Genomic DNA, 56,688 nt, shown 5'->3' on the forward strand with positions numbered 1-56,688 from the left:
ATCAACGAAGACCGCACCGCTATGGCACGGGCAACGCGCGATCTGCGCTATTACACGGCGCGTTTAGGCTCGGCCCAGCGCATCGCGCCGGTCAGTCATCCTGAAACGGTCGTGTTCGGTTGTATGGTCACGATTGCGCGCGATGATGGCCGCAGACAGACCTTTCGTATAGTGGGCGAAGACGAAGCCGATCCGGCTCAGGGCAGCATTTCCTATGTCTCGCCGCTGGCCCGCGCCCTGCTGGGTAAAGCGGTCGGTGATGACGCGCAGGTAGCGGGTGCCGATATCGAAATCACCGCCATCGCCTAAATGAGGTTACGGCACGATCGTCACAAACAGATAGGCGCTGAAGATCACCAGATGGGTGACCCCCTGAAGGATGGTGGTGCGTCCAGTCCCCAGTGAAAAGATCGAGACGATAAACGACAGGAACAGCAGGATCATCGATTTGGGGTCAAGCCCAAGTGACAGCGGCCAGCCCATGATAACCGATAAAACCGCAACTGTCGGTATGGTCAGGCCGATGGTCGCCAACGCCGAACCGAGCGCCAGGTTAAGACTGGTCTGAAGGCGGTTGCGGCGGGCGGCCTTGACGGCGGCCAAACTTTCGGGCGCCAGCACAAGGGCCGCGATCAAAATACCGACAAAGGCCAGCGGCAGACCCGCCGAAGCCACCGACTTTTCAATATGGGGCGACAGGCTTTTGGCCAGCAGCACGACCCCGATCAGGGCGGCAATCAGCGCCCCCAGAGCAATGAGTGTCTGTGTGTGGGTGGGGGGCTCGGCATGGGCATTCTGAGACAGATCACCATCACCTGCGGGCAGGAAATAGTCGCGGTGGCGCACCGTCTGCACCAGCACAAAGGTGCCATAAAGGATCAGGGACACAATGGCCACGAAGATAAGCTGTGGCGGCGAATAGAACGAACCGGGGGCCGATGAGGTGAAATTGGGCAGGATCAGCGACAGGGACGCCATAGCGGCCAGCACACAAAGGGCCGAACTGACGCCGCGCAGCACAAATTTCTGCTCATGGTGACGGGCACCGCCGACCAGAAGACATAGCCCCACAATGCCGTTCATAATGATCATCACCGCCGCGAAGACCGTGTCGCGCGCCAGTGTGGTTTTATCGCCATCGCCGGACATCATCAGCGACACAATCAGGGCCACTTCGATAATGGTGACGGCAATGGCAAGCACCAGAGTCCCGAAGGGCTCACCAACCTTATGGGCCACGACCTCAGCATGGTGAACCGCGGCCAGCACGCAACCCATCATGATAATCGCCGCGATGATCACACCGGCCAGTCCCAGATAGGCGACATGCAGCAGGATCGCCAGCACACCCGCCACCGGCACGACAAGGCTCCAGATCGGCAATACCGGTACGTCCTTGGCGTGGGCCGTCTTAGCGGTGTCGGGATTGCCGGATTGGGCCATGCTTAGTCCTTTAAAAAATCGTTCAATTCGTCCCCCGAATTAACCCCTACGGAATTAATCCCCTATACGGCGGCCCATGTCCACCTCAAGGGATTGATTTAGTTCGATTTCAGGTCAAATTTTTATGACTGTACCGGCTTTAAAGGCCCGGCACTGCCCCCAGCCGATCTTCGGCCCAGATCTGGGCTTGAGTCTCAGGAGCGACATTACCGCCGGACAGGATTACCAGCACCGTTTGCGGCTCAGTCTGTGTGCGCAGATATTGCACCACACCGGCCATGCAGCCGGCCGAGGTCGGCTCAATGGTCAGTTTCAGCAGATGGGTCAGCCACTGGGTCCAGTACAGGATATCGTCTTCGCTGACCTCAAGCACACCGTTGGTCTGCTTCAGAAAGCCTAATGTCCGTTCACTGACATAAAGTGTGCGTACGCCATCGGCAATCGTGTCGGGCGCCTGATCCCATTTGAAAATCTTACCGTCGCGCAGAGTGCGGGCGGCGTCATTGGCGTTGAGCGGCTCGACCCCGAACACCTTGGTCTCAGGGGATGCGGCCTGTGCGGCCAGCCAGGTGCCGGACACCAGCCCACCCCCGCCGCAGGGAGCAAATACGGCGTTGAAGGCTTTTACGTTCTTTTGGGGCGCATCCTGAAACGCTTCCAGTGCCGCCGTCCCCTGACCGGCCATAACGCGGTCGTCATCATAGGGGTGGATAAAGACCGCGCCTTGATCGATCACGGCCTGAACCGCGCTTTCGGCTTCCTGACGGGTCTTTGTGACCACGACCTCAGCCCCGTGGGCGCGCGTGGCTTCGATCTTAAGCGATGAGGCATTGGCAGGGATAAAAATGGTCGCTTTCAGGCCAAGCGTTTTCGCGCCGTAAGCCACGGCCTGAGCATGATTACCCGACGAAAAACAGGTGACGTGATCAGGCAAGGCACCCTGTTCTTTCAGGGTCAGCAGGGTATTCATCGCCCCGCGCACCTTGAACGCACCGATCTTTTGCAGGTTCTCGCACTTAAAAACGATGCGATGGCCCAGCTGGGCATTGAGCGTCGATGACTCCATCAGCGGCGTGCGATGGACAAAGCCGGCGATACGGCTCTGGGCGGCAAGGATATGTGCGGGCGTATTCATGCGGGTCTCTTAGACCGGTTTGTCAGCGCCGTCAGATCATCTTTGGTGTCAATATCCTGCAATATGGCGTCGGTGCCGACCTCACAGCGTGCCACGCGGTACTGCCCGCCAGTGATCAGACCGCGCGCACCACGATCACCGGACAGGGTTTTCAATTCGTCAAAACAGGTGGCCGCAAAAAGTACCGGATGGCCGTCGCGGCCATCATGGGTTGGCACCACAATATCATGGTCAGTGACGCGCTCAGCCAGTTGCCGATAGACCGTCTGCGGGATCAGCGGCATGTCGCCCAGCACCACAAAGACCCCGTCGCAGGGATCAAGCGCCGTCACCCCTAAGGCCAGCGATCCGCCCATACCCGCATCGGCCTCCGGATTGATCACCAGACTGACCCCATCTGGGACGGGTATCGGGGCGCGGGCAACCACGAGGCGCTGATCCAGCCCCTCAGTGGCGGCAATGGCGGCGTCCAGCACGGTGCGGTCACCTAATCGCGCCTGAAGCTTATCGTCCGGCCCGAACCGCTGTGACGCTCCGGCGGCCAGTATGATCGCGCCCAGTTTCATGCTGCGCGCCAGTGTTCGATAATTTCAGCCATAATCGACAGCGCGATTTCCGGCGGGGTCTTGGCCCCGATATACACACCGGCGGGGCCCTTGATGCGTGTCAGGTCACCGCAGCCGTTCAGGGCTTCAAGCCGGGCCTGATGGGCGCGTTTGCTGCCCAGCGCCCCGATGTAAAAAGCAGGGCTCCTCAGGGCGGCTTTCAGTATCTGTGGCTCAAAAGCATGGTCATGAAACAGGGTGACCAGCGCGCTGTCGGCATCGAGTAAACCGGCATCAAAATCACGCTCATCCCGCAAAGGCTGCGCATCGGGCAGGCTACCTATCACCATCGCATCGGGGCTATAGATCACGGTGTCCATCTCCGCCATCGCCGCCAGTTGCGCCAGCATAATGACGATCGGGCCCTGCCCCACAATCACGATCCGACCTTTAGGGCGATAGCGGCGCACAAAGCCGCCAAATGCCATCTCTGCGGTCTGACGACGGGCGAGCGCCTCTGATATTTGCTGCACCTCATCATCGCGCAGCAAAACGGCAAAATGGATATCAAGACCGGCCCCGCACGGCAGGGTAATGTCCCTGAATTTCGACCCTTCGCCATAGCGCTCAATCAGGTCTGCGCCGCCTATGATCGCGGCAATGGCATCATGAACCAAAGCACTTTCCGCACAGCCGCCGGTGATCATGCCGACATGGCGGCCGTCTTCGCACACCGCCATCTGCGACCCGACCGGACGGGGTGAGCCGCCGGTGGTGGCAACAAGGGTCAGCACCGCGCACCGCATTCCCTCCCCCCGCCAGCCGAGGTAGGTATCGAGCACATAGTCCTGATAGTGCGGGTGGTCGATCTGCACTCAGGCCCGCGCCGCTTTCGACAGGGTTTCCGGCAACAGAGGTAATTTGCGTACCCGCACGCCGGTCGCGGCAAAGATAGCATTACACACCGCTGGAATAACCGGCGGCAGGGCCGGTTCACCCAGACCGGTCGGCCCGTTATCCGATATTTCAAAATGCACATCGACATGGGGGGCCTGCGACATGCGGATCATCGGAATGTCCTGAAAATTGCTCTGGACCGCGCGGCCCTTATCAAAGGTGATCTCCGACATCATTTCACCGATCCCGTCCATGACCGAGCCTTCGACCTGATTAGCCCCCGCCGACGGATTGATGATGGTGCGGCCGACATCGCCGACGACCCAGACCTTAAGCACCTTCCAATTGCCGTCGTCATCGACCTTGACCTTGGCCACTTCGGCAAAATAACCGCGGTGGCTGAAATAGGTGGCGACACCATAACCAATGCCATTGCCGGATTTGGCCGTATCCCAGCCGCTGCGGGTGCGCAAAGTCTCAAGCACAGCCTTGAGCCGTTTGGGCTCATAAGACGGGCCGCGCTCACCGCTCTTAACCGGCACAGGATTGGCTATGGCGGCCTCTACAATTTCCTGCCGCAGGGTGAAGGGGTCTTTGCCCATCGCCCCGGCGATCTCATCCAGGAAGCACTCGTGCACAAACCCGAGCGCATTGGAGGATGGCGCCCGCAGATATCCGGTGGGCACAAGCGTCTCGATCAGGTGCTGTTCAAGGGCGTAGTTCGGACTGACCAGCGGCACAAAATCATGCGGCCCGATACCGGCCCCCTGCGCCACCTTACCGTCGCGGCCAAAGGTTACGGCGCGGGCCTTATAGGCCGTGATCTTGCCGCCCTCGATGGCGGCCTCAAGCCTGTGGTAATTACCCGGACGGAAATAGTCGTAGGCGACATCGTCTTCGCGCGTCCAGACCAGCTTGACCGGCACGCCGGCCTTTTGGGCAATGGCGGCCGCTTCGACCATATAGTCATTCTCCAGCCGCCGTCCAAAGCCGCCGCCGCAACGGATCATATGGATGGTGATCTTGTCTTCCGGCACGCCCAGCGCCTTGGCGACATGGGGCCTCCCCCAGGCGGGGGCTTGAGTCGGGGCCCAGATTTCCACCCCGTCAGCCGTGACTTTTGCGGTGCAGTTCTGCGGCTCCATCGGAACGTGAGCCAGAAATGGCGCCTCGTACCAGGCCTCGATCTTTTTGGCGGCCTTGCCAAGCGCAGTCTCGACATCGCCGTTTGAGGCGACCGGCGTGCCTTTGGTTCCGGCCAGCGCTTTGGCTTTAGCTGCATAGGTCGCGCTGTCGTGGGGCGTGCCCACGGCGTCGTCCCAGACGATCTCTAACTGATCGCGGGCGGCTTTTGCGTACCACCACTTATCGGCCACGATGGCCACCCCGTCCTGCAGGCTGTGGAAATCGCCATAGCCTTGCAGGGTAAAGACATGGGTGATGCCTTTTAAGGCCTTGATGACATCGATATTGGCCGATTTCAGTTTCGCGCCATAGACCGGCGGCTTGACGAAGACGGCATATTTCATACCCGGCACGGTCACATCGATGCCGAAAATCGGCTTGCCTTCGACGATCTTCGGGCTGTCATAGCCGCCTTTGGATTTTCCGATAATGGTAAAGGCGCTGTCGGGCTTTAAGGTCACGCTGGCCGGATCGGGCAGTTTCAGCTTGGCCGCAGCGGCGACCAGCTTGCCATAGCTGACCTTGGTGCGCGATGCCTTATGATGCACCACACCGGCTTCGACTGTCAGTTCTGCGGCGGGTTTTTTGAGCACCGCCGCCGCCGCTTCGATCAGCACCGCGCGCGTGGCCGCACCTACCCGACGCATGGGCTCATAGTTCATCGGGGTCGACATGGAGCCGCCCGCAAACTGCGCCCCAAAGCGCTTTTCGTCAGCGGGGGCGGTCTCAATCCGCACCTGTTCCCATGCGATATCCATCTCTTCGGCGATCAGCATCGGCAGCGTGGTTTTGATGCCCTGACCGATTTCGGGGTTCTTGGCGCGGATGGTGACCACACCATCAGGCGCAATCGCTACATAGTCACCCAGTTGGGTCGCGCCGTCATTGGCGGCGGTGGCATCGAAGCCGAACCCGATAACCAAAGCGCCACCGGTTGCCATACCCGATGCCAGAAACAGTCTGCGCGATGGCTTAAAAGAAGCGTCATCCATCCTACACCTCCCGCGTGTCGGTCAGCGCCACACCGGCGGCCGATTTAATCGCTTCACGGATGCGCTTATAGGTGGCGCAGCGGCACAGATTGCCGTCCATAGCCGCATCTATATCATCATCGGTTGGCTTGGGCGTGGCTTGCAGCAATGCCGCCGCCGACATGATCTGACCGGCCTGACAATAGCCGCACTGCATGACATCAATCTCAAGCCAGGCCTTTTGCAGGGCCTTGCCCTGAGCGGTCGTACCTATGGCCTCAATCGTCGTGACCCTGGCGCCGCTCTCCAACGACCCGACCGGTGTGGCGCAGGCGCGGGTGGCGATGCCGTCGACATGGACAGTACAAGCCCCGCACTGAGCCACGCCGCAACCGAACTTGGTGCCGGTCAGGTTCACTTCATCGCGCAAAGCCCACAACAACGGCATGTCATCAGGCACATCCAGTGTGTGCGCCTTGCCGTTCACGGTAAGTGTGATCATCCGCCAGCCTCCTGAATTCCCTGATTGCCGTAAGGGTATATCAAACGCCGATCATGGCAACTCTGTGGCCAAATAAAACATCAATGGCAAATCACATCACAGGTGAAATGTGAGAGTGGTATTCACACTTAGTTTAACCCCTTGGCCTGCAGTGTGACGGTGGCGGGTTTAAGCCCTTCGCCGCTGACGGTGACCTTGATCTTGCCTGTGGTATCGGTCGCGCACACCATGACCAGTGCGCGGCCATTCCACGCCTTGCGGACGGGAGACTGGAACAGGGTCGAATCCGTCGGGTCGCCATTGTCAAAAGCCGCCAAGTGTCCGGCCCCCTCTATGGTCGCCGTCAGAAGCGACGCGGCGTTCGGTACGCGCACCCCTTTGGCATCGACGACTTCGGCGCGGATATAGCCGATGTCATCAAAGGTCGGCGCAATGGCTTTTTGCTCGGCCACCAGACGAATGGCCGCAGGGGCTCCGGCGGTTTTCAGTTCATCCTCAGCCACTTTTTTGCCTGAGCTATCGAAGGCTGCGACCCGGATCGTACCGGCGGCATAAGCCACATCATATTTGATGGCGCTGTCGTCGGCATTACGCGGTTTTTTACCGAGCGACTTACCATTCAAAAACAGCTCAACCTCAGCCGCATTGGTGACGATTTCGACCTTTTCAGTGTGTGGCTTAAGGTCGGTTGGCGTCCAGTCATTAAGCACACCGGGGCCTTTGGGCTGCGGCATGGCGACCCCGACCATGGTCGGTAGCTCAGAGGTATCAATCACTTCGGTGACGCGGCGGCCAATCTTGACGACCGGTGTTTCAGACCACCATGCCGCGCGTTCCCAGCCGATCGGTTTGACCACATCGGTGCGGTCAACCAGCCCCGACGGGTTGGAAATGAACGGCCATCCGGCGCGGTCGGCCTCCCCCAGATAGTCGGCGCCGGTCCACAGGAACATGCCGGCATAGGGGGCGTAATCGCGTACCGGCAGCCAGTTGGCGCGGTTCTTGCCATTTTCCGTGCCGATGATCTTACGGGTCGGTTTGTCCTTATGGGCCTGGGTCAGCTCATTCTCGCGGTAGTTCTGGCCGACCACATCCAGCATATCGGCCAGCCCGTTCTTATAGTCGCCAGTGGTATTGGGGCGGAACAGGGCCATAGTCACCGGACGAGACGGGTCTTCGGTATTGAAGATGGTTTTCAGGCGGGCCACGATTGATTTGGCGACCACCGGATAGGGGGTGTCATGGATTTCATTGCCGATCGACCAGATGGCGACCGAAGGGTGATTGCGGTCGCGCTTCACGAAATCACGGGCATCGATCGATGACCAGTCGGTGAAGAACAGGTGGTAATCATAGGGGTTCTTGGCCACCGTCCACATATCAAAGGCTTCGTTCATGACCACAATGCCTAAGCGGTCGCACAGGTCGAGGAACTCCGGCGAGAACGGGTGGTGGGCGGTGCGGATGGCATTGATGCCCAGCGCCTGAAGCCCTTTCAGGCGGCGCTCATAAAACGACAGCGGCACGGCCATGCCAAACGCCCCGCCATCGGCATGGATGGCCGTACCTTTCAGCTTGACGTTTTTGCCGTTAAGCCAGAACCCGCTGTCGGCGCGGAATTCAATCTGACGCACCCCAAAGGTCTCCATGTCGGTTTCCAGAACCTCACCGGTATCTGAAATGACCTTAATGTCGGCGCGGTAGAGATGGCCCTGACCGATATCCCACAGTTTCGGGTTGGGGATCGCCCCTTCGGCGTTGAGCTTAACTGACCGGCCAATCGGCAGGGTCTGTGGCGCGCCCTTGAATGTACCTGCAGGCTTACCATCCGGGCCGGTCAGGCTGATCTCCAGATGGGCGGTGCGCGCGGATTTCGAGCGGTTGATGATGGCGCTTTCGACCTTAACGGTCGCACGATCTGCGTCGATCTTCGGGGTGGTGACATATGTGCCCCAGCCGTCGACATGGATATCGCCGGAGGTTATCAACCGGACATGGCGATAGATACCGCCCCCGGCATACCAGCGCGAGGCCGGTTGCGCGGAGGTATCGGCCCGCACGGCGATAACGTTCTCGGCCCCCCATTTCAGATGATCGGTAATCTCATAACGCACGCTGGAATAGCCGTTGGGCGGGTGGCCGACATGGTGGCCGTTGATCCAGACGCCACCGCGATCCATTATGCCGTCAAACTCGATAAAGACGCGCTTCCCCTTATCCGCCTCAGGCAGGGTGAACGGCTTGCGATACCAGACCACGCCGGTCGGCAGCCAGCCGCCGGAGCCGGTCGCCGGAGCATACTGATCAAACGGCCCGCTGATGGCCCAGTCATGGGGCAGGCTGACCTTTTCCCAGTCAGAGCCAGCGCCCGCAATCGTTTCGGCGCCTTCGATATCGCCCTTGGCAAACAGCCAGCCGGAATCGAAGTTTTGAGTGGTGGTCTGGGCCGATACGGATGACGCAACCAAAAGGGCCGCCGCCGTTACGGCCGCGTAGACTATGCGCATGATGAACTCCCTGTCGGCCGCTAAGGCCTTATGTCGGCAACCGCGTGAAAGGTTGTGACGAATTATGTTTGATTGTGACTAGATTTGAAAAATCAGCACTTGTCAATCGGACGGACTTTGACCTGACCGCGTTTACCGTTAGGCTGTCGCAACGAATTACGAAGAAGGCGTTATCTATGCTGGCCATTATTGGCGGAACCGGTCTCTATCATCTGGATCACCTTAGCGTTATCGACACGGTTGAGGTCGACACGCCCTTTGGTGCGCCGTCCGGCCCGATTGTGCGGGCTGAGCTGAACGGGCAGGCGGTGTGTTTCCTGCCGCGTCATGGCCGCCACCATCAGTTCCTGCCCCATGAAGTCAATTACCGCGCCAATATCTATGCCCTGAAGATTTTGGGGGTGACGCAGATTCTGGCGGTGTCGGCGGTGGGGTCTTTGCGTGAGCATCTGCAGCCGGGGCAATTGGTGCTGGCCTCGCAATATATCGACCTGATCAAATATCCGCGTGAAAAGACCTTTTTCGGCGGCGGGCTGTCGGCCCATATTTCGACCGCCGAACCGGCCTGCCCGGATCTTGCGCGCTGGGTGCAAAAGGCGGCGGATGAGCGCAACCTTCTGGTTCACAAAGGGGCGACCTATGCGGCGGTCGATGGCCCACGTCTTGGGACCAAGGCCGAGAGCGAATTTTTGCGCACCATCGGCGCCGATCTGGTCGGCATGACGCAGGTGCCGGAGGTTTTTCTGGCCCGCGAAGCCCAGATCAATTACCTCAGTCTCAATATCGTCACCGACTATGACTGCTGGCGCGACGATGACCACGCCAGCATTGCCGCCATCATGGCCCGTTTCAATGACACGCTGGATCATGTGCGCGGCCTTTTGGGTGATCTGGTCGGGGGTGAACGGGCCCCGATTGATGACACTTATCGCCGTACGCTGGAGGGCGCGCTTATGGTGCGCCGTGACGCCTTAAGCCCTGATAAGGCCGCCCTGCTGGATGTGCTGTCGGCTTAAGGTTATACTCCGGTATAGAACCTAACCCGCGCGTTCAGGTCAGGTTCATATCGGTTCAGCCTATAGTCAAGCATGCCATTCCTACAGGGAGCTTCGAAAATGTCTGTCGCTGTATCCAAAACCGTTATGTGGTCATCTCTAGGCGCTCTTGCTGCCTGTGCGATCGTCGCCCTGTCGCCTATCTCAGCCAGCGCGCAGAGTGATGAACGCCATTGGGGCGGCGGGCCGGGCGGCAACAACCTGCCCGAAGGTAATTACCGTCAGTCCTGCCGTGATATTGATGTCCGGCGCGGTCAATTGACGGCTCAGTGCCGCACCAAGAACGGTGGCTACAGATACACGTCCTTAAGCCTGCGTGATTGCCGCCGCGGCTGGGTTGAAAACCGCAATGGTAATTTGTGGTGTGAGGCCGGGGGATATCCCGGCGGCCCAGGCGGGCCCGGTGGCGGTTATCCGGGGGGTGGCGGCTATGGTTCGTCCCTCACCCTCTATTCAAGCAACGGCTTTAATGGCCGCAGCATTACCCTTGATGGGGCCGTTACCGACCTGAGCGGTATGCGCTTTAATGATGTGGCGCGCTCTCTGGACGTGCGGGGCCGCGGGGCGTGGGAGGTATGTGAAAATTCATTCTTCCGTGGCCGGTGCGCCGTGGTTGACGGCAGTTATGAATCCCTTCGCCGGATCGGCCTTGAGGGGCATATCTCATCTGTGCGTCCTGTTAGACGCTAAACCGCCTACAGCTTGAGCGCCTCGGTCATCAGGTTGAAGCCCTCTTCAATCACGCTGTCCGGGGCGGTCAGCGGTGCCAGCAGGCGAATGGTATTGCCATAGACTCCGCACGACAAAAGGATCAGGCCCAGTGCCTGTGCTTTGGTCGTCACGGCCTTGGTGGTGGTGGCATCGGGAGTATGGCTGCCACGCTCGGACACAATATCAAAGGCGATCATCGCCCCTAAGCCGCGCACCGAACTGATCGGTACGATGTCATTGCGCTGGGATAGTTCGGTCAGGCGGCTGATGAAAAAGGCTCCCTGACGGTTGGCGGCCTCAAGCAGATGTTCGGTCTCGATCACTTCCAGCACGGCCAGCGCCGCCGCACAGGCGACCGGATTGCCGCCATAGGTGCCCCCCAGCCCGCCCAGTTCCGGCGCATCCATGATGTCGGCCTTACCGACCACGCCCGACAACGGATACCCACCCGCCAGCGACTTGGCCATAGTGATCAGGTCGGGTTTGACATCATAGTTTTCCATGGCAAACATCTTGCCCGTCCGCCCAAAGCCGGTTTGAACCTCATCGGCGATCAGGACGATGCCGTGGTCGTCACACAGTTGGCGCAAGGCCCGCATCAACTCCGGCGGGGTTATCAGAAAGCCACCTTCACCCTGCACAGGTTCGATGATAATGGCGGAAACCGCCGAAGGGTCAATATCGGCCTTGAACAGATAGGACAGCATTTTCAGGCTGTCACAGGCGGTGACGCCGCTGGCCTCAGAGGGGAACGGCACGTGATAGACCCCGGCCTGAGACGAGCCTAATCCTTTTTTGTACGGCACAACCTTACCCGTCAGCGCCGAGGTCAGGGCGGTGCGGCCATGAAAGCCGCCACTGAAGGCGATCACGCCGTCACGCCCCGTGTAGGCGCGGGCGATCTTGATAGCGTTCTCGACCGCTTCGGCGCCGGTGGTCAAAAAGGCGCTTTTGGCCGGGCCATCGATGGGGGCGAGGGCATTGATCTTTTCGGCCAGAGCAATATAGGGCTCATAGGGCGCGACCTGAAAGGCCGTATGGGTATAGGCGTCAAGCTGTCTAAGCACCGCCGCCTGCACCTTAGGGTGGCGGTGGCCGGTATTTAAGACCGCGATCCCGCCGGCAAAGTCGATATAGCGCCGTCCTTCGACATCCCAAAGTTCGGCATTTTCAGCGCGGGCGGCGAAAATTGAGGTGGCGTGACCGATGCCGCGGGCAACGGCAGAGTGACGGCGGGCCATAAGATCGGCATTGAATGGCATGAGGGGCCTCAAAAATTGTGATCACAAAGTTTTGGGCCGAAACGGCCCAATGTCAAGTCACGGATATGTGGTGGCCGGTTGCCTTATCGGTTGATAATAAAAGCAAATTTCTGTTGAAACTTAATGTGATAAAACATCATACCAATTAACCAAATAAAAGGCTGTACGGGTATATTATGCCCGTATAGGTTATTATTAGTAGAGTAATTCAAAGGGTAAATGATGCGTTAATATCATTGCGGGCTGTGTATAGATCAGGGGATATAATATATGACGGTCGCTGTTGCTGAAAGCCGACCTTTGCCACTGTGGTGGTTATTACCATTGTGGGTCGTTATATGTCTAAATCTTTGGAATATCAGCCGCGACGATGATGCGCCCACCGCCCTGCCTGCGCATGTTTCGCCAGATGTGATCGCCTCTACACAAACCGTTCCCTGGACTCTGTTCCACAATCTTTTTGATTTTCCGGTCGTAAGACACAAAGACATAGTCGTGCCGGCTGTACCCGGCCACCGGGCGATGCGCATCGAAGTCGAAAAGTCAGGTCATGATCCCTACAATCTTCTGGTTCATACCGATACGTTGAAGCCCATCAAACGGGGCGACCGCCTCGAAGGCCGGGTGTGGGCGCGCCTTGACCGGGCACCGGGCGGGCGTGAAGCCGGTGACATTACTGTGCGGCTTCAAAATGCCCGCGCACCTTATAAGCCTATGAACGAGCTACATCTTATCCTGACACCGCGCTGGCAGGAGTTCACCGTGACCGCCACGGCGCCTCACGATTTTGCGGCGGGCGAGGCAAATATGGTGCTTTATCTGGCCTCTAATGCGCAGACGGTCGATATCGGTCCGGCGGTTATCTATAATCGCGGGCAGGACTAAAGCACTTAAGACTCTTCGATAATCACCGCTATGGCCTTGGTGATCAGGCTGCGCATAAGGATTTCTGCACCTGCACCATCGCCCGCCTCAATGGCGCGAAAGACGTTGAGGTGGTCATTGTGACTTTCGGACGGTTCACGGGCATGACTGGTCATACCGATGGCAAGCGTCAAGGCCGTGTCAATCAGCGGCCTGAGCTGACGGTAAAACGGATTACCGGAGGCCTCCAAAATATTACCGTGAAATTCAATATCATGCCGAATGCTCAAAGCACGATCTGCGTGATTGAGAATCATCATATCCAGACTTTGGCGGATCTTAAGCAAGGCGGTACGGTCGCCCGCCTCTCCGATCTGGCGCGCGGCCAGACGCGCCGCGACCGGCTCGAAGGCCAGCCGCACATAGTTGAATTCCAGAATAATCGTCGGCGTCAGCGGCCGCTTGATCAGCCAGCGCAAAACCTGCGGATCCAGCAGATTCCAGTGTCCGACGGGTTCGACCTTGGTGCCCAGTCGCGGGCGCGCCGACAGTAAACCCTTGGCGGTCAACATCTTTATGGCTTCGCGGGTAACCGTACGGCTGGTGCCATTGACCTCGCCGATTTCAGCTTCGGTCGGAAAGGGGGCCCTGTCATAATCACCCATGACAATCGATTGCCCAAGTCGCTCAAGCAAACTCTGGGTCAGGCTCAGGCCATGCGGTGGAATCATTTTAAGGGTCACGGGCGTGATGGATGTATCAGGAAACTACCTTGAGGTTTAGTGACCACATCCTCAGGTTTTTGTCCATAAGCATGGCCATATTACCGCTTCCTTATAATCAGAGCAGCATAACCTTATATAGAATTTCATCATCAGGTCGTACCCATAGGTATCAGTAATGGAGTAGTCCCATGAAACACGATCTGAGCATCCACCGCACCGATATCGACATTCCCCTGAGCGGAATGGGATTCGAACGCTTTAGTGACATTGTCTCAGGGTCATTGTTTCGCGGCACGGCTAACCGAAGCCAAAGCATCGTTGTTAATGAGCGCGATCTGGGCATAGACTTCGGTGCGTTTCGCGCCGCCCCCAGCGAGGTCGTTCAAAGCGATGCGCCCGCCGCTGCATATACCGGGCGCCGCTTCACGACGGGTCAGATCATCGCCATGATTATGCTCAGCGTGCTGGTGTTAGCTGTTGCCGCCTACAGCGTAATCTACGCCACGCAACCGTACATGGTGTCAGGTTTGTTTGAATATTACCTGATGTATCTGCCCATTCCGATCGACTACAATTAGTTGCCAAACTTGTAGCTGAGGCGCAGGCCAACATCATCAAGGCCCTGATTCTTGCCCTGCCCCAGAATCTGACCATTCGACAGGTGGATATAGGCCAGCTCAAGCGAAGTGCGCTCATTCAGATCATAGCCGAGTGCAATATTCGGCTGAAACAGGAATTTCGAACCAAATTCGATATGGTCATCACGCATGGCGACCCGGCGGGCGATTTCTTCCTGTGACAAGCCCGGCGTGCGGAAATCAGGCAATTCGTCATAGCCATCGGTATAGGCCAGACCAAAACCCGGACGCACGAACCATTTTTTTTCACTCCCGAAATTGACCTTCCAGGTCAGGCCGGTGGCGATATGGCTGGAATCGCCCTGAGTGTTGACGGCGGCCATCACATAGACGCTGGGATGGCGCAGGAAATCCCAGTTTTCTTTTTTGTCAGAGCGCCAGCCAAGCTCAATATCGGCCCCGCCTTCACGGCCGGCCGCACCCATGCCGACCGCTTCGCCGACGAAAGTCACATCGTGGGCGTAAACGCCGCCATAGACTTCACCCGCTGAAACCGAACCTGCGGCCACCACAACACTAAGAGCTGCCCCGCCCAAAAGCCACGCTTTGATCATGAAATGATTCCCTGAAATACAGCCAAGCGCTTTATCAACCGATTGGGGCATTTGCGCCATAGCCCCACACCAAACCAGCAAAATTTCGCCCGCCTGCGCTTTTTAAGCCACGGAAAGTCCAAGTTGAATTAGCGCCTTCCGAAAAGTGTGAAGCGGTTTTCGAATACAAATGCGTGTCAAAAAATTGGAACACACGCGATTATATCGAGATGTGTTCCAGCGCCTCGGCATAGGCCCATTCCAGCCACGGCAATAACGCGCAGATATCATCGGCATCGACCGTGCAGCCGCACCAGATACGCAGGCCCGGAGGCGCGGCGCGGTAGCCGGTGATATCATAAGCTACCCCTTCGCCCTCCAGCAGGGCATTGACCTTGGATGCCAGTTTGGCCTGCACCTCAGGGGCTTGTGCTACTATGGCCGGATCGACAAATTTCAGGCACACCGAAGTGGTGGAGCGGGTCTCAGGCACCTCGGCCACAAAATCGATCCACGGCGTCGCTTCGACCCACTCCCGCAGATAGGTAAAATTCTGCTCGCAGCGCGCAATCAGCCCGTCCAGCCCGCCTTCGCGCAAAGCCCATTTCAGGGCATCGAGATAGTCTTCAACCACCAGAAACGAATAGGTGTTGATGGCGTCCCCGCCCAGAATGGTCATGTCGGCGGCATCACCTTTGCGCAGGCGGATGACCTTGGGGATGGCGCGGCCCGGATCGAAGCTATTGAGCCGCTCTACGGCTTTCGGCGACAGGATCAGCACGCCAATGCCGGCTTCACCGCCCAGCGCCTTTTGAAAGGAGAAGGTCGTGACATCAAGCTTTTCCCACGGTAAATCCATGCAAAAGGCCGCTGAGGTCGCGTCACACAGCACCAGCCCCTGATGGTCATCGCTGATGAACGAGGCATCCGGCACCTTCACGCCGGAAGTCGTGCCGTTCCACGGAAAGATGAGATCGGCCTCGGCATCAATCCGGCTTAGATCCGGCAACTGGCCATAAGGTGCCGACAAAACCTCGGCATCCAGTTTCAGGTGCTTTACGGCGTCATCGGCCCATAATTGGCCGAAGTTTTCAAAGGCCACCACCTGAACTTTACGCAAGCCCAGCAGGTTCCACATCGCCGCTTCGAACGCGCCGGTATCCGACGCCGGGGTCATGAAGACCTGATAGTCAGCGGGGATGCCCAGAATATCGCGGGTCAGTTCCAGCGCCTCTTTGATCCGCCCGACCGTGACTTTTGACCGGTTTGAACGCCCAACCGGTGCGGCACTTAAGGCTTGCGTCGTCCAGCCGGGACGCTTGGCGGTCGGGCCGGAGGAAAACCACGGTCTCTCAGTTAAGCGGGCGGGTTTGGCGGTCATCTGTTGGCACCCCGGATGTGTAAAACGGTGAGCGCCTTTTGCGTCCAAAGCCCGCCAAACACAAGAGGGGCAACCGCAAAATCATTTACGCTCATGAACCGAAGATGAACCCTGCCGTTCAGCTTCGGCTCAGGGCCAGCGTGTTTATATGGTTTCAACGCTGAGATTAAGCGCTAAACTTTTAAGGAGAGCCAAGTTATGAAAACGATCAAGACCTTCACCGCTGCGGCTTTGGTTGCCCTGTCGATGGGTGCCGCCTCGACCGCCGCTCTGGCCGATTCGCCGCGCTCACACGTTCGCGAAAACAGCGTCGAGCGCCGTCTGGATACTCTGGATAACCGTATCGATTGGGGCGTTAAAAATCGCGAACTGAACCGTAATGAGGCCAGCCGCCTACGTAACGAACTGCGCGACATCGAAAAGCTGTCGAACCGGTTTGAACGCTCAGGCCGCGGTGTCGATCATCAGGAAATGAAAATCCTGACCTCACGCCTTGACCGCCTGTCGCAAAAGGTGGCGTTCAACACTCACGATCGCCAAACCCGCCGCTTTTAATATGACGCGGCCCCTCCTCCCCACTAAGTGGGGAGGTGTCGGCCTGAAAGGGCTGACGGAGGGGTACATGTCCGCAAAAGATACCCCTCCGTCTTTTGCTGACGCAAAATCCACCTCCCCATTACTGCGCAATAGGGAGGAGAAAGCAGAACAAATCAGCCTCCTTCGGGAGGTTTTTTCATGCCTAAAGCCCCCGCCATTCATCTGGCTGAACTGAATATGAACCGCACCGTTCAGGATCGGCTCAGGTGGCAGGTGCTTAAATGATCTCAACGCTGAGAGACAGCGCCAACCCTTAACAGGAGACGTAAGATGAAGACCTCAATTAAGGCTTTTGCCATTGCCGCGTTTGCTTGCGCGGGTATGGCCGCCGCTTCGGTTCCCGCTATGGCCGACAGCCGTTATGGCTATGATCGCCATGATCGTTATGAGCGCCAGGACTACCGCGAAGACCGTCGTGATCACCGCGAAGATCGAATTGACTATCGCCTTGATCAACTGGATCGCCAGATCGATCGCGGCGCCCGTTACGGCAACTTAAGCCGGCGCGAAGAATACCGTCTGCGTTCCGAACTGCGCGACCTTGAGCGTCTGTCGCATCAGTTCGAACGCTCAGGCCGCGGCATAGACGGACGTGAGATGCAAATCCTCAACCGCCGCACCCAGGATCTGTCGCGCGCGGTCGCCATTAATGCCCGCGACTATAATGGTCGCCGCTACTAAGATCCTATAAAGCCCAGTTATGCTTAAGCGGGCCGTGGCCGCCCCCCAGACCGGGGGCGGCCTTTATGGCGTCCAGCACATAGGCCCGCGCCTTATCCACCATGCCCTCCAGCGCTTCGTCCTCGCGGTAAAGCGCGGCACAGGCACTGGCCAGAGTACAGCCGGTGCCGTGGGTATGGCGGGTCTCGATACGCTGAGCCTCAAAGCGCGCCACACGGCTCCCGGTCATCAACAGGTCACAGACCACATCGCCGTCGACATGCCCCCCCTTCATCAGCACCGCCTTGGCGCCCATTTTCAGCAGAGCCTCACCGGCCCGTTGCAGATCGTCATGGGTGTCAACGCTCATGCCCGTCAGCACAGCCGCTTCGGGTGCATTGGGGGTCAACAGATCGGCGCGCGGGATCAGCAGATGGCGGATGGCGTCAATCGCCGCTTCGGGCAACAGGCGGTGACCGCCCTTGGCCACCATGACCGGATCAATCACGCGAAAGGCTTCACCGGCCAAATCCAGCACACTGGCCACGGTTTCGACCACCCCGATAGAGCCCAGCATGCCGGTCTTGACCGCATCGACGCCAATGTCTTCGATACAGGCCATGGCCTGAGCGGCAATAATTTCTTCGGGGACGGGAAACACATCCGTCACCCCCAGCGTATTTTGCACGGTCAGCGCCGTCACCGCCGTCATGCCGTATGCCTTAAGACAGGTGACGGTTTTCAGATCGGCCTGAATGCCCGCCCCGCCAGAGGGGTCAGAGCCAGCAATGATAAGAACGCGGTGCATGATTAAAGGCTTCACTTTGGCTATTGTTGTCTATAATCCCCCCGGTTCATATAGGTGACATATATCATGACTGCTCCTGCTTTCGATACGGGTAAGCCTTTTGAGGCAGATTTTTACGTAAGCGCCATAAAGACCGGTCGTTATCGACACTATAAGGGCAAATATTACATCGTATTCGGCACGGTCACCCATTCGGAAACCGAAGAAATCATGGTGCTGTACGCCCCCGAGAATCAAACCGCCGGTGAGGCGCGACTTTGGGTCAGGCCGCTTTCCATGTTCACAGAATCCGTTCAGACTGATGAGGGAACCGTGCCGCGTTTCGCCTATATCGGCTGAATTTGTCTTCATGCGTCAAAGACTAAAAAAACACCTGCCCCCTGAACCCGCCAAATCGTTGTGGAACGAGCTGGCGCCGGAGGTGTTTGCCGATAGTCATGACCCCATGTTGACCGCCATGCGTGGTGCTGTGGTGATCGTGCGCCTGAACGATATTGACGCCCATGATGAGTTGCAGGGCTATGAGATTCTGGCCGGGCGGCTGATTCGCGCCAACCGCGAAGAAGGGTTTGTCCTGTCTATGGTTGGCACTAAGGCTGGTGAGACCCTCAACCTGCCGTTGGTGCCGGGGGCGTTCAAGCTTATCCCACCCGGCCGATATGGCCTGAGCGACGACACCATCGTCACCGACCCTGATTTTCAGGTGGCGTTCGATATTTATCGTCCTAACAATTAGGCCAGTGTTTGACGCCTTACTGGTGTCAGCCTATAACGCCAGCAGTGTTCACAAGGCGGTGCCGAATGCCCGACAAACTGTTTTACCCCGTAATGGCCGCCGTAGCGCTGATCATGATCGCGCTTAGTCTGGTGTGGCCGCAAGGGATCGGGTCGCGCTCACCCGCGCCGTTTGGCAAGGCCATCGAATTGCCCGACGTGGTGCGTATGGAACGTGACCGCACCACCCGCGAAGCCCATAAGCAGGCGGAGGCCGCGCGCCTTGCCGCTGAAAAAGCCGCTTTAAAAGCTACCGAAGCCCAAACCGCGGCCTCTGCCGTCACCGCTCAATAATTTCCGAGATTTTATGTCCGATAGCCTGTTCGCCGCCCGCAACGTCCTGAAAATCGAAGCCGATGCCCTGATGCAGATGGCCACCGCTCTGGAGCGCGGCGAGCTTGCCGATAATTTTGAGCGGGCCATCGACACCCTGTTTGATCACAAAGGCCGCGTCATCCTGACCGGTGTCGGTAAATCCGGCCATGTGGGCAAGAAGATCGCCGCGACCTTTGCCTCGACCGGCACCTCGGCGTTTTTTGTGCACGCGACCGAGGCCAGCCACGGCGACCTCGGCATGGTCGGGCCTGACGATGTGATCATGGCCCTGTCGAAGTCAGGCGAGACTAAGGAACTGGCCGATGTCATCGCCTATGCCAAGCGTTTCGGTATTACCCTGATCGGCATTACCGCCCGCGCCGACAGTGCGCTTGGCAAGGCCGCCGACATTCCGCTGATTTTCCCAAATGCCCCCGAAGCTTTTGACGGCGTTGATGCGCCGACAACTTCAACCACGCTTCAGATCGCGCTGGGGGATTGTCTGGCGGTCGCCCTGATGAAAAAACGCGGCTTCACGGCGCAGGATTTCGGCACCTATCACCCCGGCGGCAAGCTGGGGGCGGCGCTGAAAAATGTCTCCGATCTTATGCACGGTATTGATGAAGTGCCGCTGGTCGCGCAATCGGCCCCCATGCCCACAGCCTTGATCACCATGACCGAAAAGCGCTTTGGTGCCGTCGGCGTAGTAGATGGCGAGGACCGCCTGATCGGGGTCGTCACCGACGGCGATCTGCGCCGCCATATGGACGGCCTGATGGAGATGAACGCGGCAGAAGTCATGACCAAGGCGCCACTGACGGTTTCGCCCACCATGCTGGCGGCCGAAGCGTTGAAGATCATGAATGAAAAGCGCATCACCGTGCTGTTTGTGACGGATAATGACAGCCCCGTCGGTATATTGCATGTCCATGATGTGCTGCGAGCCGGCGTTGTCTAAACACGCGCTCATTTTTGGCTATGGCTTTATCGGCGCGGCGTTTGCCGAGGCTTTACACGCTGAAGGCTACGCGATTTCCGCCACGGCACGCACACCCGAAAAGCGGGCCGAACTGACCGCACAGGGCATGAACGCCGTTGACCCCGCCGATCCGACCGCGCTTAAGGCCGCGCTCGATCAGGCCACGGTTATCCTTTTGACCGCCGCCCCCAATGACGAAGGCTGCCCCGCCTTCACCGCCCTGTCCACGCACTTAGTTTCGGCACCGGGCCTGGCCCGGCGCTGGATTGGGTATTTGTCGACGACGGGGGTTTACGGCGATCGCGACGGCGGCTGGGTGTTTGAGGATAGCCCGCTTAACCCCCTTTCGCGCGAAGGCCAGCGCCGCAGGGATGCGGAAAGACAATGGCTGGAACTGGGCCAAACAACCGGCGACTGCGTGACCGTGTTTCGCTTACCCGGACTTTATGGCCCCGGCCGTAATGTGCTGGAACGGCTAATGGATGGCACCGCACGGCGCATCCATAAACCCGGTCAGGTGTTTAGCCGCCTTTACGATACCGATTGCGCCACCGCCCTATTGGCCAGCGTTCGGCGACCCCGCGCCGGTGGCATCTATAATCTGTGTGATGATGAACCGGCACCGGCCGATGAGGTGTTGGTCTATGCCGCCCATACCTACGGCTTTGAGGTGCCACCGGAAATCGCCTTTGACGATCCGAACCTGTCGGGCGGTATGAAGCGGTTTTATGCTGAAAACAAACGGGTTTCCAACGCTTTGGCTAAGGCTGAACTGGGCTGGCGACCGCAATATCCGACCTATAAAGAGGGACTGGAGCAATGTGCGAAAAAGTGTGAGCGGTTTTTCGCAAAAGCATTGCGACCAAACTAAAATCACGATTTACGCGTTGATCAGTTCCTGAACCATCGCGGTCAAAAGCTCTAAATCCTGCGGCCCCGACAGACGGTGATCGCCATCCTTGATCAGGGTCAGGCGTACGTCGTCCCCAGATATGTGCTCGGCCAGCTTCACCCCATGCGACCACGGCACCACATCGTCCTTCATACCGTGCAGGATACGCACCGGCCCGTCGAAGGCCAGCGGCGTCCCGAACACCAGATGATCCCTGGCCTCATCAAAAAAGGCCTGAGACATAGCGACATCCTGATCATAGCCGGTCATGACAAAGGCCCCGGAAACCGTCAGCGCGTGGCGTTCTTCCGGATTTAAATTCGGCAGCATCAATTCGTGCGTAAAATCCGGCGCAGGCGCGATAAAGCCCACCCCTTTAATCCGTTTCGACCGATCCTTCATCAGCAGGGTCGTCATCCACCCGCCCATGCTGGAGCCGATGACCACCAGTGGCCCTTGGGTCAGGTTATCGACCACCTCCAGCACATCCTGACGCCACAGGCCGACGCGGGCCGCGTTCCAGTCTCCGCCCGTTGCGCCATGACCGAAATAGTCAAAGCGCACAAACCCGAAACCTGCGTGCTGCGCCATATCCGCCAGAACCTGCGCCTTCGTGCCGGTCATGTCGGATTTGAACCCGCCCAGCCACAGCACGGTCGGGCCATCGTCGGTGATTTGGCGGTAGGCCAGATCGTGGCCGTTCTGGGTTCGCCAAAAACGGTCGGCATCTTGATTATCATCAGGGTTCATGGTCATAAGGTCGCCATATCAGACTTAATACCCTTCCCGAAAGATCAAAATGGCGGATAGCCCCGCGCCCACCTTCCCCCACTGCGTGCTTCAGGTCGTGCCAAACCTCGATACCGGCGGGGTCGAACAAACGACGCTTGATATGGCCGACGCCATTGTCAAGGCCGGGGGGCGGGCAATCGTGGCCTCCAAAGGCGGGCGTATGGAAGGCCGGCTCAAGGCCGCCGGCGCTATTTTCATCCCCCTGCCCGTCCATTCCAAAAACCCGCTGAAACAGCTTAAGAACTATTTCCGGCTCAAGAAAATTATCCGCGCCTTCAAGGTCGATATCGTCCATGTTCGGTCGCGCGCGCCCGCACTTGCCGCCATCAACGCCGCCAAAGCCTGCAAGGTCAAATGCCTCACGACCTATCACGGCATCTATAAGGCCAAAGGCAAGCTGAAACGCTGGTACAATTCGTGGATGGTGCGGGGCGATGTCACCATTGCCAATTCGGAATTTACCCGCCGCCATATTTTGAGCCATTACCGTGTCGATCCGGATAAGGTTATGACCGTCCCGCGCGGGGTGGATATACAGCGCTTTGACCCCGCCCGCGTCACAGCAGAACAGATCGAAAGCCTACGTAAAGCCTGGGATCTGCGTGCGGACGATACCCGCCCTTTGTTGGTGCTGGCCGGACGATTGACGCGCTGGAAGGGTCATGAACTGATCCTGGAGGCCCTGCACCGCTTGAGACAACGGGGCATCACAGGCGTGCGCGTCGTCTTTGCCGGTGATTCTCAAGGGCGGATTGACTATGAGCGCCACCTCAAGGGGCTGATCGATACCTATAGCCTGAATGATCAGGTCTATATGGTCGGACACTGCGCTGATATGCCCGCCGCCTTTAGCCTGTGCGACTTTGCGTTGGCCCCGTCCGTTGAGCCCGAAGCCTTTGGGCGCACGGCGGTTGAGCCGCAGGCTATGGCCAAGCCGGTTCTGGCCGCCGATCATGGCGCGACATCTGAGACCGTGATTAACAATGAAACCGGCTGGCTGATCGCGCCGGGTGATGCCGATGTGTGGGCAGATGCGATTGAGCGCGCCCTGAATATGCCAGAAACTGAGCGGGCCGCTATGGGCGCCAAAGGTATGGCCCATGTGCGGGCGAGCTTCACATTAGAGGCCATGTGTGCGGCAACCCTTGACATCTATCGCCATCTGCTGTCTTGAAACACCCACAGTGCGCAACTACATGTACGCAGCAGGCTTTAATGTGAACGCAATGTTGTAGCCAAAAACCGCATACACTTTTTGGCACATTGCTCTAATATCCGAAAATTAACCGATTGCGCCTATTTTCCGGCGGCAGGGGATTGATCGGCAGCCCCTACATAGTCCATAATCGCGCGCGTGACGCGACCCTTAAAATTTCGCGCAAACCGTATAAACAATATCAGGAGACTTAACTATTCGTCGCCCCATTCAAACACCGCCCACTAAGGACGGCCCCCGTATCAATCAGGACATCAAGGTTCCGCGCGTTCTGTTGATCGACCACAATGGCGAAAAACAAGGCATCATGCCGACCTCCGCAGCCATCGAAGCTGCCGAAGAAGCCGGTCTTGATCTTGTCGAAGTGTCTCCGACTGCTGATCCCCCCGTTTGCAAAATTCTCGACTACGGCAAATTCCGCTTCCAGGAGCAAAAGAAAAAGGCCGAAGCCCGCAAGAAGCAAAAGGTTGTCGAAATCAAGGAAATCAAGCTGCGCCCCAATATCGATATTCACGATTATGAGGTAAAAGCCAAAGCCATGACCCGCTTCTTTGACGAAGGCGATAAGGTCAAGGTGACGTTGCGTTTCCGTGGCCGTGAAATGGCCCACCCGGAACTGGGTATGAAACTGCTGCAAAAGGTGAAGGCCGATTTTGAAGCCACCACCAAGGTCGAGTACGAGCCCCGTATGGAAGGCCGTCAGATGATCATGATTTTGGCGCCGAAGTAGACCGTTCATGGGGAGAGGCTAGCCTCCCCCCATGTGCCCCCATCATATTGAAAAAATTATCTCGAGGCGGTTCTTCGATAATTTTCGCTTTTATTTGTTAGGTGCCTCAGCTTTCATGCTGAGGCATTTTTCATGGAGCGGCTATGTCTAGGTTATTGGTGTTTGATAGCAGCGCGCTGCCGGAGCCGGAAGTGGGCGGGCCTCTGCCTGAACGGATAGTCTCCGGCGATCCACAGCATCTGACATGGAATCTGGAAACCTCAGCGGATGAAACCGTTTTCAGCGGCTACTGGCAATCGACGCCGGGGTCATGGCGCATAAGTTATGACGAATGGGAGTTCTGCACGATCCTTGAAGGCGTCTCCATCCTGCACGAAGACGGCGGGGCATCGGTGACGCTTCAGCCCGGATCGCAGTTCGTTATCCGCCCCGGCTTTACCGGCATCTGGGAAGTGGTTGAGACGACCCTGAAAACATACGTCATCCGCCTCTGAGAACTCCCCCTGTTGCAGGGGGAGCTTTGTGGGGATGCCCCCATCCGCGCAAAGAGGGGGTATTTCTGCGTCCGTATCTGACACGATTTTGATATACCTGCGTATGCTTACCCCCTCTGAAATCAAATTTGATTTCAGCTCCCCCTCCAAGAGGGGGAGTTCTATCATTCCCAGAACTCGGCGTTTTCCGGTATCCGGTTGAAGGCGACTTTCGCGCCGACAAAACCATGTACCTTGGTGCGCGGCCCGATGGTGACCGCGTCCTTGCCAAACTTCTGGTTAAGCCCGTCGAGCGCTTTTAACACCCGCATGTGGCGCGCATCTTCGGCGACTTCCGGCGTCCAGCCAAACAGATCAGGCGGCAGGTCAGCAGGTATTACGCGGGTGCAGGTGATAGACACCTTCTTCACGCGCGGGCTGTTCAGTTTACTGGCACAATGCCGCCACAAGCCGTCCATGACCTCAATCATACGAAAACTGTCGGCGGTGACATCGAAATGGGCCTCAGCCTGAGCGCGGCCATCGCCCCTGTCGGCGCGGATCGACAGGTGCAACCCCCCGCATTTATAGCCCATGCGCCGCAGCCGCGACCCGCATTTGGCCACCAGCCGCCGCGCCACCCCACGCGCCGCCTCGATCGGGCGCAGATCAGACGCCAGCACATGGGAATGGCTGATCGAACCCCGGATGGTATCCGTCTCCGCCGGGTCAATGCCGTGCAGGCTGTACCAGAAATTATCCCCGCCGATCCCGCCCCAGATCTGACGCAGACGCGGCGCGGGCAATTGATATAATTCCGCCACCGTAAAAACCCCCGCCTTGTTCAGCCGCAGGTTCATTGAGGCCCCCACCCCCGGCAGGTCATTCAGCTTCAGATCCAGCAATTTTCCCGGCAAATCGTCCTGCCTCAGCACCGTCAGCCCCAAGGGCTTTACGATATCCGCCGCCGTCTTGGCCAGCATCCGCGACGGCGCAATGCCTATAGACGACCTCAGACATTCACCAAGATTGGCCATGATATTTTGCTGGATGCGGTAGCCCAAAGCTCTGGCGGCGGCTTCATGACGCTGCCCCATCGTCAGACGGCACGCCACCTCATCAATTGAGCAGACCTTTTCGATCGGCAGGGTGCGATCCACCTCTTCCAATATCCGGTTATGCACCTGCACATAACGATCCGGTCGCGCCTCACGGATCTGAATCGCCGGACACAGCGCCCGCGCCTCCTTGACACTGGTGCCGGTCTTGATCCCCAGCGCCTTGGCCTCATAACTGGCGGCGATGGCCGAGGTGTAATCGGATTTGACCGGCACAACGATCAGGGGCCGGTTACGCAGACGCACGTCATCCTGCTGCTCGACACTGGCGAAATAGGAATTCATGTCGAGATATAACCAGTTGAGATTACTCTGATTTATATCGTCTTCGGGGCTGACTGCGGGCATGTTCTTGCACCTTTCAGAAAAGAACATAACAAGAACATGCAAATAGTGTCAAGTCATGACTGGCCATATGCCGCGTCACGGCGTACATAACGCCTCCATCAAATGCCCTCGCATCTGCGGTCAAATTGTCTATAGGCCGCCGCCCCCTACTGCAAAGTGGCCCCATGTCGAACCCTGTACCCCTGCCTGAAAAACCGGAAACGCGTTTGGTTTCCGATGCGGGCGCTGCCTCGCCACCCCCTCCGCCTCACGCACCCAAACCGCCTTTCTTCAAAGGCATCCGGGACGGCTTGCGCGACAACGGCGCACTGGTGGCACTGTTTTCGGTCGTGTTCGTCAATATGGTCGGGTTCGGCATCGTCATGCCGCTGCTGCCCTTTTTTGCCGAGCATCTCAACGCCGGGCCTTTTCAGGTCGCGCTGATGTTTTCGGCCTATAGCCTGGGGCAGTTTTTCGCCGAACCGCTATGGGGGTGGCTGTCCGACCGGATGGGGCGTAAACCGGTGCTGCTGGTCACCACCGCCTCTAATGTCCTGTTCTATGTGGCGCTTGCCCTGTGTGGCAATATCTGGCTGGCCATCTTCATCCGCTTCCTGAGCGGTCTGGGGTCCGGCAATATCTCGACAATTCAAGGCTATATTTCCGATATGTCCGAACCTCATCAGCGGGCGTCACGCATGAGCCTTTTGGGAGCAGCCTTCTCGCTGGGCTTCATTATCGGCCCGTTTATCGGCGGGATTCTGGCGCGGGATGCCGGTAATTCCGGCGATGAAGTTTACGCCCTGCCGCTTTATGCCGCCGCCGTTATGGCGGGCCTTGCGGCGCTTGGCGTCGTGTTTTTCGTCAAGGAAAGCCGCCCCAAGAGCCATGCCCAGCCGCCTGATTTCATGGGCGCGTTTAAAGAGGCTAAAGCCAATCCGGTGATCAGCCGCGTGATCATCGCCACACTTTGTTATATGGGTGCCTTTGCGGGGCTGGAGTCGATCTTTGCCCTGTGGGCCAAGCACCGCTACAACTGGGGCCCGCAGGACATTGGCATGATCTTCCTGTGCATCGGCATTACCGCCGCCATCATGCAGGTCATGCTGACGCGGCGTCTGGTCAGGCTTTATGGCGAAGCGAAAGTTATGGCTGGTGGATTGGCTCTGTTTGGGGCCAGCTTTATCCTTCAGGGGGCCAATCAGTGGGCGATACTGATTGCTCCGATCGTCATGTTCGGCACGGTGGGGCAGGCGGTCGTCTTTTCCAACATCTCCGCCCTGATCTCAAAAGCCGCCCCGCCCGACCGGCAAGGGGCGATGCTGGGGTTCAATATGTCGATGGGCGCGGTGGCGCGAATCTTAGGCCCGATCCTTGCCGGTTTCCTGTTCAGCCGGTTCGGGCCGGATGCGCCGATCCTGATGGGAGCCGTATTATGCCTGCCCGCCGCCTGGATGGCGCTGCAGGTCGATAAGGCGGCACAAAAGATGGGTATTAGATAAAAGAGTCCCAAAGACTCTGCTTGCCATCAAAGTCCTTATCCTGTAATGACCCGCCTTCCCAAGTTCGCCGGGCCCATGACATGCCTTGGCGGATATTTCTTCTATCCAGAGGACAGCGCTAATCCCGCTGTATATGAAATGTCAAAACTGAAGACGAAATCGGGCGCCAAGAAGCGTTTCCGTTTCACGGCCTCGGGCAAGGTAAAGGCCGGCGTTGCCGGTAAGCGCCACCGTTTGATCTCGCACAATGGCAAGTACATTCGCCAGAACCGCGGTACGCAGGTGATGTCGGATGCCGACACCATCAAGATCAAATCCTACATGCCCTACGCCTAAGGAGAACCTGAAACATGGCTCGCGTTAAAAGAGGCGTAACATCACACGCCAAGCACAAAAAAGTTCTGGCCCAGGCTAAAGGTTTTTCCGGCCGCCGCAAGAACACCATCCGCACCGCTAAGGCCGCCGTTGATAAGGCCGGTCAATATGCGTACCGCGACCGGCGCAACAAGAAGCGCAACTTCCGCGCTCTGTGGATTCAGCGTATCAATGCGGCTGCCCGCACCCACGGCTACACCTATTCGCAGTTCATCCACGGCCTGACCGTAGCTGAGATCGAAATCGACCGTAAGGTTCTGTCGGACATCGCGATGCACGACGCTGATGGCTTCAAGGCCATTGCCGATAAGGTTCGCGCTGCCCTCGCTGCCTAATTGATCTGAAAAGACAATCATTAAACCCCGTCATCATCAGGTGGCGGGGTTTTTTCATGTCCGAATCCCGACAGCCCGCTTTTCTTTTGACCACGTCTGTGGTTTCATTAACCATATGCAATATGCGAAAAAGTGTTAGCGGTTTTTCGCGCCAATATTGCAGGGGGAAATTGGGGACGGCGGGGGAATTTACGTGACCAGCGAAGTTTTATTGATGAACCTTGAAGCCGTCGTTCTGGGGGCCGACAGCGCGGTCACCATATCGGACGGCGAGGCTTATCGCGTATCGCAATCCGGCGTCGAAAAGATCTTCGTCATCGATGAAACCGCGCCCGTGGCGGCCATGATCTATGGCGGTGGCGATTTCGGCGGATTGCCGTGGAAGACGGTGTTTGGTCAGTTTAAACTTCAGCATAAGCCCGACATAGGTTCGGTCAAAGCCTATGCCAAATCGATGATCGCAGGCCTGTCCGACATTTCAGGGCTGGGCCTGACGCCCCATTCTGACGCCGAGCAGCAGAGTTTTTCGGCCTATATCCGCGGGTTTCTGCTCGATTATGCCGCCCATATGGTCAGTCTGGGCTGGGAGTTTGCCCGTCCCGTCAATACTGACATCGCCACACGGGCCCTAAGCGCTCTGCGTGAGGATATTCTGTTCGAAGCCATCGATCCGATCACCTCAGCGGATCACACCGGTAAGGCGCCCGACCCCGTGCCCCGCCGCCGGATCGAGGCCGGGCAATCCCTGACCGACTATATTTATGCCCACATCGGCAATACCTTAAGCGAGGAAATGGGCCGCATATTTGAGGGCGCGCAATATCCGGAATCACTGATCCGTGAGGTGCTGAAACTGGCCGCCGAATCCCTGCTGCTGGAGTGGCTGCCGGAACATACCTATGGCTATACGACCGGCCTTGTAATCGCAGGTTTCGGGGCTGCCGATGCCCTGCCCGCTATGGTATCTCTGGAATTTATCGGCGCGTTTGGCGGCACGCTCAAATACCGCATCCTGCGCAGTGACAGCCCCAGCGCGGCCTCGGAACCCGTCATTGTTGAGACCTATGCTCAGGATGATCTGACCCGCGCCTTCCTGACCGGGGCCATGCCGGAATATGAGCACCATGCCCTGCACGCCACCGAAGATATTCTGCTGGCGGTTATCAAGGAAATCGGCGGCAGCATCGGCCAGACCAATCGCAAGCTGTCCGACGAACTGGTCAAGGCCCTGCGCCCCATCGCCCATATGGCCCCGCACGCCGGTCTGCATGTGGCGCGCATGGAACGCTGGCACCGGGTCAGCATGAAGCTGGGGCCCTTGCTGGATTCGGCCAATGCCGCCATTTTGGCCGACTATGCGCATAAGTTCATGGAATTGCCGGTGATCGAGCACGAACTGATGCGGGAGACCAGCGTAGCACGGCCGGTATCGATCCTCAGCCTGGAACGCGGCCGCTATCAGGCTTACCGCGACGGAGTGAAGCTATGAACATGACCGCAATCATTCAGTCGGCCCGCAAGCTGACCGCCACGCGCAAAATCCTGCGCGAACTGATGCGCGAAACCGGCCCGCATGAAGGCGTGCGCCTGACGCCCGCCAAACGCCGCTTACAGGACATGTTCCGCAAAAAAACCTCACCCTTTGCCCTGAAAGCCGGTCAGGTCGAGGTGTGGCTGGAGGATATTCACCAGCATCATCCGTCCTTTTTCGATGAGGTTGAGGCCGCTAAAACCGATACCGATAAAAAATCCGCGCTCAAGCAGCGAAGCGTTAGCGCATAAATAAAGCAGCCTGATCGTCACCAATATGTCAAACGTCGTGGTTAAGGCTTAGGCTCTGCCCAAGGATTACCACCATGCCCCACACCCGCCGCACCCTGCTGAAAGCCGCCGCTGCGTTCGCTGCCTTTCCGGCCATTGCCCGCGCCCTTGATATTCCGGCGAAAGTCCGCACCGGAACCATCAAGGATGTTGAGTATATCGTCATCCTGATGCAGGAAAACCGGTCATTCGATCACTATTTCGGGGCGATGAACGGGGTGCAGGGCTTTGGTGACCGCTTCCCGATTCCGGCAATTGGCAACCGCACTGTTTTTGCCCAGCCCCGTGAGGAAGATCAGGCACGCCTGATTGCACCCTTTGCACTTAATACCACCAAAGATTTCCGCCTGATGCGGGTTGAGGGCACGCCCCACAGCTTTAAAGATGCGCAAGCGGCCTGGGATCACGGACGGATGAGCAACTGGCCTGCCGCCAAGCACAACCATTCGATGGGTTATTTCACGCGCGAGGATATTCCGTTCCAGTACGCGCTGGCGGACGCCTTTACCCTCTGTGACGCCTATTTCTGTTCGATGCACTCCGGCACCAATCCCAACCGGGTGTTTCACTGGACGGGTAAAAACACAGGGCCTAATGGCCCGGTCATCGACAACGGCTATGATGAACTGAAGAATGACCCCAAGGGGCACGGCGGCTATGACTGGACAACCTATCCTGAGCGCCTGAGCGCCGCCGGCGTGTCCTGGCAGGTCTACCAGAACATGAAGGACAACTTCACCGACAACCCTCTGGTAGGTTTCAAAACTTACCGGGCGGCGGACAAAGCCTCGGGCGGCAAGCTGGCTGAACTGGCCACACGATCCGTGCGCACGCGCGATCTGGATAAACTGAAAGCAGACGTGCTGGCGGGCACCTTACCGCAGGTGTCATGGATCGTCGGCACCGCCGAAGGGTCTGAGCATCCGTCGACCTCTTCACCCGCGCAGGGGGCGGATTATACATCTAAGGTGCTAGATGCCCTGACCGCCAACCCTGAGGTGTGGGCCAAGACCGTCTTCCTGATCAATTTCGATGAAAATGATGGCTATTTCGACCATGTGCCGCCGCCCGCACCGCCATCCCTGGATAAAGACGGAGCGCCACTCGGCTTTGCTGACGGGGCGGAACAGGAATACCATCAGGGCGATGACCAATACCGCAACCGCCCCTATGGCCTGGGGCCGCGCGTGCCGATGTATGTGATTTCGCCGTGGTCAAGGGGCGGCTATGTCGCTTCGGAAGTGTTCGACCACACCTCGGTCATCCGCTTTATCGAAGCCCGTTTCGGCGTGCATGAACCCAATATTTCACCGTGGCGACGGGCCGTGTGCGGCGACCTGACCTCGTGTTTCGATTTCAAGACGCCCAATGATCAGCCGTTTTTTGCCGCCATGCCCCACACGACCGAACGGGCCGATCGCGCCCGCAAACTTGGTGGCGAGACCATGCCCCCTTTGCCGGATGCCCTGATCGCCCCGGTTCAGGAGCAGGGTTTGCGCAAACGGCGTGCGACGCCGTACCGGATAGACTGTGATCTGCGCGGCGAGGCCGGTCTCAGGCGACTGGTTTTTATCAACTGGCAGCAAAGTTTACGCGCCGCCGTTTTTCATCTTTATGACCTCAATAAACTGTATGATATCCCCAAGAGGTACACCATTGGTCCCGATGAGGACGCAAGCTATTCTGTGCCCAAAGGCAAGTTTGATCTCTGGGTGACGGGCCCCAATAGCTTCCATCGCCATTTTAAAGGCAGTGAAATACCCTTTTTCGCGTTCGTTGATGACCGAGGCCTGATCGTAAAAAATGAAACCCACCTGCCGTTAAAGCTTAGCTGCCGTGACAATGCCTATGGCCATGCACTGCGCTCCATAGAGATTGAACCGGGCGAAGGCGCTGAAATCACGGTGCCTCTGGTTCTGGCCAAAACCCATGGCTGGTACGATTTGACACTCAGTGTTGAAACCTACAGCCTGCGCCTTAGCGGTCATATCGAAGATGGTAAGCCATCGATGTCCGATCCGGCCGCCTTTGGTCTGGCACGATTGCAGGTGTAACTCCCTCCTCCCTACGAAGTGGGGAGGTGGCAGACCGCCTTCGGCGGGATGACGGAGGGGGATTAAGCTGGCGATAAATCAAACTCACACTAAACCATGTGCCCCACTGTTTACCCCATCCCCCCTCCGTCATTCTTCGCTGTGCTTGAACGCCACCCGCTCCGGCGGCCCGGCCCCCATGCCTGCGGCATAGGGAGGAGAAAGAAGCACTTTCCTCTTTATCCGCAGAAGTGTTTGCCTTAAACACACGCGACCTGTTTTAATCACGTGATGTCATGAACACCTATTCCGCGTTACAAACTGAAATCGAGGCTGAGATTGCCGCAGCCAGCGACCTTACGGCGCTTGACGGCGTGCGGGTATCGGCCCTGGGCAAGACCGGCCGCATTTCCGGCCTGTTGAAGACGCTGGGCACTCTGCCGCCAGAGGAGCGCAAGGCCACGGGTGCTGCTATCAATGCCATGCGCGATGCCGTGCAATCGGTACTGGATGCCCGCAAGGATGTGCTTGAGGCCGAACACCTGACCAAACGGCTGGAAAGCGAGCGCGTTGACCTATCACTGCCGTCCGCCCCGCGCCCCAAGGGCGGCGTCCACCCGACCATGCAGGTCATGGATGAGATGATCGCCATCTTCGCCGATATGGGCTTTGAGGTCGCCGAAGGGCCGGACATCGAAGACGATTTCCATAACTTCACCGCGCTCAACTTTCCGGAAAAGCATCCGGCGCGGGAGATGCACGACACGTTCTTTTTCCACCCCAACGAAGGTGGAGTCAGGAAACTGCTGCGCACCCATACCTCGCCGGTACAGATCCGCAGCATGATTTCGGGCAAGCCGCCGTTTCGCCTGATCGTGCCGGGGCGTGTCTTCCGCAACGATTCCGATCAGACCCACACCCCGATGTTCCATCAGATCGAAGGTCTGGTGATCGACAAAACCATCCATATGGGTCACCTGAAATGGGTGTTCGATACCTTTATCGCGCGCTTTTTTGAGACCGACACAGTCATCACCCAGTTTCGCCCGCACCACTTCCCGTTCACCGAACCCTCGGCCGAAATGGATGTGCGCTATACCCGCAACGGCAATGAGCTGAAAATCGGTGACGGCGACAAGTGGATGGAAATCTTAGGCTCCGGCATGGTCCATCCGAATGTCCTGACCGCCTGCGGGATCGACCCGAACGAGTATCAGGGCTTTGCCTTTGGCATGGGCGTCGATCGTCTGGCCATGCTTAAATACGGCGTGCCTGATCTGCGCGATATGTTCGCCGCCGATACCCGCTGGCTCAGCCACTATGGCTTTAGCGGGTTTAACGCGCCAAACAGCGCAAGTGGCCTTTCCTGATTTAGAGATTTAAGACGAGGGGCCGGGAGGCCCCTCGACCCCGGAACATAAGATATGAAATTCTCCCTAAGCTGGCTCAAAGATCACCTCGATACCGACGCCGATATCAACGCGGTCGCCGACGCCATGACTATGGCCGGGCTTGAGGTCGAAGACATTCACGATCCGGCAAAGCTGCTGACGCCCTTTACTGTCGCCAAGGTCGTATCCGCCGCTCAGCACCCGAACGCCGACCGTTTGCAGGTCTTGCAGGTCGATACCGTCGATGGCCGCAAAGAAATCGTCTGCGGCGCACCCAATGCCCGCGCCGGTCTGACCACCATCTATGCGCCGATTGGCGCTTACGTGCCGGGCCTTGATGTCACCCTGGTCGAAAAGCCGGTGCGCGGCGTCATCTCCAACGGCATGATGTGCTCGGCATCCGAATTGCAACTGTCTGATGAGAGCGACGGGATTTTGGAACTGTCCGACGATCTGGCCGTCGGTACCCCGGCAGCGGTCGTTTTTGGCGCGGAACCGGTTATCGATTTCGAAGTCACACCAAACCGCCCTGACTGGCTAGGCGTGCACGGTATCGCCCGCGATCTGGCCGCCACCGGTTTGGGTACGTTCACCGACAAAGCCATAGAGCCGGTCAAAGGCACCTTCCCGTCGCCTATTTCGGTTAAGGTCGATGGCGACGCCTGCCCCTATTTTTCAGGTCGCGTCATCAGAGGTGTGAAAAACGGCCCGTCGCCCAAGTGGTTGCAGGATAAGCTGACTTCGATCGGCCTCAAGCCGATTTCAGCTCTGGTCGATATCACCAACTACCTGTCGTTTGACCGCGCCCGCCCACTGCACGTCTATGATCTGAAAAAGCTGTCCGGCAATGTGATTGAGGCCGGACTGTCAACCGACGGTGCCGAGGTTCTGGCGCTGGATGGCAAGACCTATAAACTCACCGCCGACATGTGCGCCATCAGCGACGCCTCCGGTGTGATCGGCGTAGGCGGCATCATGGGCGGCGAGTCGACCGGCGTGTCCGACGACACCACCGATGTGTTCCTTGAATGTGCCTGGTTCGATCCGATCCGCACGGCGCAAACCGGCCGCGACACCAAGATCACCTCAGACGCGCTTTATCGGTTCGCGCGCGGCGTTGATCCGGAATCGGTCGTGCCGGGTCTGGAGCTGGCCACCCGTCTGATTCTTGACCTGTGCGGCGGTGAGGCGTCTGAGGTTGTCGTGGATGGCGCGCCGCCCGCCCGCCGCCCTGACGTGACTTTTGATCCGGCCTATGTCGGCCAACTGACCGGCCTTGACGTCGGGCATGATCAGATTGAAACCATCCTGACCGCCCTTGGGTTTGGCGTCACCAAAGGCGCTGCGTGGACGGTGTCCGTGCCGTCCTTCCGCCGTGATGTGGACGGTAAGGCCGATCTGGTCGAAGAAGTCGCGCGCATCTATGGCTTTAACAAAATCCCATCGACGCCTTTGCCGACGGTCGCGCCGAAAAATGGCGGCGTCCTGACACCCCAACAGGCCCGCGCCCGCACGGCCCGCCGCGCTCTGGCGGCGTTTGGCTATTCGGAGGCGGTCACATGGTCGTTTATGCGCAAGGATTGGGCCGAGGCTTTCGGTGGCGGCGACGACACACTGGTGCTGGCCAATCCGATCGCGTCAGAACTGAACTGCATGCGCCCGTCCGTCCTGCCCAACCTGCTCGAAGCCGCCGGTCGCAACGCGTCGAAGGGCTTTGCCGGGGCGCAACTGTTTGAAATCGGGCCGGTCTATTTCGGTGATGAACCTAACGACCAGAAAACGGTGATTACCGCCATCAAAGCCCCCGCCAAAGTGCGCCACTGGTCGGCCACCGGCGAAGACGCCCTGTTTGCGCTGAAATCCGACCTGATGCGCCTGCTAGAAGAGATCAATGTGCCGACAGCCTCCCTTCAACTGGTGCAGGGGTCAAACTCTGCGCACTGGCATCCCGGCCGTTCAGCCCGCCTGCAACTTGGGCCCAAGCAGGTGCTGGCTGAATTCGGTGAACTGCACCCCAGTGTGTTGAAAACGCTCGATCTTGACGGCGCTTATGTCGGTTTTGAAATCCGCCTCGACCTGCTGCCGCAACCGAAAGCCAAGTCCGGCAAATCTAAGGGGGCGCTTAGCATCTCCAACCTGATGCCGCTGACCCGTGATTTCGCGTTTATCGCCGCAGACAGTCTGGCTGCCGGTGATCTGGTACGTGCCATCAAGGGCGCGGATAAGGTGCTGATTTCCGACGCTCAGGTGTTTGATATCTATAAGGGTGCGGGTGTCGCGGACGGTCAGAAATCGGTCGCGGTCGAAGTGACCCTGACGCCGCAGGATAAGACCCTGACCGACGCCGATATCGAGGCTGTCTCACAAAAAATCATCGCCGCCGCAGGCAAAATCGGTGCAACCCTTAGAGGATAGCCTGTTTATAAGGATAGCATTCGGAATATAGGCTTAACGGCAACCATATATCCCATATGTTGAAAATCCTTAACCTTTGCGTGCCAGCCTCCTAAGCCTATGTGTCAGCATATGGGGCGCGGGGCAAATGGACAGGTCGGAAACAACATTCCCTGAGAATGACAGCCGTGGTGCGGACGATCCCGCGCCGCCTGAGATCGCGAGTACAGTCGCGTCGGATATACATCCGGCCGCTGTCGCTATCGCTTCGGCCTCCCTGCTCTTGTCCGCATGTGGTGGCGGGGGCGGAGGCGGCGGAGGCGGCGGAGGCGGCTCTGGCGGAGGCGTCAGTCCCCCACCCCCACCGGTCGCGCAAGTCACCACCTCACAGGCCGCGCGGTTTCTACTTCAGGCGCAGTTTTCGGCCTCTGAATCCGATGTCAGCAATGTCCAGTCATCAGGCATTTCCGGCTGGCTCGATGCCCGCATGAACGAGGCGCCGGGGCCGACGGGCGTGGCCTGGCTCGATTCCCGCGGCCACAATGCCATCACCTCTGAGCAGACTTACTTTAATCCGGTGTTCGGCGACTGGATGATCTGGAATCAGGTACTGACCAGTCCCGATCAACTCCGTAAACGCATCGCTTTGGCCCTGTCCGAGCATTTTGTGGTGTCGCTCAACCCCATTGACGGCTTTTATCCACCCTATTGCATCGCCGCCTACTGGGACATGCTGGCCAAAAACGCCTTTGGCAATTTCCGCACCCTGCTGGAGGACGTGACCTTAAGCGTAGCTATGGGCATCTATCTCAACACGCTCGGTAACCAGAAGGAAAACGCGCAAGGCCGGCAGCCTGACGAGAACTATGCCCGTGAGGTGATGCAGCTTTTCACCCTTGGCCTTTATCAGCTCAATAACGATGGTTCGATAAAGACCGACCTGTTAAGTGGCGCAAAGCTGGAAACCTACGCCCAATCCGATGTCACCAATCTGGCGCGAGTCTTTACCGGCTATGTGCGTGACGATACCGGTGTGGTCAACACCACTGTAGCCTGGGCCAGCTATCCGATCCCCAATACGCGCCATGCTACCAATCCGATGCGCCTGAACGCCAACCGGCATTCGATGCTGGCGGTTAATTTTCTGGGCACCAGCATCCCCGCAAATACCGAAGGTACGGCGGCACTCAAAACCGCGCTTGATGCCCTGTTCAATCATCCCAATGTCGGGCCTTTCTTTGCCCGCGCTATGATTCAGCGGCTAGTGACGTCAAACCCAAGTGCCGCCTATATCAACCGTGTGGCGTCGGCGTTCAACAATAATGGTTCCGGCGTGCGCGGCGATCTCAAGGCCTTCTGGAAAGCGCTGTTTACCGACCCGGAAGCCCTGACCGTACCCACCGGTGACACGGCGGGTAAGCTGCGCGAACCGATGATCCGGTTTATTCAATTGCTGCGCACCGCCGGTTTTACGTCCTGGAGCGGTAAGTACGAAGTCTACGACCTGACCAATCCTGATTTCGGGCTGGGCCAGAGCCCGCTACGCTCAGGGTCAGTGTTCAACTTCTTCCGTCCCGGTTATATCCCGCCCAATACGACGCTGGCCGACCGCAATGTCGTGGCGCCGGAGTTCCAGTTGGTCAACGAAAGCTCGATCGCCAGCTATATCAACTTCACCCTGCACGTCATGAAGAACGGTTATGCCGACATCGACCTGAACTATACCCGCCCGCTGACGATGGTGACGGATACCACGGCGCTGGTGAACTGGCTGAACCTTTACATGGCTGGCGATCAACTATCGCCGGCGACGATCAGCCTGATTAAAACCGCGCTTGATTCCGTGCCGGTCAGCGCCACCTCGACCGATGCCCAGAAACTCGACCGTATGTGGTCGGCCTTCCTGCTGGTGATCGCCAGCCCTGAATATCTGATCCAGAAGTGAGGCCGTAAACATGCACATTAACCGCTCAAAAGACCTCACCCGCCGCGCACTCCTTGGTCGAGCTGCCGCCCTTGGCGGGATGGGCGTCGCCGCCCCGCTGGCCATGAATCTGGCCAGTTTTGGCGAAGCCGCCGCTTTTAATGCCACCGACTATAAGGCCATTGTCTGCATCTTTTTGTACGGTGGCAACGACCACGCCCATACGGTTGTGCCTTATGACGCCACCAACCATGCACTCTATAGCAGTATCCGCGGCAGTATTGCCTATAGCCGCAGCCAACTGGCCGCCACCGCATTGACGCCGACGGGCCAGACCCTGCCGCACGGCCTGCAATATGCCCTGTCGCCGTCCCTGCCGGGCCTGAAAGCCCTGTTTGATCAAGGCCGTTTGGGCGTGCAGCTTAATATCGGGCCGCTGATTACGCCGCTGACCGTCGCGCAATATGAGCACCCCAACCGCACACTTTATCCCCTGCCGCCCAAGCTGTTCTCGCACAATGACCAGCAATCGGTCTGGCAGGCGCTGGGCTCAGAGGGAGCGACCATCGGCTGGGGCGGGCTGATGGGCGACCTTGCCCTGTCGTCCAACGGCCTGTCGACCATGACCTGCATTTCGGCGGCGGGTAATGCGGTGTTTCTGTCCGGTCAAAACGCGCTGCAATATCAGGTTGGCTCAAATGGTGCGGTCTCGATCGATGCTCTGCGCTATATCGCCACCGGCAACAACAATGTGCAGGACGCGCTCTATACTCTTCTGACCCAGAGCCGCACCCACCTGATGGAAGAGGAATATTCAAAGGTCGTCCGCCGCAGCATCGACCTGCAAGGCACGGTCAATAGCGCCATCGCGCCGGTTAATCTGACGACCAATTTCAATCCTGACGGTCAGGGTAATCCTCTGGCCAACCAGTTAAAAATCATTGCCCGCATGATCGGGGCGCGTAACACGCTGGGCACCAAGCGTCAGATCTATTTCGCGTCACTCGGCGGGTTTGATACCCATGACGGTCTGATGGAAGATCACCCGGCCCTGATGGCGCGGCTGGATGAAGCCATGCTGGCCTTTTATCAGGCCACCCTTGAACTTGGGGTGGCGGATAAGGTCACGACCTTCACCGCCTCTGACTTTGGCCGAACTCTGGCCTCAAACGGTGATGGCACCGACCACGGCTGGGGCGGGCATCACTTCATCATGGGCGGCGCGGTGAACGGTAAGAAGTTCTACGGCACAGCGCCGACCGTATCGATTACCGATGATGAGCAGGTGGGCCAGGGCCGCCTGTTGCCGACCACATCGGTCGATCAGTTTGCGGCAACGCTTGCACGCTGGTTCGGGGTTTCAAACACCGAACTGCCCGGCGTCCTGCCCAACCTTGGTAACTTTGCCAGCTCAAATTTAGGATTTATGGTGTAAATCCGTTAACCTGAAATCTATCCACAAGCTTAATCTTTTGAGCGCATCTTAAAGATCGGGCGCGCATCGCTAAAGGGTGCGCATGGCGGGGCAACGCATGCGGCGGGGCCTTTTTAGTATCGGATAGAGTACCATGCTGGCTATGAATACAGCCATTGGCGGGCTGATGAGCGCCCAGGCACGCTTTGACAAAAGTGCGGTCAAAACAGTTCAGGACATCACTCAGGGCAAGGATGTCGTTAGCGATTTCGTCGATCAGATTCAGGCCCGCACCGCCTTCGAAGCCAATATCAGCGTCATCAAGTCAGTCAACGAAGTCACCGGCCGTCTGCTGGATATGAAAGCCTAGCGCTCAAAAAGCGTAGCGTTAGCGCAACTTAAAATTCCGCTCAAGAAACGCAGTGTTAGCGCAAGGGGGCAAGCCCCCTTGACCCGGAACCTGGAACGAACCGTAAAGATTCTTAATCCACCGCCTTAACCCGCACCTTGACGTGGCGGGCGCGGTCTTGTTCATCAACCACCGCCACATCATAGAACCCCTCCTGAGCCGGAGACCATAAGGGTGCACCGTCGGCCCTGGGCAGGGCTTCGCCATTGACATACCATTGCAAGCCCTTACCCCGCGCCGACAGTTTCAGCCCGCGTTTCAGCGTGAAAGCCCCATCGGATGTTCGCGCGGCCACTTCGACAAACACGGTCGATCCATCGGGCGGAAACAGGATCACTGGTCCTGCACTTACGGTTTTCATCTCTTTGAGTGCTTCCGGTGGACGGTCCGGCGTCAGCACGTTCGGCAATTGCGCGGGGGCCTGCAGTTGATCGACGACATCGAACAACAGAGGGGCCGCCGCATCACGTCCGGTCATGTCGGCCCGCGCCCCGCCATCAGGCCGCCCCGTCCAGACCAGTATGGCATGACCGCCCGCCACCCCCACCGCCAGCGCGTCACGATAGCCGTAGGACGTACCGGTCTTATAGGCCGAACGACCTCCCGACTTCATGAGTGCTCCCGACAAACGCCCTGCCGGTGCCGGCGTTTCGCGCAGGATCGCCAGCGTCTTTTGCGCTGCATCCGCCGTCATCAGACGTGATCCCGACTGATAGGGCCGCAGCCGTGCCGCAGCCTCCGTCCACGCCAGCGGTTTGACCACGCCGTTGTCGCCCAGAGCTGCATAAAGCGATGCCAGATCGGCAAGCTTAATCCCCGCCCCGCCGAGTGCCAGCGCCAGACCGGCATCCTTCAACCCCGCCTTGGGCCGGATCAGCTGGATGCCCGCCCCTTCCAGCCGTGATGAAAACCCTTCGGCTCCGATCCGGTTCAGCACCGCCACCGCCGGGACATTGAGCGAATTGACCAGCGCGTCTTTGGCCGAGACCTCGCCATGAAACACCCGGTCGAAGTTTTCCGGCTGATAGTCGCCAAAGCGCGTCGGCGCATCCATCAGACGGGTTTCCGGCGCGATCACCCCGTCTTCAAAGCCGATGCCATAGATAAAGGGTTTCAGGCTCGATCCCGGCGATCTGATCCGCTGCATCATGTCGATCCAGCCGCCAGCGCGGTCCAAACCACCTGAGCCAACACTGGCCCTGACCGCGCGGGTTTTGATATCGATGACCATGATGGCCACCGAACTGTTCAGCCCTTGCGTCACAGCTGTCTGCCGTGCCAAAGCCTCCAATCGGGCCTGCAACGGGGCATCAATGGTGGTAATAACGGTCGCCTCCAATCCCCTGGCCTGCCGCGCCAGACGCCCCGCCGCATGCCAAGCTAAGGCCGGAAAGGCGGCGCGCCGCGTCACCAGTGGTTCCTCCATCGCCTCTTGTGAAACCGCTGGCGTAATCGCGCCCTTGTCCTGAAGGCGCAGTAACACCTCATTGCGAGCGTTAAGCGCCGCCTTTGGGTGACGATCCGGACGGCGCGCTTCGGGGGCTTGCGGCAGGGCAATCAGCAGGGCCTGTTCGCCGATGGTCAGGCTTTCCGGCTCATGACCGAAATAGGACAAGGACGCCGCGCGCACCCCCTCAAGATTTCCGCCGTAAGGTGCCAGGGTCAGATAGATCGACAGAATTTCGTGCTTGCTATATCGCGCCTCAAGCTGCACGGCCCGCAACACCTCGATTAGCTTGGACAGATAGGTGCGATCCTTGGGCGACAACAACCGCGCCGTCTGCATGGTGATGGTCGATCCCCCCGACACCACCGAGCCCGCTTGGACATTGGACGAAAATGCCCGAATGAGCGCCACCGGATCAACACCGTGATGAAGGTAAAACCGCTCATCCTCGACTTTAAGCAAATGGCGCACAAAGCTTTTGTCCGTACGCTGAAGATCAGCCCTGATACGCCAGCGCCCATCATCGACCGGCAGCGCCCGCAACCACACACCATTCCGATCCAGCGCCACCGCCGAAGCTTTTTGCGCCTTCGACATATCCGGCGGCAAAGCGAAATTTACCGCCGCGATCACCACCTGAACCGCGAGGAACATGATCAGGGCTTTGATAGCGATCGACATTCTCCTCCCCTGTTTACGGGGGAGGTGTCGCCGTCTATTGGCGACGGAGGGGGCGAACCGTCGCAGAAAGCCCCTCACCCTACCCTCTCCCCGCATGCGGGGAGAGGGAATTTCCTTACCGTCCGGCAATGGTGATCCTAGATCCCGCCGTGCGGGCATAAAGATCGGCGCGATAAAAATCCTTCACCTCAGCCCCCGGCAGATAAAAATCCCCCGGCGTGGTCGCCCGCGCAATATAGGCCATCGCAAAACCATTGGCCGCACTGACATCCAGCGCCGCGACATAACGGTCATCGCGCGCTTCCTGAACATCCAGCGCCGACAGCGCGCCCGCAAAACGGAACGGCCCAGCATTCGTGTCTTCATTGGTCAGGGTCGTCTCGATCTCAAAACCCGCCGGCAAGGCATCATCGACCACAATCGGACGGGTCTGGGCATAGGATGAACGTCCGGAGATGACCACCAGAACCTTTTGGCCTTGGGTCAGTTGCGCCGGATTAATCCGCGCCCCGTCAAGGGTGTAATAGGCCTTGTCCAGCGTAAAGCCTTTGTTTTCCGCGGGCGGGGCGGTCAGGGGATTCCCCGTCACCGTCACTGTCCGCCACAAGGCACCGGAACCGGTATTTTTAAAGCGCGCCTGCGCCACCGCGCCGACATTATAACGCGCCAGCGACCCTTGCGACGGGATGGCCGCCACCCCTTGGGCATCAATCTTTATCGGCCCCGCAGCCTTGAGCATATAGGACGCGGCCCGCAGGATAAACGCCTGTTCTTGGGTGTTCAGTCGTTCAGGGTCCTTCATCGAGGTTTCCAGACGTTTGGCCAGATCAGCCGCCATCGTCGCCTCCCCCGCTTCATAGGCCAGAGCCGTCACACCGGCCAGATCGCGCAGCGGCGATTGATACCAGTCATGGGGGTCTTTGTAGCCCAGCGCCTGCACCGCTTGTCTGAAGCCTGATCGCGCGCGGGCCTTATCGCCCATCATGGAAAGTGCCGCCGCCACCTGCGCGCGGGCCAGAGGTGAGCGCTCCGACTTGAACTGCACATCGTGATACCAGCGCAGCCGGGCCAGATCGCCATTGCCGCCCTTGGCCATGACATAGAGCGCATAGGCCGAAGCGCGTGACCGGATCTGGGCGGTAATATCGTCCTTTTGCAGTCCGAACCAGCCGCCGTCATAGGCTTTCAGGCGGTAATTAACGCTGGTGAACCCGTCGGGGCGCGACATATCACGCATGGCATTCATGGCCTTATCGAGCGCTTCTTGCGGCACATAGACGCCCTGTTTTTGCGCCTCAAGAATGAAATCGGTGGCAAAGGCCCCGACAAACCCTTCAGCGGCGCCATCACCGGCTTTCCAAAGGCCAAAGGCACCGTCCGCCGACTGACGATCCAGAATCCGGCCCACCGCCTGTTTCAGGATCATCTGCCCCCGCGACGCGGTTTTGGCATCAGTTAAGGACGGCGACACATAAAGCCACGGATAGGCTGCCGATGATATCTGCTCGGTGCAGCCATACGGATAGCGATTCAGCGCCGCTGCCAACGGGGTCGGATCGATCCCGCGGAACGGCGAATAGGACACCTGAATACTGATCGTGCCGGGTTGCAGCCCCTCAAGCAGAGCGCGCGGCGGCGCATAGGTCTGGTTCACGCCCTGCTGTTCGGTGAAGACCTGCGTGCGCGCGCCCCAACCGTTACGGGTTTGCAGCGGATAGTCCTCGTTGAAGCTGTAGCCCTCGGCCTTAAGCGACAAATTGACCGCCGAAATCCCGGCCCTTTGCGGTGCATTGATTTCGATGGCTTCCTGCACCCGCTGGCCGGTGCCCAGATTAAAAGCTTTTTTGAATTGGACGAACAGCCCTTTGAGGCCGGTCACCACCGCTTCATAAAGCCCCGTCTTGCCATCGACATTGTTAAGCTCCAGCGTCGCAAACGCCTTATCGCCAGGGGCCAGAAAGCGCGGCAGGGCCAGTTCAGCCACCACCGGTTCGCGCACCGTGATCGCCTCTTGAGAGGAACCCACCGCCTCATCGGTCCAGGCGACGGCCATGACCCTAAGCTCACCATTAAATTTCGGCACCTTAAGACGGACCACTGCCTTACCGTCAAAGCCGGTTTCCACCACACCCGACCACAGGGCCACGGTCTTGATCGGGGTGACGGTCAGACCTTCGCCGCCGATCTGATCGCCACCATAGTTCAGCTCTGCCGGTGCGCCGAGGTTAGGATCAAGCAGGCGGCCATAGTCATCGCGGTAATCAACCCCCAGCGCGCGCTTGCCAAAATACCAGCTTATCGGATCAGGCGCCTTAAACTTGGTCAGGTTCAATATGCCCTGATCGACCACCGCCAGCGACAGACGGGCCCGCTCACCCAGCTTGGCTCCGGATACCTTGACCGGCACCTCAAGCCAGGCATCGCCCATCTTATCGATCACCGGCTTTTGCGGCATACCTTTCGGGGTGTCGACGGCGACCGTTAATTTACGCGATTTGGGATCGAGCGGCACATAGATCAGGCCCATCGCCCGGCGCGGCTTGGGCGAGGCGACCGGATCACGCGGCTGCATGACCGAGACCATGATATAGACCCCGCCGCCCCAGCTTGCATCGGATTTCAGGCGCACCGTTGTGCCATCTTCGCCAACACGGACATGCTTCATGTCTATAAGGCGGTCAGACGCCACCGCAATCTGGGCCTCGCCTTCATATGGGGGTTTGAGGGTAAGCGTGATGGTGTCGCCTTGCACGTAGGCTTTTGTGCCCGCTGACAGGCGCACGAAATCGGGCGCATCGGCGGATTTCGCCGGATTACCCCAACCGGAGGCAAAGCGCACCACGGTGCGCGCGCCGGTTTGCGGATGTTCGATCTCAAGCCGGTAATCGCCCCAGTCGAGATTACGCGCAAAATTCAGGCCGGTATTGGCGTTAAGATCATAGCTCTTTTCCGACACGACCACATCGCGGGCCGTGCGCCGCCACGCCCAGCGGCCATCCTGCTGATACCAGTCATAGTTCCAGTTTTCCGACACCAGTCGTACCTTGACGCCTGAGGCCGCGATCTTTTGCCCCTGCGCATTCAGGCCGATAATATTGAACCCCAGACGCGGCGCTTCATTGCCCTTAGTGTCCTGAGCGTCGATCTTAACCCCCAGATACAGCGGCTTTGTCCGTATGCGGAGCGTTGTCGATTCCTTGACCGGACGCCCGCCCGGTTCAAACACCGATGAGGTCAAAAGCACCGATAGCGGCTGATCCGTATCGCCCGCCACACTGGCCTCCAGCGGGAAGGTCGCCTGCCCCTGACCATCAGTCACAGTTTCCGGCAGATTGACATATTTTTCCTCAAACGGGCTTTGCTCATTGCCGAAGCGATAGTCCTTAAAGGCCGGGAACGGATTGCTATCGGCGCGCACCCGCGCCTCACCGCCCACCGTCAGGCCGGAACCAACAGCCCCATAAAGAAAGCGCGCATTGACCCGCACCGCGCGCGCTTCATCAGGCCGCGTCAGGGGCTTATCGGCATCCGCCGCAATATCGACCCCCAGACGCTGAGGCGCGAAATCCTCAACCGCAAATGCGGCTGTACCCGCCGCCCCTTCAAGGCCCTCGACCTCAAGACGGGCCTGCCACTGGCCGCGCGGAGACGATTTCGGCAGGGCAATATCGGCAGCCACATAGCCGTTTTCGGATTTGTCGAACTTGACTCGAAACGCCTCGACCCCTGACGGGCGGGTGACGACCAAAGCGCCTTTGCGATCCTTGATGGCCTTGCCCTGCGGATCACGCACCATCGCCACCACGTGCACAGCTTCACCCGGACGATAGATACCGCGATCGGTATAGAGATAACCATCGACCATGCCCGCACCGGCACGACCCGCCGTCACCGCCTCATCCTGCCGCCCGCCTGTGCCCTTGGCCGTAAGGTCAACCGGCGCGCGATCAAGGTCAAGCGCGGTAAAGTCTTCGGCCGGGCCGTAAGCCATGACCATCTTCGGCGTCAGAGCGCCTTCGCCCTTGAGCAGCGCCGGATTGAAGCGCACCCGCCCGTCCGTGCCGGAACGCCCTTCGGCCAGATCCTCGCCGTTGCGCGCGACCAGCGCCACCCGCACGCCGCTTAAGGGCTTGGCCGATTTCAGGGAGCGTACCACCACGTCAAGGCCAGCCCCCGACGCCGGATTACCGGAATAGGTCATGAGCGCCATATCGGTATAGAGTATCCAGCGCCGGGCCTGCGCCGGTTGGTCATTTTCGGATTTGTCGCGCCCACCCGACGCATCACGCACCTTGACAACATAGGCGCCCGGCTTCAGATTTTTCAGCACCGCCCCCAGCGGAAATACGGTGGTTATACGCTCACCATTCCCGGCACGCACCGCGACCTTACCCGACCAGACCTTACCGCCGTTTTCATTAGGGCTATCCTCGCCCCATTCATAGTCGTAATCGCCCTCAGAGACTGGATCGGGGGCTGAGATATTCTGACGGACCAGATTGCGATCCGCCACCCGCCAGACCTCAAAGTTAAGCGACGTGACATTGAGCGTTTCAATGGCCACGCCATCGGAGTCTTCGCGCGGCAAAATGACGCCCTCGCCCGCAAAGCCGACATAGGGCGGCTTTTCACCAAAGGCGAAGTCCAGATCGACGTTTTTCTCAAGCTTATCATTGCCCTTACCCGGCAGCCCTTTCAGCAGGGTGATGCGCCGGTCGGTAAAGCCAAAGCCCGACACGCACAGGTTCGCTCCCTTGACCGATACCGCAGGCGTCGACGGCAATTCGGGCGAGACCAGCACATAGTCGCCATAAGGCTTTGACGGATCCAGATCGCGGCTGAACTCAATACAGGCGCGCGGTGACGCGGTTGAGGTGTCAAGGCTTTGTTTCCAGACTGCAAACCCAGCCGGTTTCTTATCCGAGGCACGCGGGGCATTTTTATCGCGTGGCTTACCGTACAGATTACCAACGGTCTCACTGATCGACACCGCCTCAGACGAGCGGTTGGCCCGTCCGCCGCCTTCGGTGGCCTTAGCGGTTAAGAAACCTACGCAAAACCCTGAGATAAGTACCGCCGCAGCCCCCGTGATCACGGTACGGTTTTGCCAATCAAACATGTTTGCCCCGCCTTGTTTGCTGCACTATGACGCCCCCCGAAGGTTTGCTCGTCTGCAATATTTGTTGCAAAAGAATAGCTGATTTAATGAAAGATCAATCTTTGTTTTGTGAATTAATCAAATTATCTTACAGGAAGATTTAAACCCTTTTCAGGCATCCGGTTTAGCCTGTCGGATGGGTTGAGACTTTCGGATCAGGAATAGCCGTTTGGGTAGACGATTTTGAGTAATTTTTCCCGCGTCATGGCGTTGGTGGTGGATGATAACCATTACATGCGGGTTATCGTCTGCACCATGTTGCGTGCTATGGGGATCACCAATATCCGCGAAGCCTCGGACGGTGCCGAAGCCCTTGAGATCGTGCGCGACTGGCGGCCTGATGTCATCATCGTCGACCTTGTCATGGAAACCATCGACGGTATCGAATTCACCCGCCTGTTGCGCACCGGCACCGACAGCCCCCACCCTTATGTGCCGATTATTATGATGACCGGCCATACCGACCGTTCCAAGGTCATTGCCGCGCGCGACGCCGGGGTTAATGAGTTTGTCGCCAAACCCCTGACCGCTCAGGGCCTGATCAGCCGCATGAAAAGCGTCATCGAGAATGAGCGCGCCTGGGTGAAATGCTCAACCTATACCGGCCCGGACCGCAGACGCCGCAAAAACGCCGCCTATCCCGGCCCTTACCGCCGCGCCTCAGACAAGGCCGAGGGAAAAGCATAGAAATTCAGCGGTTTTTTATCGCCAAAGCCACGATTTCGGGCTATGGCAAAGGCCATGAGCCAGTCCCAGATTTCACCCGATCACCTGACACCCGCAGATGCCGTATCGGCAGCCTCAGGCGGTAAAACCTCAACCTTTGGCTTTCGCGAAGTCGATGCCACGGAAAAGGTCAATCTGGTGCACGGCGTCTTCAAAAACGTCGCTTCCAAATATGATGTCATGAACGATGTTATGTCGGCAGGCGTTCATCATCTGTGGAAAGATGCCGCCTGCGCGCGCCTTAATCCGCAACCAGGTGAAATCATCGTCGATTGCGCGGGCGGCACCGGTGATATCGCCCGCAGGCTGGCGAAACTGGCCCGCCACGCCAAGGCTCGCCGTGGATCGGATAAGGACGCCCAGATCCGCGTCATCGACTATAATCAGGCCATGATCGAAGCCGGTATCGCCAGAGGGACTGAGCCGGAACTGACCTGGACGGTTGGAGACGCCATGAACCTGCCGCTTGAGGATCAAAGCATCGACGCCTACATCATCTCGTTTGGTATTCGTAACGTCGCCGATGTCTCTCAGGCCCTGCGTGAAGCCAAACGCGTGCTAAAACCCGGCGGACGGTTTCTGTGTCTTGAGTTTTCGCACCCGAAATCGGGCGTCATCGCCTCGGTCTATGACGCCTATGCCTTCAAGGTCATTCCGTTCATGGGCCAGATGGTGGCCGGTGACCGCGAGTCCTATCAATACCTAGTTGAAAGCATCAAGCGCTTCCCCGATCAGGATCGTTTCCGCGACATGATGACTGAGGCCGGTTTCAAGCGCGCCACCTATACCAACTTCACGGGCGGAGTCTGTGCGCTGCATCACGGATGGGCGTAAGGCGGAGATATGGTTTCCACCTTTAGTTCCTTATCGCGCCTGATCCGCTCAGGGCTTGTGCTCCTAAAGCATGATGCCCTGATCCCGGCTGAGGTCAGTGATCAGTTGCCACCGATCTGGCGCTTTCCGGCCAGCGTCCTGCGGGCACTTTTTGCCCAAAAAGGCCCGAAACTACGGGTTGGTATGCGCTATGCGGCGGCCTTTGAGCAATTAGGCCCGGCGTTTATCAAGCTGGGTCAGGTCTTATCGACGCGAGCCGATATTTTCGGTGATGAATTTACCGACGATCTGCGCCACCTTAAGGACCAGTTGCCGCCCTTTCCCAAATCCGTCGCCGAACTGGCGGTGGCGGCTGCATTAGAACGCCCCGTCGATCAGCTATTTATCGAATTTGGCGAGGTCATTGGCGCGGCCTCAATCGCACAGGCCCACCGCGCGGTGCTGAAAGACGGACGCACCGTGGCGGTCAAGATCCTGCGCCCCGGCATCGAGGATACCATCGCCCGCGACACCGCCATGATGCGGCTGGCGGCGAAGATGGTGCACACCCTGTCGCCCGCCTCCCGCCGTCTGGAGCCACAGGCCTTTGTCGAAGCGGTGGCCCGCTCATTACACCTTGAGCTTGATCTGCGCCTTGAGGCGTCCGCCGCCGACGAACTGGGCAAGATCATCAACGAAGAATCGTTCATGAGCGCACCGGCGGTCGTCTGGAGCTATGTTTCCAAACGCGTCATGGTCACTGAATGGGCGCGCGGCGTGGCCTTGAGCCGACCGGATGCGATGACCCAGCCCGGCATTGAGCGCAAAGCCATGGCCGACAACCTGATCCGGGCGTTTTTGTCGCAGGCGCTTAATCACGGCGTTTTCCACGCCGACCTGCACGAAGGCAATCTGTTCTGCGAAGCGCCTGACAAGCTGATCGCTATTGATTTTGGCATTATAGGCCGCCTGAAGCCCAAGGAGCGGCGTTATCTGGCGGAAATGCTGTGGGGCTTCCTGCAGCGCGACTATAAGAGGGTGGCCGAGGTTCATTTTGAGGCGGGCTATGTCCCTAAGCATCAGGATGTCGATACGTTCGCTCAGGCCCTGCGCGCCGTCGGTGAGCCAGTGCTTGGCCTTGCCGCCACCGATGTATCTATGGGTCGGCTGTTGCAGCAACTGTTTGAAATCACGGCTCAGTTTGATATGCACCTGCGTCCTGAACTGGTGCTGCTGCAAAAAACTATGGTGAGTGTCGAAGGCGTGGCGCGGCGCATGTATCCGACCCACAATCTGTGGGAAGCGGCCGAGCCGGTCGTCAAGGCGTGGATTTCGCGTGAACTGTCGCCACTGGCTGAAGGACGGCGGTTGTTTGATCGGCTGGTCAAGCGCCTGCGCGAAGAGGAAGACGGTGAAAGCACGCTGACGGTCGCCAATGCGCTCAAGATTCAGGAACTGCGGGCGACACTGAAACAAAGTCAAACCTTGGGCTATGTGGCGGTAGCCGCGTCTCTGATTACGCTGGTGGCGGTGATCATATTATCCGTGTAACCTTCAGCTAATTCCCTCTCCCCGCTCGCGGGGAGAGGCGGGGCGACCCGTGCCGTTAGGGTGAGGGGCGTACAACTACATCAACCTCACAGCCTTTGGGTTTTGCCCCTCATCCGGCCCGTTACCTTCGGCACCGAGCCACCTTCTCCCCGTTTTACAGGGAGAAGGACAATTAGGTCATATCGATAAAGGCGTTTTTGATATGCACCGGCCATGCCCGCGGCCCGATGGCATAAAGATCGATATTCAGATCAAACCGCGACAGGTTTTTGCGTTTGGCCTGTAGCGACAATCCCGCCTGCCACAGCCGTTTTTGCTGATCGGGCGTTACCGCCTCCAGCGCCTCGGCCACCGTGCGACGCTGTTTGACCTCGACCATAGCCAGCCGATTGCCTTTCAACGCCAATATATCAATCTCACCCTGCGGGATTTTCAGGCGAAACCCCAGTATGCGGTAGCCTTTGAGCATTAAATGTATCAAGGCGATATATTCCGCCCAATGACCGCGCCGGTGGGCCTTTGATCCGCGCTCAATGCGCCTATTCATGGTCTTTCAGCTTCAGCGCCCGATTATAAATGTCCTTGCGCGGCAGACCATAAATCTGCGCCAGTTTCTGCGCAGCTTCTGAGGGCGACAGAGTTTCCAGCAGGGATTTCAGGGCCTCATTCAGATTATCCTCGGACGGCACCACCTCTTCCGGCGGGCCCAGTACCACGACGATTTCGCCTTTAGGTTCCTGCAAGGCCGGATCAGCGACCAGCGCGCTCAGGCGCCCGCGCACGCAGGTCTCATAAAGCTTGGTCAGTTCGCGGCATACCGCCGCCTCACGGTCGCCCAGAACGGCCAGCATATCGCTTAAACTATCATGCAGGCGTGGACCGGTTTCAAACAGTACGACCGTCGATGGCAATGATTTGAACTCAGCCAGAAAGCGCTGACGGGCCGTGGTTTTATTGGGCGAAAATCCGGCGAACATAAACCGGTCGGTCGGCAAACCGGCTATGCACAGGGCCGCCAGCACCGACGACGCACCGGGGATGGGATGGATTTTCAAACCAGCCTCATGAGCCGCCTGCACCAGCCGGAAACCGGGGTCGGACACCAGCGGCGTGCCGGCGTCGGAGATCTGCGCCACCACCTGACCTTGCCTCAGACGGTCGAGAATTTGCGGTAAGACCTGCGGCCCGGCATGGTCGTCATAACGCAGCAGCGGTTTTTTGATGTCGTAGGCCCCCAACAACTTTCCGGCCATGCGCGTATCTTCGGCCAGAACGACGTCGGCGGCTTTGAGCACATCGAGCGCCCGCAAGGTAATATCGCGCAGATTACCGATCGGCGTCGCGACACAATAAAGGCCGGGCTCAACAGGACGGGGCGGCGGGGCAAATAAGGATTCAGTTGTCATATCAATCTTTTGGACCTACCCACCAATCAAAGTAACCGCGCTTTTTCAAGATTAAATATATCGGCGTCCATACCGCAAAAAAGGCTACAAAAATAACCAGTGTGCCATACGGAATAAAATCAAATGCGCGATATAAATTGTTGGCAACCATAATTATCAATAGAGCTATAAATACTATTCCGGTGATGATTTTACCGATTGTAGATTTAGACATTTTCACTCCACCTCAAGACAATAACTCATAAATCAGACGATCCAAAACCACCCGACCTTTGGGTGTGGCGCGTAGGCGACCATTTTCAATGGCCAGAAAGCGATCTTCGATCAGCCCCATAGCCCGAGCGCGGATATCGAGTGTTTTAAACCGCTCAAGATCAACACCGTCTTTCAGGCGTAAACCCAGCATCAGGGCTTCTTCGTCGGCATCCTGCGCACTTAGGGCTTCCCTCTCGGCACCCGTTCCGGTCATCTGAACCTGCGCCGCATAGGTCATAAGATCGGACAGAGCAACGGTGGCATGGCGGGTATCGTCAATTGTCAGCCTGCCGTGCGCTCCGGGCCCGATCCCGATATAATCGACGCCTTCCCAGATGGCGCGATTGTGGGCCGACTGGGCGGCGCGGCCCTTTGCGTGATTTGAGACCTCATAGGCCTCAAAACCGAGCGCCTCCAGCACGGACTGGGTTTTGTTATAAAAGGCCTCACCCATGTCCGGTGGCGGGATTTTAAGCCGCCCCCGTCGCGCCGCCCGGCCAAACGCCGTCCCCGGCTCAAGGCTTAGCTGGTAAGGCGAGATATGCTCGATCCCCAGCTTTGCCGCGGTTGTCAGTTCATCGGCCCAGTTCGATAATGTCTGATCCGGCAGGGCATAGATCAGGTCGATCGACACCCGCCCAAACACGGCCCGCGCGGTCTCAAGGCCCGTAAGCGCCTCGCGTGCCGAATGATTGCGGCCCAGAAATTTGAGCGCCTGATCGTTCAGCGACTGCACCCCCAGCGACAACCGGTTGATGCCCGCAGACTTAAACGCCTCATAACGGGCGATTTCTGCATCGGTCGGATTGGCTTCTAACGACACCTCTATATCGCCCGTGGGCGGGAACAAGGCCCGCGCCGTCGCCACAATTTCGGCCACCCATTCGGGTTTCATCAGGGACGGGGTGCCGCCGCCAAAAAAGATACTGACCAGCCTTCGCGGCCCCAGCAGATGCGCATGGTGTTTCAAATCGGTCAGTATGGCCTCGAACAGGGCCGTTTGTCTGGCCGTCTGACCACGGTCACGCGTGACATTGAAATCGCAATAGGGGCAGATGCGCGAACAATAGGGCCAGTGCACATAAAGGGCGACTGAATCAGTCAAATAACGCGACCCCTAATTGTTCAAACGCCAGATGGCGGTGGCTTATGCCTTCCTTTTGGGCCTCAGGCATTTCGGCAAAGGTGAGGTCATAGCCTTTGGGCTGAAAGATCGGGTCATAGCCAAATCCGCCTTTGCCTCTGGGGCTGACGATATCGCCATCAATGCGGCCTTCGAACACCACCGCATGACCTTGCGGCCACGCCACCGCCAAAGCACAGGTAAACCACGCGTGGGTCGTGAAGGCATCACTGTCATGAACCTGAACCTGAAGCAGCTTATGGTCGATAATTTCCATCGCCCGCTCAAAGTCCTTATCCGGCCCGGCCCAGCGTGCACTATAGATGCCCGGATCACCTTTAAGAGCCGTAATGCTCAGGCCGGAATCGTCGGCCAGCGCCACAATGCCCGCCGACATGGCGGCATGACGCGCTTTCAGAATAGCATTGCCAATAAAGGAGTTTTCGGTCTCGTCAGGTTCCGGCACACCGGCCTCTTTCGCGCTGATGACCGTAAACCGTCCGCCCAGAAGAGACGATATCTCCTTCGCCTTGCCCGGATTATGGGTGGCCGCAATCAGTTTTTCACCGGAGATCAGCTTAAGGCTCATGTAAATGTAAGGCTCTGACTATGGAGTTTGGTTTCTTTGTAACGATGCGCCGCAAAATGAAAAGCCCCAAATGTGACCTCGCGCACATTACAAAACATTAGGTGGCAGCCCTGGCCAAAAATGATTATCGTGCCCGTGATTAACGCTTAGGTCTTGAGGTTTAAGGCAATTTCCATGCGGTTTTTAGGGCCCAGATCGATTTCCAGCTTGCTGAAAACGGCACTGGATGTTGTCTATTTCGGTCTGTTCGGGCTGATTATCGGTCTGGTTCTGGCTGCCCTGTGTCTGCTGTCGGTGCCGACTCTTGCCACCGAAGTCGTCACCCGGCTGAATGTCTCGGCCCCGCTCGGCGCCACGGCACAGGCGGCTATGCTTTTGGCGTTTGGCATATCTCTGGGGGGCTATCTGGTCATTATGCACTGGACGCGTCAGGTCTTTGGCACCCTGGCCGAAGGTGATGTCTTTCACCCGGACAATACCCGCCGCCTGCGCTGGATTGGCTTTGGTTTGGGTGGCCTTGAAATTTTCGGCTATGTGGCGCGGTTTCTGGTGGTGCGGTTTTTCGACATGCAGTTTGAACCTGTATACGGGCTTCGGGCGGTTACCACCTGGTTTTCAGTACTGGTTGTGTTCGTGCTGGCCGAAGTGTTTAAAGAAGGTGCGCGTCTGCGCCGGGAAGCAAACCTCACCATATGATCCGTATACGTCTTACCGAAATGCTGGCCCAGCGGCGGTTGTCGATCGTCGAACTTTCTGATCGCACCGGCATCAGCGTGCGTAATCTCGAAGTCCTGCGCGATCAGGACGCGGTGGCGATCCGGCTGCGGACACTCGACGCCCTGTGCCGGGCGCTAAAGTGCCAGCCCCATGACCTGCTGGAATGGACTGAGGCTACGCCCGAATAGCTACTTACCTAATGCCTTGTTTTGCAGGGCAAACAGTTCCGTGGCTCCGGCATGAGCCAGATCAAACAAGGCATTGAACTCATCACGTGAAAAGCCGCGCTTTTCACCGGTCGCCTGAATTTCCACGGCATCACCTGAGCCGGTAATCACGAAATTGGCGTCGGTTTCAGCGTTTGAGTCTTCTTCATAGTCGAGATCCAGCACCGGCGTGCCAGCAAAAATCCCGCACGAAATGGCGGCGATCTGATCCAGAATCGGGTTTTTCGAGATGACCTTTTCTTCCAGAAGATAATTACAGGCCATCGACAAGGCGACCCACGCACCCGTGATTGCCGCCGTGCGGGTGCCGCCATCAGCCTGAATGACATCGCAATCGATGGTGATCTGACGCTCACCCAGCGCTTTCAGATCAACGACCGCGCGCATGGATCGTCCGATCAGGCGCTGGATTTCCTGAGTGCGGCCCGATTGTTTACCGGCAGCAGCTTCCCGGCGCGAGCGGGTGTGTGTGGAGCGCGGCAACATGCCGTATTCGGCCGTAACCCAACCCTGCCCCTTGCCTTTCAGGAACGGCGGCACACCCTGTTCGACACTGGCGGTCACTAAAACCTTGGTATGGCCGAATGAGACCATACACGAGCCTTCGGCATAGCGCGTCACGCCGGTCTCGATCGTAATGCTGCGCAGTTGCTCCGGCTTACGGTTAGACGGACGGATGGTTTTGAGCGCGTTTAAAGCTTCGAACTGCGACATGGACTTAAGACCCCGAAAATAATGGCCCCTGCCGTATCAGGTCTGCCCGCAAATCACAACCCAGCCGCAAAATAGCTAGATCATTATGGTTTCAGATAGAAACATAATGATCTCGTTTTATTTTAGCCCCTTGCCGGGCGGTGGCTCCCCACCTTGGCCGCCGCGCACACGGCGGCTTGAGCGGAATGCCTCAGAGCAATCATTCCGCTCTAATCCCGGCGCTCCGGCAACTTACGGGCCACGGCGCAATCCGGACTGGCGCAGATATAGGTGTCATTGTCTTTCAGGAAGATGTTTTCGCTGCTGTCCTGAGTAATGCCGCGCTTTTTCCATTTTTCTGTGCGGATGACATCTGCCCGCAAAGGCTCAACGCCTTTGTCATCCGGGGCCGCCTCAACGTCATATTTCGGTGGCAGGGGTTTGATGACCTCATCCGTCTCCGCCAGAGGGCCATAGGCTTGTTTAGGTGTGGGTTCTGACTTTGACACCGTCAGCGCCACCGCTGAGGCGGCTACAGAGGCCCCTACCGCCAGAACCACAGCCCTGATTGCCCATTTACCCATCGCACCCTCCTGCGTTTGCCGTGCGAGATTTTACCCTATTAATGGCATTTTGAAGACATAAAAATATCTTCCCATAGGCCCATAAGACCCCTATCCTTAAAGGCAATGATCAGATCCCCCTTAAGCGCGTCCACCATATTATCGTCCGGTGCTTCCCTGACCGAGCTGGATGCGCGGGCGCGTGATATCTTCCGGCAGGTGGTCGAGACCTATTTGGAAACCGGTGAGCCGGTCGGATCGCGCACCCTGTCACGCAGCGGCGTGTCATTATCACCGGCCTCTATACGCAACACCATGCAGGATCTGGCCCATCTGGGGCTGTTGTCGGCCCCGCACACCTCATCGGGAAGGCTGCCCACCCATCATGGTCTGCGCCTGTTTGTCGATGGTTTGCTGGAGATCGGCGATCTGAGCGAAGACGCCAAACGCGACATCGAAGCCCGCCTGACGTCCAAAGGCCACAGCTTTGATGTGGCTTTGCGCGAGGCGTCCTCCATGTTGTCGGGTCTGGCCGGTGGCGCGGGCGTAGTCATGACCCCCAGCTTTGAAGCCGGCGTCAAACATGTCGAGTTTATCCTGCTCGGCCCTGATCAGGCGCTGGCGGTACTGGTCTATGATGACGGGCGGGTGGAAAACCGCCTGATGACCGTGGCGCTTGGGACCACGCCGTCGGTACTCATCGAGGCCTCGAATTATCTCAATGCCCGTATCCGCGGCCGTACATTGGGGGAGGCCAAGCGCGAACTGGCCGCCGAACTGATTGAGGAACGCCAAAAACTGGATGAAGCCGCCTCAGAACTGATCAATCAGGGGCTGGCGGCCTGGTCGGGCGAAGAGGGCAACAAGCGCGCCCTGATCGTGCGCGGGCGGGCCAATCTGCTGGAGGCCTCAAGTCTGGATGATCTTGAGCGGGTGCGGTCTTTGTTTGAGGATCTGGAGCAAAAAGAAGAGCTGATCGAACTGCTGGATGATGTGAAAGACGCCCAAGGTGTGCGAATTTTCATCGGATCGGAATCGAAACTGTTTTCTTTATCCGGTTCGGCTGTTATTGCAGCGCCTTACATGGCCGGTCAAAGTCAGAAGGT

General features: G+C 58.2%; 55 protein-coding genes (2 of these 55 cut by a window edge). 32 read left to right on the plus strand and 23 right to left on the minus strand.

The genetic code is table 11. The features are described from left to right. Positions 1–309, plus strand: the 3' portion of a protein-coding gene (greA, locus tag PQU98_RS10775) for a transcription elongation factor GreA (RefSeq protein WP_272744950.1). Its footprint begins 171 nt before the window's first position; 309 of the gene's 480 nt are visible here — the last part of the coding sequence; the start codon falls outside the window, past its left edge; it ends in the stop codon at positions 307–309. A gap of 6 nt (positions 310–315) precedes the next feature. On the opposite strand, the gene PQU98_RS10780 is transcribed toward greA, so the two are convergent. The 7 genes from PQU98_RS10780 to PQU98_RS10810 form a co-directional block, all read right to left on the minus strand. Next, positions 316–1,443, minus strand: a complete 1,128-nt coding sequence (locus PQU98_RS10780) for a calcium:cation antiporter (protein WP_272744951.1) — start codon at positions 1,441–1,443, stop codon at positions 316–318. Between the two features lie 139 nt (positions 1,444–1,582). Continuing rightward, positions 1,583–2,578 (minus strand): serine/threonine dehydratase, encoded by a 996-nt coding sequence (locus PQU98_RS10785; protein WP_272744952.1) that lies wholly within the window; start codon positions 2,576–2,578, stop codon positions 1,583–1,585. Beyond that, positions 2,575–3,144, minus strand: a complete 570-nt coding sequence (locus tag PQU98_RS10790) for a nucleotidyltransferase family protein (protein WP_272744953.1) — start codon at positions 3,142–3,144, stop codon at positions 2,575–2,577. The genes PQU98_RS10785 and PQU98_RS10790 overlap by 4 nt, the downstream gene beginning before the upstream one ends. After that, the gene (locus PQU98_RS17065; RefSeq protein ID WP_272744954.1) at positions 3,141–3,998 is read right to left on the minus strand and encodes an XdhC family protein; all 858 of its coding nucleotides are present in this window, start codon (positions 3,996–3,998) and stop codon (positions 3,141–3,143) included. Before PQU98_RS17065 ends, PQU98_RS10790 begins: the two co-directional genes overlap by 4 nt. Next, entirely contained in the window at positions 3,999–6,197 is a 2,199-nt protein-coding gene (locus tag PQU98_RS10800) for a xanthine dehydrogenase family protein molybdopterin-binding subunit (protein WP_272744955.1), read from the minus strand. Between the two features lies 1 nt (position 6,198). Then, the gene (locus tag PQU98_RS10805; RefSeq protein ID WP_272744956.1) at positions 6,199–6,678 is read right to left on the minus strand and encodes a (2Fe-2S)-binding protein; all 480 of its coding nucleotides are present in this window, start codon (positions 6,676–6,678) and stop codon (positions 6,199–6,201) included. Between the two features lie 128 nt (positions 6,679–6,806). Next, a complete protein-coding gene (locus PQU98_RS10810; protein WP_272744957.1) occupies positions 6,807–9,185 on the minus strand; it encodes a glycoside hydrolase family 2 TIM barrel-domain containing protein in 2,379 nt (792 codons plus the stop codon). A gap of 176 nt (positions 9,186–9,361) precedes the next feature. On the opposite strand from PQU98_RS10810, the gene PQU98_RS10815 reads away from it, so the two are divergent. Continuing rightward, the gene (locus PQU98_RS10815) at positions 9,362–10,201 is read left to right on the plus strand and encodes an MTAP family purine nucleoside phosphorylase (protein WP_272744958.1); all 840 of its coding nucleotides are present in this window, start codon (positions 9,362–9,364) and stop codon (positions 10,199–10,201) included. Positions 10,202–10,300: 99 nt separating this feature from the next. Further along, positions 10,301–10,930: a beta/gamma crystallin-related protein gene (locus tag PQU98_RS10820; RefSeq protein ID WP_272744959.1), complete on the plus strand. Its 630-nt coding sequence runs from the start codon at positions 10,301–10,303 to the stop codon at positions 10,928–10,930. A gap of 5 nt (positions 10,931–10,935) precedes the next feature. Here the strand turns inward: PQU98_RS10820 and gabT are convergent, their stop codons facing one another. Further along, positions 10,936–12,213 carry a 4-aminobutyrate--2-oxoglutarate transaminase gene (gene gabT / locus PQU98_RS10825; RefSeq protein ID WP_272744960.1) on the minus strand — a complete coding sequence of 426 codons (1,278 nt, stop codon included), beginning with the start codon at positions 12,211–12,213 and terminating at the stop codon, positions 10,936–10,938. Positions 12,214–12,483: 270 nt separating this feature from the next. Here gabT and PQU98_RS10830 point away from each other — a divergent pair, with 270 nt between their 5' ends. Continuing rightward, positions 12,484–13,098: a hypothetical protein gene (locus tag PQU98_RS10830; protein WP_272744961.1), complete on the plus strand. Its 615-nt coding sequence runs from the start codon at positions 12,484–12,486 to the stop codon at positions 13,096–13,098. 5 nt (positions 13,099–13,103) lie between these two features. Here the strand turns inward: PQU98_RS10830 and PQU98_RS10835 are convergent, their stop codons facing one another. Further along, positions 13,104–13,808, minus strand: coding sequence for a FadR/GntR family transcriptional regulator (locus PQU98_RS10835; protein ID WP_272744962.1), 705 nt, complete (start codon positions 13,806–13,808; stop codon positions 13,104–13,106). Between the two features lie 182 nt (positions 13,809–13,990). On the opposite strand from PQU98_RS10835, the gene PQU98_RS10840 reads away from it, so the two are divergent. Next, positions 13,991–14,380 (plus strand): hypothetical protein, encoded by a 390-nt coding sequence (locus PQU98_RS10840; protein ID WP_272744963.1) that lies wholly within the window; start codon positions 13,991–13,993, stop codon positions 14,378–14,380. On the opposite strand, the gene PQU98_RS10845 is transcribed toward PQU98_RS10840, so the two are convergent. Together PQU98_RS10845 and PQU98_RS10850 are read right to left on the minus strand one after the other, a co-directional pair. After that, complete coding sequence (locus tag PQU98_RS10845; protein WP_272744964.1) at positions 14,377–14,994, minus strand: acyloxyacyl hydrolase; 618 nt, start codon at positions 14,992–14,994, stop codon at positions 14,377–14,379. The genes PQU98_RS10840 and PQU98_RS10845 overlap by 4 nt on opposite strands. A 199-nt stretch (positions 14,995–15,193) precedes the next feature. Continuing rightward, the gene (locus tag PQU98_RS10850) at positions 15,194–16,354 is read right to left on the minus strand and encodes a phosphoserine transaminase (RefSeq protein ID WP_272744965.1); all 1,161 of its coding nucleotides are present in this window, start codon (positions 16,352–16,354) and stop codon (positions 15,194–15,196) included. Between the two features lie 198 nt (positions 16,355–16,552). Between PQU98_RS10850 and PQU98_RS10855 the strand changes: the two genes are divergently transcribed. After that, complete coding sequence (locus PQU98_RS10855) at positions 16,553–16,909, plus strand: hypothetical protein (protein WP_272744966.1); 357 nt, start codon at positions 16,553–16,555, stop codon at positions 16,907–16,909. A gap of 312 nt (positions 16,910–17,221) precedes the next feature. Continuing rightward, positions 17,222–17,632 (plus strand): hypothetical protein, encoded by a 411-nt coding sequence (locus tag PQU98_RS10860; RefSeq protein ID WP_272744967.1) that lies wholly within the window; start codon positions 17,222–17,224, stop codon positions 17,630–17,632. A 4-nt stretch (positions 17,633–17,636) separates the two neighbouring features. Here PQU98_RS10860 and thiD read toward each other — a convergent pair whose 3' ends face one another. Continuing rightward, entirely contained in the window at positions 17,637–18,419 is a 783-nt protein-coding gene (thiD, locus tag PQU98_RS10865; RefSeq protein ID WP_272744968.1) for a bifunctional hydroxymethylpyrimidine kinase/phosphomethylpyrimidine kinase, read from the minus strand. A 66-nt stretch (positions 18,420–18,485) separates the two neighbouring features. Here thiD and PQU98_RS10870 point away from each other — a divergent pair, with 66 nt between their 5' ends. The 5 genes from PQU98_RS10870 to PQU98_RS10890 all read left to right on the plus strand — a co-directional run bounded on the left by PQU98_RS10870 (position 18,486) and on the right by PQU98_RS10890 (position 21,358). Next, on the plus strand, positions 18,486–18,758 hold the full coding sequence (locus tag PQU98_RS10870) for a DUF1653 domain-containing protein (RefSeq protein WP_272744969.1): 273 nt from the start codon (positions 18,486–18,488) through the stop codon (positions 18,756–18,758). A 10-nt stretch (positions 18,759–18,768) separates the two neighbouring features. Further along, complete coding sequence (locus PQU98_RS10875) at positions 18,769–19,155, plus strand: hypothetical protein (RefSeq protein ID WP_272744970.1); 387 nt, start codon at positions 18,769–18,771, stop codon at positions 19,153–19,155. Between the two features lie 65 nt (positions 19,156–19,220). After that, positions 19,221–19,487 carry a hypothetical protein gene (locus tag PQU98_RS10880; protein WP_272744971.1) on the plus strand — a complete coding sequence of 89 codons (267 nt, stop codon included), beginning with the start codon at positions 19,221–19,223 and terminating at the stop codon, positions 19,485–19,487. 13 nt (positions 19,488–19,500) lie between these two features. Further along, on the plus strand, positions 19,501–20,466 hold the full coding sequence (locus PQU98_RS10885) for a KpsF/GutQ family sugar-phosphate isomerase (RefSeq protein WP_272744972.1): 966 nt from the start codon (positions 19,501–19,503) through the stop codon (positions 20,464–20,466). Then, entirely contained in the window at positions 20,459–21,358 is a 900-nt protein-coding gene (locus PQU98_RS10890; RefSeq protein WP_272744973.1) for an SDR family oxidoreductase, read from the plus strand. The genes PQU98_RS10885 and PQU98_RS10890 overlap by 8 nt, the downstream gene beginning before the upstream one ends. Before the next feature lie 9 nt (positions 21,359–21,367). Here the strand turns inward: PQU98_RS10890 and PQU98_RS10895 are convergent, their stop codons facing one another. Continuing rightward, positions 21,368–22,135 (minus strand): alpha/beta hydrolase, encoded by a 768-nt coding sequence (locus PQU98_RS10895; RefSeq protein WP_272744974.1) that lies wholly within the window; start codon positions 22,133–22,135, stop codon positions 21,368–21,370. Between the two features lie 43 nt (positions 22,136–22,178). Here PQU98_RS10895 and PQU98_RS10900 point away from each other — a divergent pair, with 43 nt between their 5' ends. From PQU98_RS10900 to PQU98_RS10910, 3 genes are all read left to right on the plus strand, one after another. Then, positions 22,179–23,345, plus strand: a complete 1,167-nt coding sequence (locus PQU98_RS10900) for a glycosyltransferase family 4 protein (RefSeq protein ID WP_272744975.1) — start codon at positions 22,179–22,181, stop codon at positions 23,343–23,345. A gap of 250 nt (positions 23,346–23,595) precedes the next feature. Then, a complete protein-coding gene (infC, locus tag PQU98_RS10905; RefSeq protein WP_189485992.1) occupies positions 23,596–24,117 on the plus strand; it encodes a translation initiation factor IF-3 in 522 nt (173 codons plus the stop codon). 143 nt (positions 24,118–24,260) lie between these two features. Beyond that, on the plus strand, positions 24,261–24,611 hold the full coding sequence (locus PQU98_RS10910) for a cupin domain-containing protein (RefSeq protein ID WP_272744976.1): 351 nt from the start codon (positions 24,261–24,263) through the stop codon (positions 24,609–24,611). Positions 24,612–24,775: 164 nt separating this feature from the next. Here PQU98_RS10910 and PQU98_RS10915 read toward each other — a convergent pair whose 3' ends face one another. Then, positions 24,776–26,056, minus strand: a complete 1,281-nt coding sequence (locus PQU98_RS10915; protein ID WP_272744977.1) for a Y-family DNA polymerase — start codon at positions 26,054–26,056, stop codon at positions 24,776–24,778. Between the two features lie 164 nt (positions 26,057–26,220). Between PQU98_RS10915 and PQU98_RS10920 the strand changes: the two genes are divergently transcribed. The 11 genes from PQU98_RS10920 (at position 26,221) to PQU98_RS10970 (ending at position 39,594) form a co-directional block, all read left to right on the plus strand. Continuing rightward, a complete protein-coding gene (locus PQU98_RS10920) occupies positions 26,221–27,537 on the plus strand; it encodes an MFS transporter (protein ID WP_272744978.1) in 1,317 nt (438 codons plus the stop codon). 138 nt (positions 27,538–27,675) lie between these two features. Beyond that, complete coding sequence (rpmI, locus tag PQU98_RS10925; RefSeq protein WP_189485106.1) at positions 27,676–27,873, plus strand: 50S ribosomal protein L35; 198 nt, start codon at positions 27,676–27,678, stop codon at positions 27,871–27,873. A 14-nt stretch (positions 27,874–27,887) separates the two neighbouring features. Continuing rightward, positions 27,888–28,247: a 50S ribosomal protein L20 gene (gene rplT / locus PQU98_RS10930; protein WP_272744979.1), complete on the plus strand. Its 360-nt coding sequence runs from the start codon at positions 27,888–27,890 to the stop codon at positions 28,245–28,247. Between the two features lie 193 nt (positions 28,248–28,440). After that, on the plus strand, positions 28,441–29,736 hold the full coding sequence (locus PQU98_RS10935; RefSeq protein ID WP_272744980.1) for a hypothetical protein: 1,296 nt from the start codon (positions 28,441–28,443) through the stop codon (positions 29,734–29,736). Beyond that, positions 29,733–30,029 carry a hypothetical protein gene (locus PQU98_RS10940; protein WP_272744981.1) on the plus strand — a complete coding sequence of 99 codons (297 nt, stop codon included), beginning with the start codon at positions 29,733–29,735 and terminating at the stop codon, positions 30,027–30,029. Before PQU98_RS10935 ends, PQU98_RS10940 begins: the two co-directional genes overlap by 4 nt. Before the next feature lie 74 nt (positions 30,030–30,103). Continuing rightward, a complete protein-coding gene (locus PQU98_RS10945) occupies positions 30,104–32,122 on the plus strand; it encodes a phosphocholine-specific phospholipase C (protein WP_272744982.1) in 2,019 nt (672 codons plus the stop codon). Positions 32,123–32,397: 275 nt separating this feature from the next. Continuing rightward, entirely contained in the window at positions 32,398–33,471 is a 1,074-nt protein-coding gene (gene pheS / locus PQU98_RS10950) for a phenylalanine--tRNA ligase subunit alpha (RefSeq protein WP_272744983.1), read from the plus strand. 54 nt (positions 33,472–33,525) lie between these two features. Further along, positions 33,526–35,907, plus strand: a complete 2,382-nt coding sequence (gene pheT / locus PQU98_RS10955) for a phenylalanine--tRNA ligase subunit beta (protein ID WP_272744984.1) — start codon at positions 33,526–33,528, stop codon at positions 35,905–35,907. Positions 35,908–36,034: 127 nt separating this feature from the next. Then, entirely contained in the window at positions 36,035–37,831 is a 1,797-nt protein-coding gene (locus PQU98_RS10960) for a DUF1800 domain-containing protein (protein WP_272744985.1), read from the plus strand. Positions 37,832–37,841: 10 nt separating this feature from the next. Then, positions 37,842–39,245 (plus strand): DUF1501 domain-containing protein, encoded by a 1,404-nt coding sequence (locus PQU98_RS10965; protein WP_272744986.1) that lies wholly within the window; start codon positions 37,842–37,844, stop codon positions 39,243–39,245. A 133-nt stretch (positions 39,246–39,378) separates the two neighbouring features. Continuing rightward, positions 39,379–39,594, plus strand: coding sequence for a flagellar basal body rod C-terminal domain-containing protein (locus tag PQU98_RS10970; protein WP_272744987.1), 216 nt, complete (start codon positions 39,379–39,381; stop codon positions 39,592–39,594). Between the two features lie 112 nt (positions 39,595–39,706). Here the strand turns inward: PQU98_RS10970 and pbpC are convergent, their stop codons facing one another. Both pbpC and PQU98_RS10980 read right to left on the minus strand, forming a co-directional pair. Continuing rightward, positions 39,707–41,761, minus strand: coding sequence for a penicillin-binding protein 1C (pbpC, locus tag PQU98_RS10975; protein WP_272744988.1), 2,055 nt, complete (start codon positions 41,759–41,761; stop codon positions 39,707–39,709). A gap of 115 nt (positions 41,762–41,876) precedes the next feature. After that, complete coding sequence (locus tag PQU98_RS10980; protein WP_272744989.1) at positions 41,877–46,880, minus strand: alpha-2-macroglobulin family protein; 5,004 nt, start codon at positions 46,878–46,880, stop codon at positions 41,877–41,879. A 222-nt stretch (positions 46,881–47,102) separates the two neighbouring features. On the opposite strand from PQU98_RS10980, the gene PQU98_RS10985 reads away from it, so the two are divergent. From PQU98_RS10985 to ubiB, 3 genes are read left to right on the plus strand one after another with little or no spacing between them, the layout of a single operon-like run. Beyond that, a complete protein-coding gene (locus PQU98_RS10985; RefSeq protein ID WP_189485096.1) occupies positions 47,103–47,606 on the plus strand; it encodes a response regulator in 504 nt (167 codons plus the stop codon). A 54-nt stretch (positions 47,607–47,660) separates the two neighbouring features. Beyond that, the gene (locus PQU98_RS10990) at positions 47,661–48,479 is read left to right on the plus strand and encodes a class I SAM-dependent methyltransferase (protein WP_272744990.1); all 819 of its coding nucleotides are present in this window, start codon (positions 47,661–47,663) and stop codon (positions 48,477–48,479) included. A gap of 9 nt (positions 48,480–48,488) precedes the next feature. After that, positions 48,489–50,009, plus strand: a complete 1,521-nt coding sequence (ubiB, locus tag PQU98_RS10995) for a 2-polyprenylphenol 6-hydroxylase (protein WP_438263871.1) — start codon at positions 48,489–48,491, stop codon at positions 50,007–50,009. Positions 50,010–50,181: 172 nt separating this feature from the next. Here the strand turns inward: ubiB and PQU98_RS11000 are convergent, their stop codons facing one another. The 5 genes from PQU98_RS11000 to PQU98_RS11020 are packed head-to-tail and all read right to left on the minus strand — an operon-like array spanning position 50,182 to position 53,382. Continuing rightward, on the minus strand, positions 50,182–50,556 hold the full coding sequence (locus tag PQU98_RS11000) for a YraN family protein (RefSeq protein WP_272744991.1): 375 nt from the start codon (positions 50,554–50,556) through the stop codon (positions 50,182–50,184). Then, positions 50,549–51,415 (minus strand): 16S rRNA (cytidine(1402)-2'-O)-methyltransferase, encoded by an 867-nt coding sequence (rsmI, locus tag PQU98_RS11005; RefSeq protein ID WP_272744992.1) that lies wholly within the window; start codon positions 51,413–51,415, stop codon positions 50,549–50,551. Before rsmI ends, PQU98_RS11000 begins: the two co-directional genes overlap by 8 nt. 1 nt (position 51,416) lies before the next feature. Beyond that, on the minus strand, positions 51,417–51,629 hold the full coding sequence (locus PQU98_RS11010; RefSeq protein ID WP_272744993.1) for a hypothetical protein: 213 nt from the start codon (positions 51,627–51,629) through the stop codon (positions 51,417–51,419). A 12-nt stretch (positions 51,630–51,641) separates the two neighbouring features. Then, a complete protein-coding gene (gene hemW / locus PQU98_RS11015; protein ID WP_272744994.1) occupies positions 51,642–52,775 on the minus strand; it encodes a radical SAM family heme chaperone HemW in 1,134 nt (377 codons plus the stop codon). Then, entirely contained in the window at positions 52,768–53,382 is a 615-nt protein-coding gene (locus PQU98_RS11020; RefSeq protein WP_272744995.1) for a non-canonical purine NTP pyrophosphatase, read from the minus strand. The genes hemW and PQU98_RS11020 overlap by 8 nt, the downstream gene beginning before the upstream one ends. 174 nt (positions 53,383–53,556) lie before the next feature. On the opposite strand from PQU98_RS11020, the gene PQU98_RS11025 reads away from it, so the two are divergent. Then, complete coding sequence (locus tag PQU98_RS11025) at positions 53,557–54,078, plus strand: DUF2975 domain-containing protein (RefSeq protein ID WP_272744996.1); 522 nt, start codon at positions 53,557–53,559, stop codon at positions 54,076–54,078. Beyond that, a complete protein-coding gene (locus tag PQU98_RS11030; protein WP_272744997.1) occupies positions 54,075–54,287 on the plus strand; it encodes a helix-turn-helix domain-containing protein in 213 nt (70 codons plus the stop codon). Before PQU98_RS11025 ends, PQU98_RS11030 begins: the two co-directional genes overlap by 4 nt. Here PQU98_RS11030 and rph read toward each other — a convergent pair whose 3' ends face one another. Continuing rightward, the gene (gene rph / locus PQU98_RS11035) at positions 54,288–55,004 is read right to left on the minus strand and encodes a ribonuclease PH (RefSeq protein ID WP_272745494.1); all 717 of its coding nucleotides are present in this window, start codon (positions 55,002–55,004) and stop codon (positions 54,288–54,290) included. A gap of 245 nt (positions 55,005–55,249) precedes the next feature. Next, positions 55,250–55,603 (minus strand): hypothetical protein, encoded by a 354-nt coding sequence (locus PQU98_RS11040; protein ID WP_272744998.1) that lies wholly within the window; start codon positions 55,601–55,603, stop codon positions 55,250–55,252. A 105-nt stretch (positions 55,604–55,708) separates the two neighbouring features. Between PQU98_RS11040 and hrcA the strand changes: the two genes are divergently transcribed. Next, positions 55,709–56,688, plus strand: the 5' portion of a protein-coding gene (hrcA, locus tag PQU98_RS11045) for a heat-inducible transcriptional repressor HrcA (protein ID WP_272744999.1). The gene runs 103 nt beyond the window's last position; the window shows 980 of its 1,083 coding nt (coding positions 1–980); its start codon is at positions 55,709–55,711; the stop codon falls past the right edge of the window.

Origin of the sequence: Asticcacaulis machinosus (genome assembly GCF_028550435.1) — a bacterium.
GTDB lineage: Bacteria > Pseudomonadota > Alphaproteobacteria > Caulobacterales > Caulobacteraceae > Asticcacaulis > Asticcacaulis machinosus.

What these genes read in the sequence shown, in the direction of transcription:
- PQU98_RS10880 (WP_272744971.1), top strand. Translation starts at nt 19,221, where the DNA reads ATGCCCGACAAACTGTTTTACCCCGTAATGGCCGCCGTAGCGCTGATC.
- PQU98_RS10920 (WP_272744978.1), top strand. Translation starts at nt 26,221, where the DNA reads ATGTCGAACCCTGTACCCCTGCCTGAAAAACCGGAAACGCGTTTGGTT.
- pheS (WP_272744983.1), top strand. Translation starts at nt 32,398, where the DNA reads ATGAACACCTATTCCGCGTTACAAACTGAAATCGAGGCTGAGATTGCC.
- rsmI (WP_272744992.1), bottom strand. Translation starts at nt 51,415, where the DNA reads ATGACAACTGAATCCTTATTTGCCCCGCCGCCCCGTCCTGTTGAGCCC.
- PQU98_RS11030 (WP_272744997.1), top strand. Translation starts at nt 54,075, where the DNA reads ATGATCCGTATACGTCTTACCGAAATGCTGGCCCAGCGGCGGTTGTCG.
- rplT (WP_272744979.1), top strand. Translation starts at nt 27,888, where the DNA reads ATGGCTCGCGTTAAAAGAGGCGTAACATCACACGCCAAGCACAAAAAA.
- PQU98_RS11000 (WP_272744991.1), bottom strand. Translation starts at nt 50,556, where the DNA reads ATGAATAGGCGCATTGAGCGCGGATCAAAGGCCCACCGGCGCGGTCAT.
- PQU98_RS11010 (WP_272744993.1), bottom strand. Translation starts at nt 51,629, where the DNA reads ATGTCTAAATCTACAATCGGTAAAATCATCACCGGAATAGTATTTATA.
- PQU98_RS10840 (WP_272744963.1), top strand. Translation starts at nt 13,991, where the DNA reads ATGAAACACGATCTGAGCATCCACCGCACCGATATCGACATTCCCCTG.
- ubiB (WP_438263871.1), top strand. Translation starts at nt 48,489, where the DNA reads ATGGTTTCCACCTTTAGTTCCTTATCGCGCCTGATCCGCTCAGGGCTT.
- PQU98_RS10815 (WP_272744958.1), top strand. Translation starts at nt 9,362, where the DNA reads ATGCTGGCCATTATTGGCGGAACCGGTCTCTATCATCTGGATCACCTT.
- PQU98_RS10870 (WP_272744969.1), top strand. Translation starts at nt 18,486, where the DNA reads ATGACTGCTCCTGCTTTCGATACGGGTAAGCCTTTTGAGGCAGATTTT.
- PQU98_RS11040 (WP_272744998.1), bottom strand. Translation starts at nt 55,603, where the DNA reads ATGGGTAAATGGGCAATCAGGGCTGTGGTTCTGGCGGTAGGGGCCTCT.
- PQU98_RS10855 (WP_272744966.1), top strand. Translation starts at nt 16,553, where the DNA reads ATGAAAACGATCAAGACCTTCACCGCTGCGGCTTTGGTTGCCCTGTCG.
- PQU98_RS10915 (WP_272744977.1), bottom strand. Translation starts at nt 26,056, where the DNA reads ATGCCCGCAGTCAGCCCCGAAGACGATATAAATCAGAGTAATCTCAAC.
- pbpC (WP_272744988.1), bottom strand. Translation starts at nt 41,761, where the DNA reads ATGTCGATCGCTATCAAAGCCCTGATCATGTTCCTCGCGGTTCAGGTG.
- PQU98_RS10900 (WP_272744975.1), top strand. Translation starts at nt 22,179, where the DNA reads ATGGCGGATAGCCCCGCGCCCACCTTCCCCCACTGCGTGCTTCAGGTC.
- PQU98_RS10980 (WP_272744989.1), bottom strand. Translation starts at nt 46,880, where the DNA reads ATGTTTGATTGGCAAAACCGTACCGTGATCACGGGGGCTGCGGCGGTA.
- PQU98_RS10940 (WP_272744981.1), top strand. Translation starts at nt 29,733, where the DNA reads ATGAACATGACCGCAATCATTCAGTCGGCCCGCAAGCTGACCGCCACG.
- PQU98_RS10885 (WP_272744972.1), top strand. Translation starts at nt 19,501, where the DNA reads ATGTCCGATAGCCTGTTCGCCGCCCGCAACGTCCTGAAAATCGAAGCC.
- PQU98_RS11020 (WP_272744995.1), bottom strand. Translation starts at nt 53,382, where the DNA reads ATGAGCCTTAAGCTGATCTCCGGTGAAAAACTGATTGCGGCCACCCAT.
- PQU98_RS10960 (WP_272744985.1), top strand. Translation starts at nt 36,035, where the DNA reads ATGGACAGGTCGGAAACAACATTCCCTGAGAATGACAGCCGTGGTGCG.
- PQU98_RS10965 (WP_272744986.1), top strand. Translation starts at nt 37,842, where the DNA reads ATGCACATTAACCGCTCAAAAGACCTCACCCGCCGCGCACTCCTTGGT.
- PQU98_RS10895 (WP_272744974.1), bottom strand. Translation starts at nt 22,135, where the DNA reads ATGACCATGAACCCTGATGATAATCAAGATGCCGACCGTTTTTGGCGA.
- rpmI (WP_189485106.1), top strand. Translation starts at nt 27,676, where the DNA reads ATGTCAAAACTGAAGACGAAATCGGGCGCCAAGAAGCGTTTCCGTTTC.
- PQU98_RS10830 (WP_272744961.1), top strand. Translation starts at nt 12,484, where the DNA reads ATGACGGTCGCTGTTGCTGAAAGCCGACCTTTGCCACTGTGGTGGTTA.
- PQU98_RS10945 (WP_272744982.1), top strand. Translation starts at nt 30,104, where the DNA reads ATGCCCCACACCCGCCGCACCCTGCTGAAAGCCGCCGCTGCGTTCGCT.
- PQU98_RS10790 (WP_272744953.1), bottom strand. Translation starts at nt 3,144, where the DNA reads ATGAAACTGGGCGCGATCATACTGGCCGCCGGAGCGTCACAGCGGTTC.
- PQU98_RS10820 (WP_272744959.1), top strand. Translation starts at nt 10,301, where the DNA reads ATGTCTGTCGCTGTATCCAAAACCGTTATGTGGTCATCTCTAGGCGCT.
- PQU98_RS10845 (WP_272744964.1), bottom strand. Translation starts at nt 14,994, where the DNA reads ATGATCAAAGCGTGGCTTTTGGGCGGGGCAGCTCTTAGTGTTGTGGTG.
- pheT (WP_272744984.1), top strand. Translation starts at nt 33,526, where the DNA reads ATGAAATTCTCCCTAAGCTGGCTCAAAGATCACCTCGATACCGACGCC.
- PQU98_RS10785 (WP_272744952.1), bottom strand. Translation starts at nt 2,578, where the DNA reads ATGAATACGCCCGCACATATCCTTGCCGCCCAGAGCCGTATCGCCGGC.
- gabT (WP_272744960.1), bottom strand. Translation starts at nt 12,213, where the DNA reads ATGCCATTCAATGCCGATCTTATGGCCCGCCGTCACTCTGCCGTTGCC.
- PQU98_RS10860 (WP_272744967.1), top strand. Translation starts at nt 17,222, where the DNA reads ATGAAGACCTCAATTAAGGCTTTTGCCATTGCCGCGTTTGCTTGCGCG.
- PQU98_RS10835 (WP_272744962.1), bottom strand. Translation starts at nt 13,808, where the DNA reads ATGATTCCACCGCATGGCCTGAGCCTGACCCAGAGTTTGCTTGAGCGA.
- PQU98_RS10780 (WP_272744951.1), bottom strand. Translation starts at nt 1,443, where the DNA reads ATGGCCCAATCCGGCAATCCCGACACCGCTAAGACGGCCCACGCCAAG.
- PQU98_RS10970 (WP_272744987.1), top strand. Translation starts at nt 39,379, where the DNA reads ATGCTGGCTATGAATACAGCCATTGGCGGGCTGATGAGCGCCCAGGCA.
- PQU98_RS10990 (WP_272744990.1), top strand. Translation starts at nt 47,661, where the DNA reads ATGAGCCAGTCCCAGATTTCACCCGATCACCTGACACCCGCAGATGCC.
- PQU98_RS10810 (WP_272744957.1), bottom strand. Translation starts at nt 9,185, where the DNA reads ATGCGCATAGTCTACGCGGCCGTAACGGCGGCGGCCCTTTTGGTTGCG.
- PQU98_RS10875 (WP_272744970.1), top strand. Translation starts at nt 18,769, where the DNA reads ATGCGTCAAAGACTAAAAAAACACCTGCCCCCTGAACCCGCCAAATCG.
- PQU98_RS10850 (WP_272744965.1), bottom strand. Translation starts at nt 16,354, where the DNA reads ATGACCGCCAAACCCGCCCGCTTAACTGAGAGACCGTGGTTTTCCTCC.
- PQU98_RS11025 (WP_272744996.1), top strand. Translation starts at nt 53,557, where the DNA reads ATGCGGTTTTTAGGGCCCAGATCGATTTCCAGCTTGCTGAAAACGGCA.
- PQU98_RS10805 (WP_272744956.1), bottom strand. Translation starts at nt 6,678, where the DNA reads ATGATCACACTTACCGTGAACGGCAAGGCGCACACACTGGATGTGCCT.
- thiD (WP_272744968.1), bottom strand. Translation starts at nt 18,419, where the DNA reads ATGCACCGCGTTCTTATCATTGCTGGCTCTGACCCCTCTGGCGGGGCG.
- PQU98_RS10910 (WP_272744976.1), top strand. Translation starts at nt 24,261, where the DNA reads ATGTCTAGGTTATTGGTGTTTGATAGCAGCGCGCTGCCGGAGCCGGAA.
- PQU98_RS10800 (WP_272744955.1), bottom strand. Translation starts at nt 6,197, where the DNA reads ATGGATGACGCTTCTTTTAAGCCATCGCGCAGACTGTTTCTGGCATCG.